The sequence below is a fragment of the Chryseobacterium sp. AC417 genome (assembly GCF_979258215.1).
Genome location: NZ_OZ409845.1, coordinates 2650383 through 2708053, shown reverse-complemented (window position 1 = coordinate 2708053; position 57671 = coordinate 2650383). Strand labels below are relative to the sequence as shown.

The window sequence follows — 57671 nt, the reverse complement described above, 5'->3', positions numbered from 1 at the left end:
GCATTGGGGAGTAGATCAGTTCGGAATTGTTTTCATGACGTTAGGAATTGCTTCCATCATCATGCCTGCAATTACAGGGATCATTGCTGACCGATGGATGAATGCAGAAAAACTATACGGAATTTTACATTTAGGATATGCTATTTCCTTGGTGTGTTTACCTCTGGTAGATAATCCCACCACCTTTTTTTGGGTGATGCTGGTTGCAATGCTATTTTATATGCCTACCATTTCGCTATCCAACTCTATTGCGTATTATGTTTTGAAAAATAATAATTTCGATGTGGTAAAAGTTTTCCCACCCATAAGAGTTTGGGGAACTTTAGGCTTCATTGCTGCTATGTGGATTACAAATTTGACAGACAATAAAGCATCCGCAAACCAATTTTATATTGCAGCAGCTTTTGCGGTAGTTCTTGCCATTTATTCTTTCACATTACCTGCCTGTAAACCTCAGAGTCTTATTCCTAAAGATGCACCTCTTTCTGAAAAATTAGGATTGAATGCTTTCAAACTTTTTGGTAATTATAAATTGGCTTTATTCTTTGTATTTTCTATGTTTTTGGGTGCTGCATTACAGTTAACCAATATGTATGGAGATGTTTTCTTATCAGATTTTGGTAAAAATCCGGCGTATGCAGATAGCTTTGTTGTGAAAAGATCTACGCTCATCATGTCGATCTCCCAGTTTTCTGAGACTGCATTTATTCTGGCTATTCCGTTTTTCCTAAAAAAATTCGGTATTAAAAAAGTAATGTTGATTTCTATGTTTGCATGGGTTTTACGTTTTGCATTCTTTGCTTATGGTGATCCTTATGGATTTGGATTAGGTTTGATTATTCTTTCGTGCATTGTTTACGGAATGGCATTCGATTTTTTCAATGTTTCAGGTTCACTTTTTGTAGAGACTACTACAGATTATAAGATTCGTTCTTCTGCACAGGGTCTGTTTATGATGATGACCAATGGTTTTGGTGCTATTGTAGGCAGTTTCGGAAGTGGCTGGATTATTTCAAAATTTTTCACTTTAGAAAACGGTGATAAAATGTGGCAGGAAATATGGTTGCTTTTCGCCGTTTATGCATTAATCATTACCATTTTATTTGCAATTTTCTTCAAACATAAGCATGATCCAAATGAAATAGCTACCGTTAATCATTAATTTTATTTGTATTTTTAAACATATTAATCATTGCACTTTTAACCAAGGTGCAATTTTTTTTATTTTTAAGGCAACCATTTTACACATTTGCCGTCTTATATATAGAAACTGATACATGAAGAATTTAGAAGAGAATTTTAAACTTGCCAAAAAACAGGATCGGAGAGCGCAGAAAGCTCTTTACGAGTTGTTTTCAGCTAAAATGCTTTCGGTTGCAAATTCTTATACAAATAACATTCATGATGCAGAAGATATTCTGTTAAATGCTTTTCTGAAGTGTTTTAATAAAATAGGGGATTGTAAAGAATGGAAAAGTTTCCCGTTTTGGCTGAGAAAAATTGTTGTTAATGACTCAATAACCTTCGTCAGGAAAAATAAAAATATCTTGTATTCGGATATTGAAATTGCAGATGACTTTCCGGATGATGAAAGTGATGAGGGCATATCTGAAATCAATATTGAAGAGATATTTTCGAATATGCCTACAGGTTACAAACTGATTTTCAATCTCTACGTATTCGAAGAAAAAAAGCATCAGGAAATTGCTGAAATGATGAATATTTCAGAAGGTACCAGCAAAAGTCAGCTAAGTAAAGCCAAAAAGTGGATTGCCGATTATTTAAAAACCAAAGAAAATGGAAAAAAACATACAGAAACAATTAAAATCTGATTACGAAGACCTCGAAATAAAGCCTTCTGCAGATCTTTGGTCTAGAATTGAAGTAGAACTTGATGGGAAAGTAATTGCTGCTCAGAAAACCACTTTTCAGTGGTGGAAATATGCAGCTGTGGTGATTCTTTTAATTTCTTTCGGTGCTGTTTTTTACTTTGATAACGATGCTGATGATAAAAAAGAATTAACGAAATCTGTTATTAAAGATAAAGCTGAAAAATTGAATAGTATCAATGGAGAATCTATTCCTATAGCTGAAAATTTAGTAAAAGCAGAAACTCACAATGTTGATTCTAGTGTAAATTCAATAAACAAAGAAGAAAATTTAAAGCAAACAATTTCAGCAAACTCACAAAATATTTCTGAACCTATTTTTGTTGAGGAAAAATTGAAAGAAAATGAAAATATTCAAATTTCAATTGCTCAAGAAATCGATAATTCTTTAAATCAAAAACCAACGATTGCCGAACATAAAAAAGTGAATTATACCAATGCAGAACAACTGTTGCTGGGAAGAGAATTAGATAAAACCAGAGAAGAAAATCTAAATGAACAAAGGAAATTTGGTGTATTAGATATTAGAAAAATTAAGGGTCCACATTCATTTAAAATTCTGGGATTTACTGTTTATTCAGATTCTCTTCAAACTAGATAAACTTAAAATTTTAGCAGATAAAAAAACTGTTCTGGAAAACGAACAGAACTCTTGTATTGTTTAAAAATCACATATTAAAAACAAAATAATAAACAACTAGGTATGAAAACAAAATTCATCTCACTTGTCACCGTCCTGCTTTTCTCTTTTGGATTTGCTCAGGAAAACCCATCTATGGATTCTCAAATGAAAATCTATTCAGAAAAGATAGACAGTATCATTACGTCTGAGAAATCTAAAATGAATAGCGAGCTTAATGATCTCGATGAAAGTTTTAAAAACAAAAAAATATCTTCTGAAGAGAAACAAAAACAAAAGGCAGACATCGCTTTGAAATATGAAGGAATAATCAATGACAAGGTTGATAATCAGAAATCTGATCTTGAAAATGCAACTAAAGAAATTGTGAAAAATTCTGTTCTGGGAAAAGCTAATAATGCGATTGGATTTGCACAAAATAACTCCCTATTTAGCTTGAAAGATCCTAAACGGACTAAAAAAGAGCTTTTAAAAACTTCTGATATGAATATTGCGTTGGGTTATATAGATCTCACAAAATCAGCAGCATCATTTGCATTAGGAAGTAAATCTTCTCAGATGAAATTTGGTAAATCAGTTTCGGGCGTAATAGAGTTCAGATTCGCAAGACAATTAGGAGCATTAACTTCCCCAGTGTTTTATCGTTTTGGTTTCGGGTACAGAGGTGATACATTTGTTCCAAAAAATTCTCAAATAGCTGATTTTAATAACAATGAAATTTTTTTAACAGACTTCACCAAAGGTAATTTAAAGAAATCTCGTTTTACCAATCACTATATAATTGCACCGTTGGATTTTGTATTTGTATTAAATCCTAAATACATAGTTGAAAACGGTGAGAAAATGTTAGATAATACCAAAGGAAACTTGAGGGTGACAGCTGGTATATACGGAGGTGTACGTGTTTTAACCCAAAATCAGATTATTTATAAAAATGCTGATGACCACAGAACGGTTGACCGTGAAAATATACCTGGTATGGTTAATAATTTTTTATTTGGAGGAAAAATATCTGTAGGATTTGGTGCGCTTAATGTTTTTGTAAAAAAAGACTTTACTCCGTTTTTTGGTGATGATGTCAAAATAAATAACAAATATGGTTTTCAGATTGGTTTAGAATTACTTTACCTAAATTTCTAATTATACATCTAAATTTTATTTTTATTAATAATTTATTAAATTTTCATTAAATATTTTATTAATCTTAAATACTAATAATCAAATATTTGATTTTAAAACACACTTTTTATAAGTGTGTTTTTTTTCGTACTTTGGCTACAGAAGAATGATATAAAAAAATGAAAAATATACAGTTAATTGGATTGATTTTAGTAGTGGTCGGAAGTTTTCTGCCACTCGTTCACGTTCCGATTATTGGAAACTGGAATTATTGGAAAGTTGATCATTATCTGGCGATTGCCTGTTGGGTTTTCTCTGCCATTGCATTGTTTGGAATTCTTAACAGCCATCCAAAAATAGTTAAGGTTTTTAGTATTTTATTGATCCTACTATTTCTTTTTACTATTTTCGCTACAAAATATCAGGCATTTAGCTACTTCAGTTTTCTCCCTTTTAAATCTTGGACAGAGACTTTAGCATCTACTGTCACCTTACAATGGGGCTGGATTGTCGAGTTTTTGGGAGCCGTCATTTTATTATTTGCAGCTAAGAAAAAAGTATGAAAGCATCCTGTATGGTTCTAATGATATTGCTTTTTTTTACATCTAAAATAAAAGCTCAGGAACATTTCCTCTTGCCGGATAATCCCACAAAATGTCATTTGATGAAAGAGGGAAAATTTGTAAGGGAGGGTTATTCAGCCAAAAAATGGAATTGGGTCATCAAAAAGGATACACAGCGAGAGTATACCAATAACGGTAAAGATTACATCAAATATAAAATTGAATACCGTGATGACTGTACCTATACAATGACAGTAACCGGGAAGTCTGATCTTAAAAATCCTGTCAGAATAGGTGATGTGATTACCAATAAAATTATAGAAACAGATCATCAGTTTATTAAAATTTCATCTCAATATTATAATAAAACAGATGAATTTGTCCTTGAAAAAATAGAATAAAATAAAATTAAAATTTATATAATGAAAGAAGTATTCATTGTTTCCGCAGTAAGAACTCCTATGGGAAGTTTTATGGGAAGCTTATCAACAGTTCCGGCTACAAAATTGGGAGCAACAGCAGTAAAAGGCGCATTAGATAAAATTAATCTTGACCCGAAAAACGTTCAGGAAATCTACATGGGGAATGTTTTACAGGCAGGTGAAGGTCAGGCTCCGGCTCGTCAGGTTGCTTTGGGTGCAGGACTTTCAAACGAAACTCCATCTACAACGATCAATAAAGTTTGTGCTTCAGGGATGAAGGCTGTAACGATGGCTGCACAGGCGATCAAAGCTGGTGATGCAGATGTTATTATTGCAGGTGGTATGGAGAATATGTCTATGGTGCCTCATTATTACAATGCAAGAAATGCAACCAAATTAGGAGACATAAAAATGCAGGACGGTATGGTTTTAGACGGTCTTACAGATGTTTACAACAAAGTTCATATGGGTGTTTGTGCAGAGAAATGTGCTACAGATTACAGTTTTACAAGAGAAGACCAGGACAATTTTGCCATAGAATCTTATAAAAGATCAGCAAAAGCTTGGAGCGAAGGAAAATTTGCTGACGAAATTGTTCCTGTTTCAATTCCGCAAAGAAAAGGAGATCCTGTAATTTTTGCTGAAGATGAAGAATACAAAGCGGTTAATTTTGACAGACTTCCAACTCTTCCTACTGTTTTCAAAAAAGAAGAAGGTACAGTTACGGCAGCGAATGCATCTACTTTAAATGACGGTGCTTCTGCTTTAATTCTTGTTTCGAAAGAGAAAATGGAAGAATTAGGATTAAAGCCATTAGCGAAAATAATTTCTTATGCCGATGCTGCTCATGAGCCTGAAAATTTTACAACAGCACCTTCAAAAGCTTTACCTATTGCTCTGAAAAAAGCTGGTTTAGAAATTTCAAATATTGATTTTTTTGAATTTAATGAAGCATTTTCTGTAGTTGGTTTGGCAAACAATAAAATCTTAGGATTAGATGCTGCTAAAGTAAACGTAAATGGTGGCGCAGTAGCTTTAGGACATCCACTTGGGAGCTCAGGTTCTAGAATCATCGTTACTTTGATCAATGTTTTAAAACAAAATAACGGAAAATACGGTGCTGCAGCAATATGTAACGGTGGCGGAGGAGCTTCTGCTATAGTTATTGAAAATATGTAATGATGTTTTTATGAAAGCTAAATATGCCATTTTTGTATTTTTAACAGGCTTTTTAATCAATTTATTTGGTGCCTGGCTAAAAATTACCCATATTTCGTTAGAACGTTTCAATGGAAATATATGTTTAACGATCGGGTCTGTGATTCAAAGTTTAGGCATATTGCTAATTATTTTTAAAGTTCTTACCTATTCCAAAGTCAAAGACTTTTTAAATAAATAAAAACATTACCATAAATTAATATTTAAAACCATTAAGAATTATTCTTTTTTTAAGCATAATCTTAATGGTTTTTCTATTTTTGTGCAATTAAACCCGAAACATGGAACTTAAAACTCAAAACATAAAAAACAATCCGAAGATTATGAAAGCCTGGGCAGTGTATGACTGGGCCAATTCTGTGTACTCTTTGGTGATAACATCTACCATATTTCCAATTTATTACTCCATTCTTACAACGGCGTACGAAAAAAAGGAATATGTAGCAGAAACAAAAACGTGGATCGATGTTCCGGTAAGACACATGATAACGATTTTCGGGAAAGAATATCAGCCGGATGCAGTGTATGGATATTCATTGACGATATCTTTCTTTATCGTAGTTTTATTGTCTCCGTTCTTATCGTCATTAGCAGATACGATTGGTAATAAAAAATCATTTTTACAGTTTTTCTGTTATTTGGGAGCTACATCTTGTATGGGATTGGCGATGTTCACAGGAATGCATAATGTCTTTCTTGGACTTCTTTTCAGTATCACAGCAAGTGTAGGATTCTGGGGAAGTCTGGTATTCTGATAACTCATTTTTGCCGGATATTGCGTCACGGGATAAACAGGATGCTCTTTCTGCAAAAGGCTATGTTTATGGGTATATAGGTTCTGTAGTCTTAGTGATTTTATGCCTGGTATTAATTAAAGTTTTTGCGAAAGATGATGCACAACAGCTATTGTTTACAAGAATCAGTTTCTTATTAACGGCAGCCTGGTGGTTTGGCTTTTCTCAGTATACTTTCAAACATTTACCTCAATTTGGAGATGTTAAAGAGAAATTACCTAAAGATCTTGTTTTATTAAACTATAAGAATATCTTCAAAAAACATGAAGAGCAGGGTGGCTTCTTTGAAGTATTTAAAGATAACATCAGTTTTTATAAAGACATTGCCAAAGAAAGTTTTTATGAACTTTTCAAAGCCGGAAACTTATTGTTTAAGGATAGAAATTTAAAATTTTTCCTGTCGAGTTTCTTTTTCTACAGCGTCGGGATGCAGACGATTTTCTTGATGGCAACATTATTTGGTAAAAGTGAAATAAATCTGGCTCAGGATAAATTAATCGGAACTCTTCTAATTATTCAGATTGAAGCGATTATCGGAGCGGTCATTTTCTCAAGATTATCCAGAAAAATAGGGAATAGAAACGTTATTTCAATTGCCATCGTTTTATGGATTGTAGCTTGTTTGTGGGCATTTTTCTTGAATAAAGAAAACCCAACGGTAGAATATCAGTTCTACGGTGTTGCTGCAGTGGTAGGCTTGGTAATGGGAGGTCTTCAGGCGATGTCGAGATCCACCTATTCAAAACTTTTGCCGGAAAATTCTATGGAAAATACTACATTCTTCAGCTTTTATGATGTTTTGGAGAAAATAGCGATTATTATAGGAACATTTATTTTTGCAACTTTAATCGAACATTTTAATAATATGCGTATTGCAGCTTTGTCTATGACATTATTTTTTGCTACAGGGTTGATATTAATCCGTTTTTTAAAGTCAAAATAAAATATTAGGTAGAATAAATGAAATGTTATTTTATAATGTATTAGCATAAATGTTTTTATAAAAATTGCCACTCAAATTAAATCTGAGTGGCAATTTTTATTCATCTGGGATTTCTTTTCCTATTCTTTTATAAACTTAAAACTGTATTTTTTATTATCAGGAAGGGTAGTATTTACTATATATACTCCTTTTTGTAAGTATGAAACATTGATTTCTTTAACTTTATTATTAGTACCTTCAATATATCGGCCTTCAGCATTAAAAATCGTATAGCCTTTTATTTCTTTAGACAAAAAAAGTTTATTTTTTGCGGGGTTAGGATAGTAAGAAAAATTATTTGATTGATCTTGAGTATTCTGAACTCCCAAAACAGGAGCTGTTTTGTAAGCAGCTACTATGCACCCGGTTCTCATAAGAGCATGTCTGGAATCAGATGGATCTACAGAACCTATAGACACTCCCATAGCATCACCATTATGAGATTGATCCGGATTAGACCATCTGTTAAGACGAGTGCAGGTAATTCCTACTGACGAACATTCATTTCCATATGACATTATATCTCTCCATCTTTTATTTGCAGGGCTTGCAGCACCAAGTTGTATAGCTACTTTATTGACATAACCGTGATAATGTTCACATGCACGCGTATGGTCAGGTCTGTCTAAATACACATACCAATCATGTCTTAAGCCCATATTATGTCCTATTTCATGAGATAATGAGTAACTTCCAACTACATAATCATAATTGATTGCTGAATAAGCGTTATTTGAACTAAAATTAGTGGGATTTGTACTTATATCTCCTGTTCCAGATCCGTAATTACAAAATATAGACACCAAATCTGCACCGTATTGATTTCTGAGAGTATTTACAGAAGCACTTAAAGTTCCATACTTTATCTCATCTTTATCATCACTCAAATCAGTGAGATCATTATGATTAATTGCCTGAGCATGAACCAGATTATACTGAAGATTATTTATACCCGAATCTACCAAAGATTGATTAAGCAACACAACCTGATTAGCTGTAGCAGCTATTGCGGCAGGTGCTCCTCCATTTATATTGGCTATGGTCTGATTAGAAAATAAAACCATAATATCAATTACTGAATTGGCGCATGGAGATGATGTGCAAATATTTGGATGCACCAGTAGATTTTTATTCAGGTTATTATCTTTTAGCTCCTTAAGATGGGTTTCATCTGCTTTACAAGCTTCATCTTTAAAATAGCTAGCATTAATTTTTGATACTGAAAAAATATCGTCAGCTGTTTTTACAATATGAAATTTTTCTCCTGTACCAAGAATAATGGAGCCATCAATCCAGCCTTTATAATCAGTAAAAACTACGATTCCCTCTTTATCTCCTTCAATAGTATACTTGTAAGTAGTAGTACCTAACCCTAGTTTTGGATTAGAACCATATTTGATATTAATTGACTGTCCGTCAAACAAAGAAATTTGAAGATCTTTATCAAGTGCGAATGGGGTTTGTCTGCAATACTTTAATTTGCTGAACATTCCGTGATTAACGTGCTTCAGTTTTTTACTGCGGTCTAATTTATCTTCTTTTATTTCTTGATCAAAAATAAAGGTTTGAGCCATTAAAGTTGAATTAATAAAGAAAAAAGCTAATAAACATAATAAATTTTTAATTCTCATCATAATTGTGTTTAAATTTATACAAAGCTAATAAAATAATAATAATCTAAAAAGGCTTGGCTTTATAGAATAATTATTTGAACTTCAATATGGTTTGAGCTATATGGTAGAATTAATTTTCTGTTAAAATAAGTTGTAATTGCGGCGTAGATTTTGCTTTTAGTTAGCAGAATATATTAACTTTGCAAAAAAGATTTATTACACAATGACAAACCCTCTATTTTACGCAAAAATCCTTCTCTTCGGAGAATATGGAATAATAGAAGATTCTCAGGGTTTAACACTCCCTTACAGCTTTTATAAAGGGACTTTAAAATTCTCATCTTTAGATTCAGAATTCGAAAAAAAGTCTAATGGTCATATGATCAAATATTCTGAATATTTACAAAATTTAGAACTTCCCGAAGGTTTTGATTTAAATGTTGCTGAATTTCAAAAAGAAATTTCAAAAGGTCTGTTCTTCGACAGTAACATTCCTCAGGGTTACGGTATAGGTAGTTCAGGAGCTTTGGTAGCTGCAATTTTTGAAAGATATTCAATCACAAAATATATTCCCGAATCTGTTTCTAAAGATCAATTGAAAAATCTTAAAAAGGTTTTCGGTTTAATGGAAAGTTATTTTCATGGAAAAAGTTCAGGTATTGACCCTCTGATCTGCTATATGAATCTGCCTATTCTTATCGAAAATAAGGAAAACGTAGATAAAGTTTCGATCCCAAAAAGTGAAGCAGGAAAAGGGGCGATTTTCTTAATTGATTCCGGAAGTATAGGCGAAACCGGACCGATGGTTCAGATTTTCTTCGAAAAAATGAAAACAGAAGGTTTCCGTAAAACTTTGAAAGAAGAATTTATTCGTTACAACAATGCCTGCATAGATTCTTTCCTGAAAAAAGATATGAATCCGTTCTTTAGAAATCTTAAAAAACTGTCTCACTGGGCATATGAACATTTCCGTCCGATGATTCCTGAAAGTATTTTTAATGTGTGGAAAAAAGGACTCGATTCTAATGCATATTATCTCAAACTTTGCGGAAGCGGAGGTGGCGGTTATATTTTAGGTTTTACCAAAGATTACGAAAAAGCTGAAAAAATGTTGGAAGGTTTCCAAAAAGAAGTGATCTACAGATTTTAAAATCACCGGAAATGAATTGTGAAAAAGAAACTTTCCAGGAAGAGAATTTTGTTTCCAAATCTCTGTTTTACAGGCTTTCACAATTTGTCGGTTTTCTTTTAGGAGCAAGATTTTTTGTGGCTCTTTTGCTCACTTTTGCATTATATGTTTCTACATTTTTCTTATTTAATCAGGAAGAATCTTTTAGCAACTTTGTCTTTGATTTTAAAGTTCATGGGATTATTTTTTGTACCGTTCTCTCCATACTTTCCGGGGAATAATCAATCAATTCTACGATTTCGAAAAAGATTATATTGTAAAGCCTTTCAGAATGCGAATTCAAAGGTTTATCAAGCAAAAATATTTTTTGTATGCGTATCTGGCTTTAAGCATTATTTCTTTAGGTGTTGCTAGTTTCATTTCATACAGAGTTCTTATTTTTTTCATTATTTATCAGTTTTTTATGTGGTTTTATAGTCACAAACTGAGTAGAATTCTAATCTTAAATAACCTTACATTCGTCAGTCTTACATTATATCCTTTCTTCGGAATGATGGTTTATTACGAGACTTTTTCGAAAAAGGTCTTGCTGATGGCAATCTTTTTATTTCTGATTCTTTTATGTATTGATATAGTAAAAGATACTTTAACAAAAAGTGTTGACAAAACTTTTGGTTACATTACAATTCCCAATTACTTTCAGAGTAAAATGACTAAAACAATTATCGTTTCTTTATTGATAATTACAATTATTGTTTCGATGAAGCTCATTGCAAAAACCGGAATTTCAGGATTTATGGCATATTATTTTGCTTCTGGATTATTTGTGTTGATTCTATGTATTTATTTACTCTTAAATTCTTCGAAAAAGTCTAAGTTTTTCACGCTCAATATTTTACGTTTTTGGGTTTTTGTAGGTATTATTTCTATGTTGCTGAACGGAATCGAGGGTAAATTGTAGAAATATATTTTAATAACATTCAGGTTATTCTTACATTTGCCAAAATTAAATCTACAAATAAGAATGTCCATTTTTAACGATACTAAAGTCGCATTTGCCGACAAAACAGATGCTCAATTGAGAAAAGCATATTGGATGTTTAAGATGATCGAGCAGCCTGCCTTGACCAATATCGGAACTTCTGTTCTTAATTTCACAGTTCACAATAACTTTCCTTTCGTCAACGGAATTGTAAAAAATACATTATTTGAGCAATTCGTAGGTGGTGAAACGCGTGAAGAAAGCATGAAAGCAGTGAAACAGCTTTTCAAAAGAGGTGTCGGAAGTATTTTTGATTATTCGATTGAAGGCAAAGAAGATGAGGAAACTTTCGATGCAGTTTGTCAGGAAATCAAAGATATTATTAAATTTTCAGTAGGAAATCCGGCAATTCCTTTTATTGTTTTTAAGCCTACTGCTTTCGGAAGAATTGATTTGTATGAAGCTGTCGGAAACAATGCAGAACTAACCTCAAGCCAGAAAGAAGAATGGGCGAGAGTGGTAAAAAGATTTGATGAAGTTTGTAAGCTATGTCATGAGCATGATAAAAAAGTAATGATTGATGCAGAAGAATCTTGGATGCAGAAAGCTGCAGATCAGCTTTGCGAAGAGATGATGGAAAAGTACAATCAGGAAAAACCAATTGTCTGGAACACCATTCAAATGTACAGAACTCACCGGTTGGAGTATATGGAAGCGAATCTTCAGCGGGCAATAGAAAAGAACTATTTCATAGGGTACAAAATTGTTCGTGGTGCCTATATGGAGAAAGAAAGAGCGAGAGCAGCTGAAAAAGGATATCCAGATCCAATTCAGCCTAATAAAGAATCTTCAGACAAGAATTATAACGCAGGAATTGATTTTGTGATGAACCATTTGGATAAAGTTTCAGCGTTTTTCGGAACGCATAATGAAGTATCATCTGAACTGGTTATGGATAAAATGAAAGCTAAAAATCTTGAAAATGGTCATCCTAATATCTATTTCGGTCAACTTTATGGCATGAGTGATAACATTAGTTTTTATCTTTCTGATAAAGGGTATAATGTTGCGAAATACCTTCCTTACGGACCTGTAAAAGACGTTGTACCGTATCTTACGAGAAGAGCAAGAGAAAATACTTCTGTTGCCGGACAAACCGGAAGAGAACTAGGGTTAATCAAAAAAGAATTAGAAAGAAGAAAGAAGTAGTTTATATTAAAAAAAATAAGAGAAACTCCATCATTGATGGAGTTTTTTCTTTTTTAGGATTATTTATAAAAGTAATTGAAATTGTATTTATTATTGATTTATATGATAATACTGTAAAATTATTTGTATTTTGTTAGTAATGTGTTATAATTTTTATAAATTCGTTGTGAACTTAAAATTTATAAAATGAGAAAAAATCTACAAATTGCTATTTTTTTATTAGCAAATCTGGTATTTGCACAAACCTATAACAATGGAGGTTTAAGCACCGGAGCAACGTCAAACAGCGGAACTGCAGCACCTGCAGGTTATACTTGGTCTGAAGCTCAGAATAATACAGGAAACACTACGGAATCGAATACAAGTGCAGGATTTTCGGGAAGTTATGTTTCAGCAACAAATAACTTTTTTTTAGCTGATGATTTTGTTGTTCCGCCTGGTGCAAATGCTTGGCAAATTTCAACAATCGATTTTTTTGCTTATCAGACAGGCTACACAGGTGCCACAAGTCCATTCAATACAGTGAGAGTTAATATCTTCAGTTCAGACCCGTCCGTTGCAGGAGCTGTAAGTGTTTTTGGAGATGATACAACCAACAGATTTTCTTCTAGTGTAGATTCTAATATGTACAGAATATTTAACAGTTTAGTTCCTACTACAGTATCGCCACCGGGTACAACAAGGAAGATATGGAAAGTTACTGCAAACGTTCCAAAAACCCTTACACCAGGTACTTATTGGGTGAAGTTTCAATTGCAAAATGCAACTTCTACTGCCAACTTTTTACCATCGGTTACCATCCCGGGAAGCAGAGGTCTTGCCTCATTTAATGCAAAACAGTTTAACGCTGTAGTTCCGACATCCTGGGTATCTGTTATTGACGACGGTAATCCGATTACTGCACCAGATGTTCCGGTAGATATGCCTTTTATAATAACCTATACATCTGTTTTAGGTACAGATGAAGTGATACAATATGATAACAGAATTCAGGTGTACCCAAACCCTGTCCAAGAATCATTTAAAATAAGCAATCCTGAAAAAATTAAAATTACAAGTATTGAAATTATGGATACTTCGGGAAAATTGGTAAAAATCTTAAAAGCTTCGGAGGAATATAATATTTCTGATCTCCCGAAAGGAAATTACTTTTTAAAAATTATCAGCAATAAATCTACGAAGATTACAAAGCTGCTTAAAAAGTAAGTCGTTTAAAATAAAATTTGAAATCTGATTATTGAATATAATCAGATTTTTTATGGCTCAAAACTTTCGAATTTTCCATTATCATAAAACAAAACAATACGTTTTATCTTATTATTTTGATTTTGAATGACTTCGTCAATGATTTTCTCATTCAACTTTTCTAATGGCTGAGAATCGGATATTTTTTCTGATGCTTTACTTTCATGTGAAATAACAGATTCTCGCCCAGAGAGAATTTCTTCTGTTACCTTTTCTTCGCTTCCAAAATCATTATCATCATTCATCATCGTGAATAGATCGGGAAGTGAAGTAGGTTTAGCTTTTTGTTCAGAATCTTCATTTTCAGAATTAATTTCTGTTTCAGGCAATTCAGATTTCAGCATTTCTCCATCGCCATTCACCAGCCAATCCCACAGAATCTCAGGAAACCTTGATTTTATTTTAATGATAAATTCTAAAGAAGGTTTGTTTCTTCCGGAAGTGATATGCGAAATGGAAGATCGTTGCACATCTATTTCATCTGCAAACTCTGAGGAACTTAGTTTAGAATATTCTATAACCTTTGAAATTCTTTCATTTAAACTCATAAAAATAAGCTTTTAAACCAATTACAAATGTAAATATAAAATTTACAATTGCAAAATACAAAAGTAAACTATTTGCAATTAAATTATATACAAAAGTAAATTAATGTATGCCACTATATTTCAGTTATTTATAAAAATGTGATGAATTTATTTCCTATAAATCATTAATATGAATTTATACATTATAATAGGTAATGAGTTAAAGTATAACTATAGATAAGATCTTTAACAAAATTTTTCTTCATAATATTCATTGAATTAACATTGATATTTGTTAGATCACTTTGTTAAAAATATTTTTCTGGATAATTAACCCTGTAGAGTGGGAGAGATGTTATATGGCTGATTATATGAAGAATTAGAAACTATTTTTATCGTTCATAGTATTCAACAGACATTAATAACGTTAAGTTTCAGCAGAATTTTGGTTTCTTACGGGTATTATATTTAATATTTTAAAAATCATTTAGACTCATTAACCAAACCTTTTTTAGCGATATATATTTAAGAATCTAAAATAATTTTAGACCGTTTACATTTGTATATTGTATTAAATTACCCACATAATCCACATTTTATATGTTTAGCAAAATAACAATCAAATGGGTAAAAAAGTAGTTTTATAGACTTAAAGCATATATTATTTAATCATTTAAATAAACTTCATAAATTATTGAATTTTAAATACTTAAATATCATAAATTAAATTATTAGCAATCCACATTTTAACTAACAGACTTTTTGTCAATTTACATCGTTTAATGAAATTACAAATGTTAATTTTTATTTACTCCTAAAAAATTCTTATTTTTGACTCATGTAAATTTCTTTTCAATGAATTTTGAACATTTGTATATCCAAAATCCCGATTTCCAAAATCGTTATATTTCTCCTGAAAAATTATTTTATTACCTACAGACCAATCTCAGCGATTATATTCAGGAGATAGGACGATCCTATTTAGACAAGCCTATTTACAAATTGAATGTAGGAACTGGGAAGATTAAAGTTTTAGCCTGGTCACAGATGCACGGTAATGAATCGAATGCAACTCATGCGATGCTGGATCTTTTGGTGACTTTAGATAAGCATCCAGAATTAAAGAATGATCTTCTAAGCTTAATCAATTTAGATTTCATTTTTATGTTAAATCCAGATGGCTCAGAAAAATGGACAAGATTGACTGCTGCAGATATTGATTTAAATAGAGATTTTCATAATGAAGCGAGTAAAGAAATCAAATACCTAAAGCAATTGGTTTCTGCAAAAAACTATGATTATGCGCTGAACCTTCATGAGCAACGTACCATTTTTACAACAGACGGAACGCATCCTGCCACACTTTCCTTTTTGGCTCCTTCTGAAAACGAAGAAAGAACGATTACGGAGAACAGAAAAAAATGTATGGCGGTAATTGCTCAGATATATAAAAATTTAAAAGAATTAATCCCTGATCAGATTGGTAGATATTCTGATGAATTTTATCCTACTTCAACCGGCGATAATTTCATCAAAGCAGGAATGCCGACTATTTTATTTGAAGGTGGTCATTTTATTGGTGATTACACAAGAAAGGAAACGAGAAAATATTATACAATTGCTCTGTATTACGCCTTGAAGGCAATCAGTGAATTAAAATCTGACAGTACAGGCTGGGAAAAATATCTGGAAATCCCGGAAAATCAGGAAACACATTACGATATTGTGTACAGAAATGTAAAGTTAAATACCGATCATGAATGTATTCTCGATATTGCCGTTCAGTACAGAGAAATTTTAGAAGAAGGAAATGATGAAATCTCATTTATTCCTTTTGTAGTAGAAGCGGGAGATATTAAGAAAAGAAAAGGTTGGCTGGAAATTGACTGTGAGGGTAAAAAATTTGTGAGCGAAACAAAATATCCTAAATTGGATGCAGAAGTCAATTTTAAAATAGAAGAATAAAAAAAGCGGAACAATTGGTTCCGCTTTTCTTTTAAATTTTATCCAGTATTAGTTAACTACTTTAATTCCGTTCGCTACAAATCTGATTTCTTCTTTTGGCTTTGTGATAGCATCAATCTCAGACTGTGGTTTTTTAGCATCTTCAGCATAATGCTTTTGCTCATCAACAGAGGTAACCTTCTTTTCGGCACTTCCTTCCAAAACCACGTTTTTACCTTCTAAAGCTGTTGGTACAAAAAATCCGTAGTCTTTCATTTTTACGAAAAACTGAGTATCATCTTCAGTCTGAATCGTTAACCAGCAACCTTTCTTGTCACAAACGTCAACTACTTTACCTTTAATCGCAACGTTCTCAACTTTTTTGCTGTCTTTATTTAGTTTTTTAGACAATTTATCTACGCTTATTGCTTTAGATTCTTTTGTAGAAACTACTGAGCCGTAAGTATCACCCACGATTGCATTACCTGCCGGTGGACCAGATTTTTTCTGCTCCTGTGCAAATGTTAATGATGAAACAGTTACAGCGACTAAAAATAGGATGGATTTAAATTTCATTCTTTAATATTTTTCCAAAAGTAATAATAAAATTTGAATTGATAATGAATATTGGCTTGATAAAAAACACTTCATTTCAAATTTCAAAACAAATATGAAAAACAATTGCATAATTATCTATATTTGAAGGGAATATTTGGATATGCAAAAAAAACTAAAACTTTGGGACGCAACAATGCTCGTGATGGGCTCAATGATCGGAAGCGGGATTTTTATCGTAAGTGCCGACATGATGCGAAATCTCGGTTCAGGATACTGGATGATTGTAGTCTGGATTATCACCGGAATCATGACCGTAGCTGCAGCAATCAGCTATGGCGAACTCTCTGCACTGTTTCCTAAAGCGGGCGGACAATACACGTATCTCACAGAAATTTTCGGTAAAAAAATGGGCTTCCTTTACGGTTGGGGATTATTTACTGTAATTCAAACCGGAACGATTGCTGCTGTTGCGATGGCGTTCGGGAAATTTACAGCATATCTCGTTCCGTCGCTCAATGATGCTGCACCAATTTTTCAGAGTGGAGAATTTCAAATCACCTGGATTCAAATTTTAGCGATAGCCATTATTTTACTGCTCACCTACATCAATACACGAGGTGTTGAAAGCGGAAAATTGCTTCAAAATGTATTTACAGGTTCAAAAATATTAGCGTTATTAGGTTTAATTGCGGCAGGCTTTATTTTCGTAGATTTTTCACATTTAGCAGAAAACTTCAGCCTCGGAACTGATGCTTTTAATAATATAGATAAAGATGCAAAAGGTAATTTCCTGAAAACTGGTTGGGAATCGATCGACGGAATGACTTTGATGGGCGGAATCGCTGCTGCAATGGTAGGTTCTGTATTCAGTTCTGTTGCCTGGGAAAGTGTGACATTCGTTTCCGGAGAAATAGAAAATCCGAAGAAAAATGTGGTTAAAGCTATGATCTTGGGAACTTCTGCGGTAATGCTTTTATACATTGCTGTAAATTATGTTTATTTAAATGCCATCGACAGAGATTCCATCGCATTTGCAGCCAATGACAGAGTGGCGGTTTCGGCATCGCAAAACATTTTCGGAAGCGCAGGTACGGTAATCATTGCCATCCTTGTAATGGTTTCTACTTTTGGATGCAATAACGGATTGATTTTAGCGGGTTCACGGGTTTTCCAGACCATGGCAAAAGACGGTTTGTTTTTCAAATCTGCGATCAAGAATAACAAAAATGATGTTCCTTCAAATGCACTCTGGATGCAGGGAATCTGGGCTTCCGTTTTATGTCTGAGCGGACAGTACGGAAATCTTTTAGATATGATTTCATTCGTTATCGTTCTATTTTACATGATTACCGTTTTCGGAGTTATTTATTTAAGAATCAAACAGCCTCATCTCGAAAGACCTTACAAAACCTGGCTTTATCCGGTTACTCCAATCATTTATCTGCTGATAGGAACTATTTTTTGTGTTCTTCTTTTAATTTATAAACAACAATACACTTGGCCGGGATTTTTAATTGTTTTATTAGGACTTCCTGTTTATTATATGATTAACCGGAATAAGAGAACAGACCTATAAGTTTTTAGAAGCTTAATCCCGCTTTCACTACTCGCTTTTTCAGATTTTGTGCGGCGGCAAAGCCGCCACACAAAATCTGAAAAGAGCTCAAACACGCCGTTCAATCGGGGCTAGAAATTCGGTATAAATCAAAATATAGTCATTGCGAGGAGCGAAGCGACGAAGTAATCTTTACATCAAGTAAAAAAGCATTGTAAATAGAACATCATTTTTTCAACTAACCATCTTAAGAATTAAAAACTTTGTGCTCATTTATAAGTGGAACGCCTTTGTATATCTTAAAGACATTTAGTAGTCAAAAAATCTTTGTGAACTTTGCGGCTAAATTAATTTTACCCATTAAGACAGACAATCAATTAAAGTTTCAACAGATTATCATAAATTATTTCCTAAAAATGATTAATTTGGTATTTCATTTTAAATAATGACACCAAAAAAACTAAATAGAGATTAAAATCTATGGATACACCAAATTACAGAATGCCTTTTGTGCCATCTACACTGATGTCTGAAGGAGCAAGCATAGACACCTGCGATATGGGTGAAAGTATTGCCCACAACATCATGTTGCTTATCACAACAAAAAAAGGCGAAAACAGATATGACGAAAATTACGGAAACGATGTTTGGAATCTGGAATTTGATAACGGAGTTACTTCAGCCGTATGGGAAAATGTTTTTGTTAAAAGTCTTAAGAGGCAGATTCTGGATTTTGAGCCCAGAATTGTTCAGCCGCAGGTCGATGCTCATGTCGAAGTAGTAGAGCATAGCTACGACACTAAAGAACACACGGAAATTAAGAAAAAAGTAAGAATAGCCATCAATGCAAAAATGGAGGCTACAGGAGAGCGTTTCAGCTTTTCAACCGAACTTTTTCTTAGCCCGATGTCAATTGATTAATCACCTTCCTTATCACAAAAAATGAATTTAGACCAGAATATATATTCCAAAGAATCTGTAAAAGCAAGAATGCTGCAAAATGCAACCAAAATTTGGGGTCTGAAAAGTCCGCAGTCACTGGATCCTTTTGTTAAACTCTTAATTGATGCTTTCAGTACCGAAGTTTTTAAAGCTAATAATGAAATTCAGACCGTCAATGCGAGAATTTTAGAAAAACTGGCAAAGCTTTTAACACCATCTATTTATACACATCCGATTCCTGCACATGCAATTGCTTTCATTTCTCCTTTTGAATCTTCGGAGGTTTTAATGGAACACAGCGAGTTTTTCTTTAAAAAACAGATGAATTCAACGGTGAAGACTGAATCAGACAAACAACTGAATATTCCTTTTACTCCGGTCGGAAGCATAAGAACCAACAAAGCACAAACTGCCATCATGTTCGTGGGAAATACCTGCTACAGCATTGATGATCGTTTAAATAAAATTCCGATTTCAAGATTCCAGGGAAGACCGTCCGATTACAGAAAAGTAACCATAGGAATTGATGTCTCAAAATATACGCATGAAAAATTCCCAAGATCTCTTGGAATATTTTGTTCTAATCCGGCCTTTGAGCATTTAGATTTTGTCTACAAACTACTTCCTTACATTTCGGTTTCAAGTAACGGAAATCCTCTTTTTGTGAAAGAAGGTTTAACGTATCTAAAAAAAGAGCAGGCGGAAGGATATGAGCAGTTATTTCATGAACAGTCCATTCAGACGAAAATTATTGAAGATATCAAAAGTATTTATCATCATAAATTTATTGAGGTAACCGGACTTTCCAGAGATTTGTTTTCAGAATACGGAAAACTTCCGCAGGATTTGGATTTTCTAAACGGAAAAGAAGAAATTGAAAAATACATCGACGGAAAATCTTTTCTTTGGTTAACTTTTGAGTTTCCGCCACAGTTCTCTGCTGAAATTTTAGATAATTTCACTTTTGTTCTCAATGCTTTCCCTATTTATAATCGTGGCTGGAAAAAAACGGAATACAGTTTAGACATCATGGGAAACAATATTCCGCTGATTACCGAAGAAGGCGAACATTTTCTTTACGTAGATGAAGTTCAGGACGGAGACGGCAGAAAATATACAGAAATTCCTTTTACACCTTCAGATGATTTAAAAAAAGGACTCTATACCGTAAGAAAAGGTGGAATGGAACGCTTTAACAACAGAAATGCTGTTGATATGATTTCAAATGTGCTTGAACTGACCAGAGATGAGATTGCAGCTTTCTCACTGCTAAACCGTGATAATGTAAAAGGAATGCTGAGCGAAATGTCTGACAAGATGAAATCGATGGTGCAGAAAGTTAATAATGCTAAAAGGAATATTAAGCAGGAACTGAATTACGTCATCATGGAACCTGTGGAAAAAACCGATCATACTTATGCTTCTTTCTGGATCACACACTGTACATTTGCCAATCATATGCGTCCAGGAACTGAACTTTTAAATCAACTAAAGTCTCAGTCTTTGGTACTTTTAACGGAAACCATCGGTGGAGCTGAAGAACAGAAAGGTTCAGATAGCATTCAGGCATACAAATATGCGCTGACGACCAGAGATAAAATAATTTCTTTGGAAGACGTAAAAAATTACTGCCGAATGGTACTGAAAGACGAGCTGAAAGATGTCCGTGTAAAAAGAGGAACCATGATCAGCAACAAACCGAAAGAAGGTTTCGTGCGCACTGTTGAAGTAGAAATTATTCCCCAAAATTATTCTTTCTACGGAAGAGTTTATTGGGAAAACATGGCAAACATTCTTCGTAACCAAATTATTTCTAAAGCAATTGACGGAATTGAATATTTGGTCATAATAAATAATGAAGACGTAGATTTTTTTGAAAATTGATTTAAATTAATCTCAAGAAAAAATTCCGAAGAACTTTATATAGAACTAAAGCTTTTCGGAATTTTTAAATTAAATAATCTGATCCATTAAAATCACTTCTCTGCTTTCCAGTAAAGGAACAATCTGCTCTACAACCAAACTCTGGTAATGTTCTGAGTTTTTATGAAATTCTATCGCCGATTCGTTTTCATAACCTTCAAATAGAATCAACGTATTCTGATCGGTCTTGCTCTGATGAATTTTATAAAATAAATTTCCTTTTTCTTCAGAACTTTTTTGGGCGGCTTCTTTCAAAATTCCCAATACCGAATCTAGTTTTCCTTCTTTTACCTGCCATTTTGCATATACGTACACTGCTTGTTTACTCATTTTTTAATTTTAAAGTTAAATTATGAATTTTTAGATTCTAAAACAGAAACTATTTTTTCACCAACACCTTTTGCAGAAGCAGGATTTTGTCCGGTTACAAGATTTCCGTCGGCAATACTGTTTGCAGACCAGGCTTCAGCAGCATGAAAAATTGCACCTTGATCGGTCAATGCAGTCTGCAAGTCAAACGGTACATCAAGTTTTGCATAGTTATCTTCTTCTTCTGTGGTGAAGGAAGTAATGTTTTTACCATTTACCAGATAAGTTCCGTCACTTAATTGTACATTTAAAAGGGAAACCGGACCGTGACAAACAGCTCCTACTACACCATTTCTTTCATACACTTCAGCGATTACTTTTTTTAATTCTGCATTTTCAGGCATATCAACCATTGGAGCCAAACCTCCGGGAATAAATACTGCATCATAATTGCTAATATCAATTTCTGAAAGTTGAGTCGCTTTGTGCATATCTTCCCAACCTTTACCGGTTAAGAATTTTAAATTTTCAGGATCATCGGCTAAATTTAATGCATCTAAAAACGGTGATTCACCTGTCAAACTTGCAAAGTCGATTTGATAACCTGCTTTTTCGAATTCTGCGTAAGGATGTGCGACTTCTGGCAAGAAAGTTCCGGTTCTTTTGTTATTGGGTCCGATTGCGTTTGCGTTCGATACGATGATTAATACTTTTGCTTTCATATTTAAAATTTTAATTGATTTTATTTTGTTTAAATTTCTATAGCAAATGTATGGCGGTTGCAATGCGGAAGAGAAGGAGGGAAGTCACAAAAAAAGTGTGACTGAAATCACACTAATCTTTAAATCTTTAAATCATTTACGATTGTCTTTATCATAATTGAAAACACTTTGTATTTCTTTATTAAGTTAACGCCTTTGTATAACTTAAAAACGGTCAAAATCTCTAATTCTTTGTTTGACTTTGCGTTAAATAAAGAATTATGAAAAATTATAGATATATAATAATTTAAATAAACTATTTGGTATTCGAATAAAGTCTGCTCAATGTTTCTCTGCTCACGCCAAGATATTCCGCAACATATTTTTTAGGAATCTGAAGGATGAAATCAGGATACTGTTTTGAAAATTCTTCGTATCGCTGTTGTGGTGTACTTGATAACAAAATTCTTATTCTTTCCTGTAGAGCGACATATCCGTTGGTGAGTTTTACTCTGAAAAAATGTTCCATTTTGTGAAATTCTGAGGACAATTTTTCTCTGCCTACCAAAGTGAGACAAAGAACTTCTCCATCTGTAAGGCATTCTACAAACATTGTTGAATTCTTTTCTTTAAAAAAGCCTGGGTAGTCGCTCATCCACCAATTTTTTTTTGCAAACTGTACAATATGTTCTTTTCCGTTTTCATCAAGATAAAATACTTTATAAATTCCTTCCAAAACCAAAAACTCAAATTCTACTTTGTCGCCTTCATGAAGCAGAAATTGGTTTTTACGGACGTTTTTCAATGTGAAAAATGTTTTTATATAATCAAATTCCTCATCACTGACGGGAGTTATTTCTTCGATATGCTGTCGTAATCTGTTCATGAATATGAATTAATGCACTGTAAATTTAAATAAATTTGATGAAGATAAAATGAGATGACATAATTGGATTTCTATTTAAAATTTTTAAGAAAGTTATGTCATTATGATAGAAATCAAGACTATTTTTAACTAAAGAAATTCCATAAAATTCCGTAATTTTGCAAATCGTGATTTTCATGTAAGATCACCCCAAATTATGAGCGAACCCAAAGAATATATAGAAGTTTACGGAGCCAGAGAACACAATCTTAAAAACATTGATGTCAAAATTCCGCGTAACGAACTGGTCGTAATTACCGGGCTTTCCGGAAGCGGAAAATCTTCATTGGCTTTCGATACGATTTTCGCCGAAGGTCAGCGCCGCTACATCGAAACATTTTCAGCATACGCACGTCAGTTTTTAGGAGGTCTGGAACGTCCGGATGTGGATAAAATTGAAGGACTGTCTCCCGTAATTGCAATCGAACAGAAAACCACCAACAAAAATCCACGTTCTACGGTTGGAACCGTAACCGAGCTTTATGATTATCTGCGACTATTGTTTGCAAGAGTTTCTGATGCGTATTCATTGTCATCAGGAAAGAAATTGGTGAGCTATACGGAAGATCAGATTCTTGATACCATCAAAGAAAATTACAAAGGCGAAAAGCTGATGTTAATGGCACCGGTTGTCCGTTCAAGAAAAGGTCATTATCACGAATTATTCGTACAGATGGCTAAAAAAGGATACGGACAGGCAAGAATTGATGGCGAATTGCAGGATATTGAATATGATTTAAAACTCGATCGTTACAAAACCCACGATATCGACATCGTGATAGACCGTTGGATCATTGGTGAATCTGCCTCTGAAACTAGAATGGAAAAATCACTGAGAACCTCAATGGAAATGGGTGAAGGTGTAATCGGAATTCAAAAGCTGGGAAGTACAGAAATCGAATATTTCTCAAAAAATTTAATGGATGCTGAAACAGGACATTCATTAGCTTTACCGGAACCGAATACATTTTCTTTCAACTCTCCGAAAGGGAGCTGCCCAAACTGTAAAGGACTAGGAACAATCAAGAAAATCAACACTGATTATTTTGTTGAAAATCCTAAATTGTCGATCAACCAGGGAGGTTTACTGCCTTTAGAAGATATTAAATCCAACAAATGGATCTTAGCACAGATCAAAAGTATTCTTGAAATTTTCGGTTTAGGCATGACGACTCCGTTTAAAGATATTCCGGCAGAAGCGTTGGATTATATGTACAACGGTTGTCATAAAGAATTTAATAAAGACCTGAAATATGCAGGAATTACCAAGAAAATAAAGATCAGTTTTGATGGTTTGATTCCTTTCATGGAAGAAATCATTGATGAGAAAGAATCTTATGAAGGCGTTTTACTGGAAAGACATTTCACGACCGAAGAAACCTGTCCGGATTGTAAAGGAACACGTCTTCAGCCGGGAAGTTTAAGTTTTAAAATCGACGGAAAAAATATTGCTGAAATCAATGGTCTGAGTTTATCAGATTTAAAAGATTGGCTGAGAGATGTAAAAGATAAATTTTCGCCGAAAAATGCTATTATTGCGCATGAAATTTTAAAGGAAATAGAAACCAGACTTCAGTTTTTATTGGATGTCGGTTTAGAATATTTAAGTCTGAGCAGAAGTTCGAAAACCCTTTCCGGAGGAGAATCTCAGAGAATTCGTCTGGCAACGCAGATTGGTTCTCAATTGGTCAATGTTCTCTATATTTTGGATGAACCAAGTATCGGTTTGCATCAGAGAGATAACGAAAGACTGATCAAATCATTAAAAAATCTTCGAGATATCGGAAACTCTGTTTTGGTTGTAGAACACGACAAAGATATGATCATGGAAGCTGATGAGGTTCTGGATATTGGTCCGAGAGCCGGAAAATTCGGTGGAGAAATTCTTTGGCAGGGAAAACCTGCAGATTTACTGAAAGCAGATACTATTACTGCTGATTATATCAACGGAAAAAGAAAAATTGCCATTCCTGAAGTACGAAGAGAGGGAAATGGTAAAAGTATCGTACTAAAAGGTGCTACAGGAAACAATCTTAAAAATGTAACCCTTGATATTCCGTTAGGAAAACTGGTAGTTGTCACAGGAATTTCTGGAAGCGGAAAATCTTCTTTAATCAATGGAACTTTGTATCCAATCCTGAACAAACATTTTTACAGAGCCGTTCAGGAACCTTTACCTTATAAAAAAGTTGAAGGTCTTGACAATATTGATAAAATTGTAGATGTTGACCAGACTCCGATTGGAAGAACGCCACGTTCGAATCCTGCAACCTACACCGGAATGTTTACCGATATCAGGAATTTATTTTCAGAACTGCCGGAATCTAAAATCCGTGGCTACAAACCGGGAAGATTTTCTTTCAACGTAAAAGGTGGAAGATGTGAAACTTGCCAAGGAGGTGGTTTAAAGGTTATCGAAATGAACTTTTTACCCGATGTTTACGTGCATTGTGAAACCTGCAACGGAAAACGTTTCAACAGAGAAACTTTAGAAGTTCGTTACAAGGGAAAATCAATTTCCGATGTATTGGAAATGACGATTGATGAAGCGGTAGATTTCTTCCAGCCAATTCCGAAGATTTTTGCAAGAGTGAAAACTTTACAGGATGTTGGTTTAGGATATATCACCATGGGACAACAGTCGACTACGCTTTCCGGAGGTGAAGCTCAGCGTATCAAACTGGCAACAGAACTGGCAAAAAGACAAACCGGAAATACTTTATATATTCTTGACGAACCGACTACCGGGCTTCATTTTGAAGACGTAAAAATTCTGATGGATGCCATTAATAAATTGGTGGAATTAGGAAACTCATTCATCATCATCGAACACAATATGGATGTCATTAAACTGGCAGATCACATCATTGACGTTGGTCCTGAAGGTGGAAAATACGGTGGTGAAATTATTGCCAAAGGAACTCCGGAAGAGATTATTAAATCGAAGAAGAGTTTGACAGGGAAGTATTTGAAGAAGGAGATGTAATTAATAATCTAAATTTAAAAACATATTTGTCATTCCGTAGGAATCTAACAATATAAAAAGGCTAGACTGATAAAGTTTAGCCTTTTTTATACACAAATAATAGGTTCCAATGTTAATAATTCAATTATTTTAAAATTTAATTGTTTGAATAACAATACTTTATATTTCAATGTTAACCCAATGTTAACTCAATGTGAAGTTTATATGAATATTTTGCATATCTTTGATATAGAAATTATAACAAGTTTAATATCTAATTTAAAATCAAAGACATATGAAAAATAAAATCCAAATATTTGTTGCTTCACTATTTGCATTAGGATTAACAGCAATCATGGGAAATGTAAAAGCCCAGACAACTTCAAACAATACGATTGAGGAAGTTCAGATCAATAAAAATGATGCATTCAATGAGATCAGAAGCTTGTTGATGGATCAGTTTGATTTTACAAATTCAGACTACAAAGAAGGAATTGTAAATTCAGAGGTGAAATTTGATGTTTCCGAAAACGGAAAAATCGTGAATGTACGTTCAAAAGGTGATTGTAAAAATGTGAGTAAAGAAATTGAAAATGTTTTAAGTCATCTTCAGTATAAAATAGATACAGGAAGACTAAATGAAAATATGATTGCCTCTTCTTACGTAATGCCGGTAACCGTTGATATTACACACAGATAATGAGCAATAATTGATAAAACAAAAGATATCCAATTTCCTTAAACTGCTTGAAAAAGCAGTTTTTTTATTTCCGATTATTGTATACATTTGATTTTAAATTTTACAGATCGTGAATCCTATTCTTGATGTGGTCATCCGTTCCCTCTGCGTTTATCTTTTTATGGTAGCTGCAATCCGTTTATTTGGGAAAAACCAACTCTCACAACTGAACGCCGGAGATGTTGTTTTATTACTTTTAATTTCCAATGCAGTACAAAATGCAATGGTGGGTGAGAATACTTCACTTGAGGGCGGATTGATTGCGGCTTTGGTACTTTTTACAGCCAATTTCACAATGAAAAGATTCATGTTTTCCAACAAATCTTTTGCAAGTTTTATGGAAGCTGATCCTGTAATTTTGGTTAAAGACGGTGTTGCAGATCATACGGCTTTGAGAAAAGTGAAGATTAGTTTTGATGAACTCAATGAAGCCATCAGAGAACATGGCGTTGAAAATATTAAAAATGTAAAACTTTCAATTTTGGAAGTCGACGGAAATATCAGTGTTATATCTGAAGATGAAAAAGATAAACAAACACATTATTCCAGAATTAAAAGAAAAAATAAAAGAAAATATCATTAAAAATGAATTACGAAATAAGAGAAATGCTGCCTGAAGATGAAACTCGGGTGATGGAAATTTTTCAGCAGGGCATAGAAAGCGGAATTGCAACTTTCGATACCCAACTTCCCAATGTTGAGGTTTGGAATACAAGCTTCATCAACGATTGCCGATGGGTGTTGGAAAACGAAAGCAGCGAATTAATAGGGTGGTGTGCTTTAAAGCCTGTAAGCAAAAGAGAATGTTTCAAAGGGGTTGCTGAGGTAAGCATTTATTTTGATCAAAATTATGTTGGCAGAGGTTTAGGGACACTTTTGTTGAAAAAGCTGATTTCTGACAGTGAAAACCATGGATTTTGGACTCTCCAATCAAATATTTTTCCTGAAAATGAAGCTTCAATAAAATTTCATTTAAAAAATGGTTTCCGAACCGTAGGAGTTAGAGAAAAAGTGGGTAAACTTCATGGTGAATGGAAGGATCTCGTAATGCTTGAAAGAAGAAGTGAAGTGGTAGTTTGATGAATATTGGTCGTCTATTAAGTTGTTCGCTTTATTTTTTATACTAAAACTCTTTTATCTTTCAATTCAAACTTGGCATTATCATTGCCTGTCTCTGAATGTAAATCTAAAAAAAGGAATATGAAAATTTTAATGAAAGGTTTAGGAATATTTTTAATAATAGCAATGTTAGCATCTTGCATAGCACCGCCTCATCCCAGAAGCAGACCAATGCCGCCGGGACACGCTAAAAAGATTTATGGCGGGAGTGCCAAACACTATGCTCCCGGACAGGTTAAAAAGAGAGGACATCATCACGGAAGACATTAAAAAAATAAAAAAATCCCCAATTATTCTGGGGATTTTTTTATTTAAATTTTAAAACCTTGTCTTTTTCGGGTTAAGAAAAGTATTGAAAATCATTACTTCCTGCCCGAACTTTTTTTCTATAATTTCAGTGATGTTTTTCAGCTCACTTTCCATAAATTCTTCACGTTTTTCTTCGCTGTCAAAAATTAAAAGAAGATTATAGTTTTTGCCGTCTTCAATATACTCGCTGTGCACTTCAGACAAGATATATTTTTCTACATCCATGAGATTTTCGGTCATCAGAATCAGAGTATCATCCACGTAATTCTCCCATTCTCCGATATTGTCTTTGGTACAATGGAAGGTAATGCTCAATACGCTCATATTTTTAGATTTTTTAAGATTATTTGGATAAATAGTTCGACAAAAATCGGTAAAAATTTCGTAAATTAGCCCGTTATTAAATATTCAAAATAAATAGTTTTCGGGTCGTTTTTTAAACATCTGATTATCATTACAATAAAAGTTATATATGCAAAGAGAAGGAGAAAGATTGATTCCTATCAACATTGTTGATGAAATGAAGTCCTCTTATATTGATTATTCAATGTCCGTTATTGTTTCAAGAGCTTTACCGGATGTAAGAGATGGCTTGAAACCTGTTCATAGAAGAGTACTTTACGGGATGTATGGTCTGAACGTTTTTTCAAATAGAAAACACTTAAAATCTGCAAGAATCGTAGGAGACGTTTTAGGTAAATATCACCCACACGGAGATTCTTCTGTGTACGATGCTATGGTAAGAATGGCTCAAACATGGAGTTTGCGCTATCCACAGGTTGACGGACAGGGTAACTTTGGCTCAATGGATGGAGATCCGCCTGCAGCGATGCGTTATACCGAGGCAAGATTAAAGAAAATTTCAGACGAAATATTATCAGATCTTGACAAGGAAACAGTAGACTTTCAAAATAACTTTGATGACAGCTTAACGGAACCTACCGTAATGCCTACAAAAATCCCAAATCTTTTGGTTAATGGTACTTCTGGTATCGCAGTAGGTATGGCGACCAATATGGCACCCCATAATTTAACTGAAGCTGTAGATGCAATTACTGCATATATTGACAACAGAGAAATTACAATTGATGAATTGATGCAGCACATCATCGCTCCCGATTTTCCTACAGGTGGAATTATCTACGGTTACGATGGGGTAAGAGATGCTTTCCACACAGGAAGAGGAAGAGTTGTTCTAAGAGCAAAAGTGAGCTTTGAGGAAGTGCATAACCGTAATGCAATCATTGTAACTGAGATTCCTTATCAGGTAAACAAAGCGGAAATGATTGCCAGAACTGCTGAATTGGTGAAGGATGAAAAAATCCCAGGAATATATGAGATAAGAGATGAATCTGACAGAAACGGGATGCGTATTGTTTATGAATTGAAAAATGATGCAATTCCTAATGTAGTCTTAAACTTACTATACAAATACACCTCGCTACAAACTTCTTTCAGTGTCAACAATATTGCACTGGTACACGGAAGACCCGAACAGCTGAATTTAAAAGATATTATTCACCATTTTGTTGAGCACAGACACGTGGTGATTGTAAGAAGAACAGAGTACGAGCTTAAAAAAGCGAAAGAAAGAGCGCACATTCTTGAAGGTTTCATGAAGGTGATCGGAACTCAGGATTCTTTAGATAAAGCAATTGCAATTATTCGTCACAGTGCCAATCCACAGGCTGCGAAAGAAGGGATTATTCAGGAATTTGATCTGTCTGAAATTCAGGCACAGGCAATTTTGGATCTTCGTTTGGCTCGTTTGACAGGAATGGAGCTTGACAAAATCCGTGATGAATATGAAGCAATTATGAAAGAAATTAATAATTTGGAAGATATTCTGGCAAACGAACCAAGAAGATTCCAGATTATCAAAGATGAATTAATTGAAATTAAAGAAAAATACGGCGACGAAAGAAGAACAGAAATCGATTATTCAGGAGGTGAAATGTCTATCGAAGATATTATTCCGAATGAAGCGGTAGTTCTTACGATTTCTCATGCAGGATATGTAAAGAGAACGTTGCTATCAGAATACAAAATTCAAAGCAGAGGTGGTGTAGGAAATAAAGCTGCTACGACGAGAGATTCAGATTTCTTAGAGTATATTGTTTCTGCGACCAATCACCAATATATGTTGTTTTTTACCGAAAAAGGTAAATGTTATTGGTTAAGAGTATTTGAAATTCCTGAAGGCTCTAAAACTGCAAAAGGAAGAGCGGTACAAAACTTAATCAACATCGAGCCTGATGATAAGATTAAAGCATATATCAGAACCAATAATTTAAAAGATACTGAGTATGTAAACCAAATGAGCGTTGTAATGGTAACCAAAAATGGTACGATTAAGAAAACGTCTCTGGAAGCTTATTCACGTCCTAGAGTAAATGGTGTTAATGCAATTGAGATCAGAGACAACGACATGTTGTTGGGTGCATATTTAACCAATGGGACTTCTGAAATCATGATTGCTACAAAAAACGGTAAATGTATCCGTTTCCCTGAAGCAAAAGTAAGAGAAGTCGGCAGAGGTTCTATCGGAGTTCGCGGAATCAGCATGGAAGATAATGATGAGGCAATTGGTATGATTGTTGTGAACGATTTGGAAAATGATACAGTTCTTGTGGTATCTGAGAAAGGATATGGTAAAAGAACTGCGGTAGAAGATTACCGAATTACCAACAGAGGCGGAAAAGGAGTTATCACTTTAAATATCACCGAGAAAACAGGTAATCTTATTGCTATTCAGAATGTTACGGACGATGATGGTTTGATGATTATCAATAAATCTGGTGTCGCTATCAGAATGAATATGAATGAGATGCGTGTGATGGGTAGAAATACTCAGGGTGTAAAAATGATCAATCTGAAAAAGAATGACGAAATTGCAGCCATTGCAAAGGTAGAAATGGATAAAGATGTAGTGGAAGAAGACGAGCTTTTAGAAGGTACAGAAACTGCAATCATTTCTGAAGATGAAGATGCTTTGGAAATAGAAAATAATTCAGAAAAACCAGATTCAGAAGAATCTAATGAAAGTTCTGAAACTGAAGAGTAAATAAAACAATTAAAATTCTTATTATGAAAAAGCTAATTTTAAGTATAGCAATCATTTCTTCAGCATTTGTTTTTGGACAAAAACAGGATGCTAAAGATGTAAATGCGCAACTACAGGCTTCTAATAAAGCAGCTATGGATGCTTACCAGTCTAAGAACTATGCTGTAGCAGCGCCAAAATTTGTGGAAGTTTATGATTTAATGAAGAGTAGCGGTCAAGATGATAAAGTTTATATGTACTACGCAGGACTAAGCTATGCTTTGGCCAATAATGTTGATGAGGCAATCAAAATTTATACAGATTTGATTAATTCAGGATATACAGGAGTGCAGACCAATTATACAGCAAAAGCGGTAAAAACAGGTGAAGTTACGACACTTGATAAAAATACTTGGGATTTGCTGAAAAAATCTTCTTCTAAAGATTACACCGATTTCAAAACTGAACAGACTAAAAGTGTTGAACCAGATTTATACGAAACTTTGTCTACCTTACTTCTTAATGCAAAAAAGAATGACGAAGCTTTAGCATTAATTGAAAAAGGTTTAGCAAAATATCCTAATAATGCAAAACTAAAGGAATATCAGGGTTCAGCTTTATATGCAACAGGAAACACTGATAAATTTTTAACAAACTTAAAGGAACAATTGGCCAAAAATCCAAATGACGCTACAAATTGGTATAATTTAGGAGTTTTACAGTCAAAAAATCCTGCAACTGAAGCTGATGCAATTGCTTCTTTTCAAAAAGCAATAAGTCTCGCAACAAATAATCCTTCATTAACCAATAATGCTAATCAAAATTTAGTGTATACTTTAATAGGTGATGATGCGAAAGCAGTTGAGCTTATTAATGCATCAAGAAAGTCTAACCCTGATGAAGCTACAAGATTAATAGAAGCGCGAAAAGAAAGATTTAACAAAGCATTGCCTTATGCAGAAAAATGGTATCAGTTAAATCCTGAAAACATAGATTCTGTTACCACTTTGAGAGAAATCTATGTAATTACAAAAAATCAGGCAAAAGCTGCTGAAATGAAAGCAAAACAAATTGAACTTGAAGCTAAGCAGCCAAAACAATAATCAAATTTTTAATAAATATTAAACCGAAGCAATTTTTGTTTCGGTTTTTTTATTGGATATCATTCAGACTTAGTAATGATTAATATTAATTTTGAAAACCATAAAATTCTATTAGTTTTGATAAATAATTTATACAATAATGTAAAGCGTATTTTCAGAATTATCCTAACAAATCAATGTTAAATTTCTCTGTAATTCCGTATATTTGAGAAAAATTTTTACAGAATGATCGAGTGGAAAACCGTCAAAGAATACGAAGATATTACCTATAAAAAATGTAATGGTGTAGCAAGAATCGCCTTCAACAGACCTGAAGTTCGCAATGCTTTCAGGCCAAAAACAACCTCAGAATTATACGATGCTTTTTATGATGCTTACGAAGACTCTTCGATAGGTGTCGTTTTGCTTTCCGGAGAAGGGCCAAGTTCTAAAGATGGAGGTTGGGCTTTTTGCAGTGGTGGTGACCAGAACGCAAGAGGTCAGCAAGGTTACGTAGGTGAAGATGGTAGACATCGTTTAAATATACTGGAAGTTCAGCGTTTGATTCGTTTTATGCCAAAGGCCGTGATAGCAGTTGTTCCGGGTTGGGCAGTTGGTGGCGGTCATTCACTTCATGTGGTGTGTGATTTAACTTTAGCGAGTAAAGAACACGCTATTTTCAAGCAAACTGATGCTGATGTGACGAGTTTTGACGGTGGTTACGGTTCTGCATATTTGGCGAAAATGGTCGGACAGAAAAAAGCCCGTGAAATTTTCTTTTTAGGAAGGAATTATTCTGCGCAGGAAGCTCTGGAAATGGGAATGGTCAATGCTGTAATTCCTCACGAAGAGCTAGAAGATACCGCTTACGAATGGGCTCAGGAAATTTTAGCTAAATCTCCGACTTCGATCAGAATGCTGAAATTTGCCATGAATCTTACAGATGACGGAATGGTTGGGCAACAGATTTTTGCCGGTGAAGCTACACGTTTGGCTTACATGACCGAAGAAGCAAAAGAAGGCAGAAACGCATTTTTAGAAAAAAGAAAACCTGATTTCGGAAAAGATCAGTGGATTTCGTGATCATTCAGTCCTCAAAATTTTCTTTAAATATCATCTCGCAGATCATAGAAGATAAAAATATTAATATTTCTAATATCTGCGAGATATTTACAAAATATGGAACAAAACTTTCAGAATCCTCAGATTTTTGATCTGGAAATTCCTGATTTCAGCGATTTGAAATTAATGGCTGTTTCACCAAAATATCTAAAGATTGTTTTATTGAATCTTGGTTTATTCTCGATTTTTATCATCGGAGCAATTTCGGTGGCTTTTTATTTCCTTTATTCTAGTTTTAATTTAATTCAGATTTGGGCATTCGTTGCAGTTGTTTTTATTCTTATCAGCTTTCTTTTTCTGAATGCGATCATTGGTTTTAAATTTAGAAAATATGCCCTCCGTGAAAAAGATTTGGTGTATCAGCACGGATGGTTGAAGCGAACTTTGATGATCATTCCTTTCAATAGAATTCAGCACATCAAAGTGGAGCAAGGGTGGTTTTCCAAAATATTGAAATTAAAATCTGTGACGGTATATACAGCCGGAGTTAATGGTGGAGATATTTCTATCAGTGGTTTACCGGAAGACATTGCAGAAGGAATCAACAATTTGATTCGTCGAAGTATTTCGCAGGAAAAAACAGAAGATGGAAGAGAATCTTAATTCTTTTTTTCAGCCCCAAAGACAATCCAAAACAGGGATCGTTTTGCTTTTTCTTTACAATGTGGGAATGGTGATCAAAAACTTATGGGTTTTTGTTATCCTTTTTTTTGTAAGAAAAGATAAGATGGAATCTTGGATTATTCTGTCTACAATAGGTTTGGCACTTTTAATTTTAATCGTTTCTGCAGTATTACAGTATTATCATTTTAAATATTATATTGACGAACAAAATGATGAATTTGTTATTCATGAAGGAATCATCAATACTTCTGTTACTAAGATAAAAAAAGAAAATATTCAGGAAGTAAATATTTCGCAACCTTTCATCCATCGCTTTTTCAATATTTATAAATTGGAAATTGATACACCGGGAAGTTCTGATAAAGAAGTGAAGATTTCTGCTTTAACGAAAGAAAATGCTGGAGATCTGAAGAAATATCTTTTGTCGGAAAAACAATTTGAGAAGAAAAGGGAAGAATTTGGTGAAACTTCTGTAAATGAAGAAGTGAAGGATATTCGTTCTTTAAAAATTTCAACATTAAGTATCTTAAAATACGGAATTACAGCTAATTATATTCAAAGTTTTTTTGCTTTAATAAGTTTGATTATTTATGGTTTTTCAGAGCTTACTAATTTTCTCAGAAAGGCAGAATTTGAGACACAGCTAGATTATGATACGGTAGAATCTCAGTTTTTGGCATTTTCTGTTCCTGTCATTTTAGGAATTATTTTAGTTGTCATTATTTTGGGAATTCTTATTAATGCCATCCGTACGATCATCAAATTTTTCAATTTTAAAATTACCGAAAACGATAAAAGTTTTTCTTTCGAATACGGTTTTTTCAATACCAGAAATTCAATTGTAAGCAAGTCTAAAGTTCAGGTGATTACCGAGACTCAAAATTGGATTCAGAAAAAAATGAATGTTTCTTTTGTGAAATTTTTGCAGATAGGAAAAAACGAAGAAGAAAAAAATGTATCTGCAGTTCCGGGAATCAATAAAAATGAAAAAACAAAACTTATTTCAGCAATATACCATGAAGTTCCAAATTTCACAGAGGGTTTAAAGCCAAATTTCAGATTGATCATTGTAAATACTTTTGTATGGATTGCTTTGCCTTTTATTCTTGTATTCATCATTAATAAAGATTTATTGCTAAACTATTGGTTTTTAGTACTAATATATGTAGTCCTGGTAGAATTGATGATTTTGATTTCATTCAGAAATTTAAGATTGTTTTACAATAAAAGATTTATCAGACTTAAATCAGGAATTTGGGACATTGATAACCGAACTTTTGAGATAGAAAAGCTTCAGACTGTGAAAATTTCTCAGTATTTTTGGCAAAAGAAAACAAACTTGGGAAGTATCACTTTTTATACGTCTGCAGGAAATTTTAAAATTGTCGCATTAGATTTTTTTAAACTCAAAAAACTGTTGAATTACTGTGTGTATAAAATTGAAAATTCTAAGAATAATTAAACAAAAAATTTAATGTCAGACTGGATAAAAGCTGCAAGGCTTAGAACGTTACCGCTTTCTCTGAGCGGAATAATCATGGGATCATTCATCGCAAAATGGAGACTTTGGGGAGAAGGTGGAACCTGGGACTGGAAAATTTTTGCTTTGGCATTATTGGTCACTTTACTCTATCAGGTCTTGTCAAATTACGCCAATGATTACGGTGATGGTGTGAAAGGAACAGATGCAAAAAGAATGAATGAAGCAGAATCCAGAAGCTGTAGCATCAGGAAAAATAACAGCAAAGCAGATGAAAAATGCAGTCATTCTTTTTTCAATTTTATCTTTTGTGGCAACCGTTGCACTTTTATATTTGGCTTTCATTCCGGATCATATGAATGAATTTTATATTTTTATTGGTTTGGGTGTTGCGAGTATTTTGGCAGCAATTGGTTATACCGTAGGAAAAAAACCTTATGGTTACATGGGATTAGGAGATATTTTTGTATTTATTTTCTTTGGATTAGTCTCTGTATGCGGAAGTTATTTTCTTTTCACCAAAACGTTTAGTTGGGACATACTTTTACCCGGAGCAGCTGTTGGAATGTTGAGTGTGGCAGTTTTGAACCTCAATAATATGCGCGATATCGAAAGCGACAGGTTATCAGGTAAAAAAAGTTTGGCGCTTAGAATGGGCTTTAAAAATGCAATGATTTACGAAATGATTTTGTTGCAGTTTCCGTTGATCTTAATTCTTATCTTTTTGGGAATAAATGGTTTTATCCAATCACAGAAATATTATGTTTTTATCGTCATGATTCTCATTATTCCTATGGCAAAACTGAGAAGAAAAATAATGGAAGTAAAAGAACCGAGAGAGCTTGATCCTTTTTTAAAACAAGTCGGAATTATCACCTTTATGATGGCTGTTTTTACCGCTATTGGACTCAATTTTTTTAGTTAATATACTCTTGGATCAATACAACAATACAGATTTTTTAAATAAACTCTAAACAAATATAAAATGAAAATACAATACTTAGGACAAAACTGTTTCCTGTTCACATACAAAGACAAAACAATACTTTGTGATCCTTTTTACAATTACAAAAAGGCAGAATCAGGATTTGATATTTCTGCTCAAAAAATTGATTATATTCTTATAACTCATGCTCATGGCGATCATATTGCTGATGTAGAAGAGGTTTTGCAACATTATCCTGAAGCTACAGTGATCGGCCAGCCAGAAATCTGTGCTTACTATAAAAATGCAAAAAATAAGGATGATGTAAACTTAGGAGGATCTGCAAAAATTGATGATCTTAAAATCTCAATGGTTCCTGCTCATCACACAAGCTCATTCCCGGACGGAAGTTATGGTGGAGTTCCTGTAGGATATATTTTCAGACTTCCGGAAGGTAAAAACGTGTATTTGGCAGGGGATACCGGAGTTATGGCAGATATGCAGTTGTTTCCACAGTTATACGGAAATTTAGACTTATCAATTCTTCCGATTGGCGGTCATTATACGATGTACTCCAGAAAAGCAGCTTTTGCAGCTTCGGAATTATTAAAAACTCCAAAAGTTATCGGATGTCATTTTGATACTTTCCCTGCAATTGAGATTGATCATGAGAATGCTTTGAATCAATTTAAAGAGAAAAATGTGGAATTGATACTTCCAAAACTGGGCGAAAGTTTCGATATATAACAAAAAAAAATTAAGAGATTAAGTAATTTAAATCAAATCATCCTAATCTCTTAATTTATAAAAATAAAAAATGGCAAGCTACCTAAATCACACCGCTACGACCAATTACCTTTGCTGCGTTCCCACCCTGGAGGGTTCTCAGGAGCTGGTTGTTTAGGACTTGCCGTTGCAAATATAGGAATTAATTATAAACTTAAAAATATTATTAAAGAAAAAATCTTAGAAAATCTCTTTATTAAAGCTAAATCGCTGAAATTTAGAGTCATATTTTTTAAGAATTTTTCTAAAAATTTGAATTATGACGAAAAGTCCAGTAACCTTAGGAATTTTATTGTATGCAGCTACAATGTTGATCTTTTTTGTAGTTTATTTTCTCTTTTCCGGTGTTGAATATTTTGACACTTCATTGAAAGTCAATGCTTTCGTTCTACCAATTTTTTATGCCTTAGCCGCTTTTTGGTCAGTAAAATCCCGTTGGAACAAATACAGAATGGGTTTTAAAGAAGCATTCAAAAGAGCTTTTGTTCCGATGTTTGTAGGAGGAATTTTATCAATTGTAAGCATTTTTTCTTTCCTAAATTTCATTGATACTGATGCAAAAGATCTTTTGAATTATCAATATGTTCAGAGACAGAAATCAGAATTGGATAAAGAATATCTTTCAGCAAAAAAAATTCTGAAACATCAAAAAGACATCGATGAACTCGAGAAAAAATATCAGGAAGGTCTTCAGAGATTTGATCCTAAAAGAATTAAGGGAAAAGATATGTTAACAGCAAGTCATTTTTCAGGATATTTTGCGGCAATTCTTATATTTTACGTAGTTTTGTCAGTATTTTTCGGGGCATTTTTCAGAAAGAAAACAATGCCTGAAGAAATCATCGAAGAATAATTTTTATTAAAATTAAATGAATTTATCTATAGTTATTCCGTTGCTAAACGAAGAAGAATCTCTCGAAGAGCTTTTTACAAGAATTGATAATGTATGTAAAACCAGTAATTTATCTTACGAAGTTTGGTTTATCGACGACGGGAGTACAGATTTATCGTGGAGCATTATTGAGAATTTAAAAGTTCAGCATCCGCAGATCCACGGAATTAAATTTTCCAAAAATTATGGAAAATCTCAGGCCTTGCATGCGGCTTTTGAAAGAACAAACGGTGATGTCATTATCACAATGGATGCCGACTTACAGGATTTTCCGGAAGAAATTCCTGAACTGTACAGAATGGTGGTTGATGATAATTATGACATCGTTTCCGGCTGGAAGAAGAAACGTTTTGATAATGTAATGACCAAAAATGTTCCTTCAAAACTATTCAATGCAGCGGCAAGAAAAGTTTCAGGAGTGTATTTGCATGACTTCAATTGTGGTTTGAAAGCCTATAAAAAACAGGTCGTAAAATCGATCGATGTATATGGAGATATGCACCGCTATATTCCTGTTTTGGCTGCCAATGCGGGTTTCAGAAGAATTACAGAAAAAGAAGTTCCGCATCAGGCAAGACCTTACGGTACTTCAAAATTCGGAACCGAAAGATTTGTTCGTGGGTTTTTAGATTTGGTAACCCTTTGGTTTGTAAGTCGTTTCGGCGGCAGACCGATGCATTTCTTTGGCGCTGTAGGAACTTTAATGTTTATTGTAGGTTTTCTCTCGGCATTTTGGTTGGGCATTTCCAAATTAATTGACGTGGCAAGAGGAATTTACGGACATCTGATTACCAATAATCCGTGGTTTTTTATTGCATTGACGATGATGCTGATGGGAACTTTACTGTTCATTGCAGGATTTTTGGGTGAAATGATTATCCGAACCAACAGAGAGCATAAGAATTATAATATTGATGAAGTGATATAAAATGAAAAAAGTTATTTTTCTATTAGCATTTTTCGCATTAGTTTCGTGCGGAAAAATTTCTCCGAAAGGCAATTTAGAAAAAAAGGAAATTGATGTCGAAGAATTTGTTAATTTAGATTTAGACGGAAAATTCCGTGTCTTTTATGCGCGCGGACCGAAGAATTTTGTTGAGATTGAAACCTATCCCAATATCGCTGATAATCTGGATGTTGACGTAGATGACAAAACACTTTCTATCAAAGAAGGCAGAGGAACAAAAGGTGTAGATTTCTATAATGTGACTATTTATTCTAAGTATAATCTTGAAAAAGTTTCTCTTTCAGATTCTGTTGAAATGAATATTTCGAGCGAAATTAAAACCGATAATTTTAGACTCAATTTAAAAAATAATGCTACTTTTATGGGTTCAGTGAACACAAGAAGAGCAGAAGTTGAAATGCTGAACAGAAGCCGTGCTAATTTTTTGGGTGAAGCCAAAGATGCCGTTATAAAAATCTCAGATACAGCTAGTTTGATTGCTCCATATTGGAAAATCGAGAATCTAAACATTGATTCTAAAAACGGAAATTATGCAGAAGTTAACGTGAAAGATTCATTGAAAGGAAACATTCAGAATACAGCTAAATTTTTGTATTACAACGATCCAATCAGAGCTTTTAAGGTGGAGAAAACAACTAAGGTTCAGAATAAGAAATTAGATTAGGCTGGAAGTTTGAGGCTGGATGATGGAAGTTAAGTAGGTTTGAAAATTCAAAATAAGTAATCAATACAAATGAAATGAGTTTTAAATTTGAAAAGTTAATTATTTGGCAGAAATCTATGGATTTTGGAGAAAGTATTTATAAAATTACTTTTAAATTTCCTAAAGATGAAGTATATAATTTGACTTCTCAAATTAGAAGAGCCTCTGATTCTATTGCACTTAATATTTCTGAAGGGAGTATATTACAATCTAAATTAGAGTTTAGAAAATTTTTAGGGTATTCAATAAGATCATTAGCCGAAGTAGTTACTTGTCTTTACAAAGCAAAAAACAGAAAATATATTTCGGAAGAAGAATTTAATAAATTATATAATGAAAGCTACAGCTTAATGAATCAAATCATAGCTTTTAGAAATCAAATCAAACAATAATAAACAATAAATAAACGTGAAATTAGAAGTTCGAAGCTGAAAAACTCCCAGCCTCCATCTTCCAACTTCCAGCCAAGAATTTACAAAAATATGACAACATTAGAAAAAGCACAACTTTGGTTGAGTGATACCTTCGATAAAGAAACGAGAGACGCTCTTCAACTATTAATCGAGAGCAATTCTCCAGACTTAGAAGATTCTTTTTACAGAGAATTAGAATTTGGTACAGGAGGAATGCGTGGGATTATGGGTGTTGGAACTAATCGTTTAAATAAGTACACGTTAGGTCAAGCTACACAGGGACTTGCGAATTATATGTTACAGCAATTTCCGGGTGAAAGCATCAGTGTTGCGATTGCTTATGATGTAAGAAATAATTCAAAAGAATTTGGAAAACTAGTTGCGGATGTTTTAACTGCAAACGGAATCAAAGTTCTTTTGTTTAAAAACCACAGACCGACTCCGGAATTATCTTTTACAGTTCGTGACAAGAAATGCAACGGAGGAATTGTTTTGACGGCTTCTCACAATCCGCCAGAATATAACGGTTATAAAGTATATTGGAATGACGGTGCGCAAATCGTTCCGCCACATGATGAAGCGATTATTAATGAAGTATATTCTGTAAAGTTTGAAGAAATCAAATTTGATGGAAATGATGATTTGATCGAATGGATCGGAGAGGAGCAGGATGAAGTTTATATTGATGCTTGTATCGAAAATTCATCGTATCAGAATGTTGAAAAAGGAAATTTGAATATCGTTTTCACTTCAATTCACGGAACAACTTACACAACAGTTCCTCAGGCTTTAGAAAAAGCGGGTTTCAAGAAAATCGATTTGGTGAAGGAACAAATGATTCCAAGTGGAAATTTCCCAACGGTAGATTCTCCCAATCCGGAAGAACCTGCAGCATTGGAAATGGCAATGGACTTAGCTAAAATCACCAACGCAGACATCGTCATCGGAACAGATCCGGATGGTGACCGATTGGGTATTGCAGTTAGAAACCTGGAGGGAGAAATTCAGTTGTTGAATGGAAACCAATGTAATACGATTTTAACATACTATATTTTAGACCAATGGAAAAAGCAGGGTAGAATTACCGGAAAAGAATTTATCGGTTCTACCATTGTAACTTCTGATATCTTCTTTGATATTGCTGAAAAATTCGGTGTCGATTGTAAAGTGGGTTTAACAGGCTTTAAATGGATCGGGAAAATGATTCGTGATTTTGAAGGTCAGGAAAAGTTTGTTTGCGGTGGTGAAGAAAGTTTCGGGTTTATGACAGGAGATTTCGTTCGGGATAAGGATTCTTGCGGAAGTATTGTTTTGGCCTGCGAAATTGCAGCGTGGTGCAAAGCCAACGGAAAAACCATGTACGAATACCTGATTGAGATTTATCAGGAAACCGGAATGTACTATGAAGGATTAATCAATGTGACGAAAAAAGGCAGAGACGGTGCAGAGGAAATTCAGAATATGATGAAAAATTTCCGTGAAAATCCGCCAAAATCATTGTCAGGTTCGCCAGTTGAAGAAGTAAAAGACTTTAAAGAGCAAACGAATTATGTAGTTTCTGAAAATAAAAAACATGTGATGGACGATATTCCAAAATCTAATGTTTTGATTTATTATACACAAGACGGAACAAAAGTTTGCGTAAGACCTTCAGGAACAGAGCCCAAAATTAAGTTCTATGTTTCTGTAAAACAAAATTTAAACTCAAAAGAAGATTTTGAATCAACCCTAAAATCTTTGAAAGAAAAAATAGAAGAAGTAAGAAAAGATCTTCAGTTAAATTAATAAGATTTTAGAAGTTAGGTTTTCTGACATTTTACTGGCATTAAATCTAAATTCTAACCTCTAAATTCTAATTTCTAATAATAAATAAAGTGAAAGTTTCAAAATTAGCGGCGAACCTGATCGGTTCTGAAATTGTAAAAATTGGTAATGAAGTTAATGATTTAAAGGCAAAAGGAGCAGAAATAGCCAACCTTACCATTGGCGACCTGAATTCTAATCTGTATCCGATTCCGGCACAGTTGAAGGAAGAAATTCAGAAAGCATATCAAAATAATTTAACCAATTATCCGCCGGCAAACGGACTTTTATCTTTAAGAAAAGAGGTTTCTAAAGACTTGAAAAGGAGATGGAATCTTGATTATGATGCGAATGATATTTTGATTACAGCAGGTTCCAGACCATTGATTTATGCTGTTTATAAAGTAATCGTTGACGAAGGTGATAAAGTAATTTATCCGACACCATCTTGGAATAACAATCATTATGCGTACTTAACTTCTGCTGATGCTGTTGAAGTAAAAACCACACCTGAAAATAATTTCCTTCCAACTGCAGACGAGCTTAGACCTCACCTGAATGGTGCTGTTTTATTAACACTTTGTTCACCTCTAAACCCGACCGGAACGATGTTTACAGAAGCTCAACTAAGAGAAATCTGTGAAATGGTATTGGAAGAAAACAAAAATAGAGGTGCAGACAAGAAGCCATTGTACCTGATGTACGATCAGATATACTCTAATCTGACTTTCGGTGCAAAACATGTTGATCCTGTATCACTTTTCCCTGAAATGAAAGAATATACCATTTACATTGATGGAATTTCTAAATGTCTGGCTGCAACCGGAGTTCGTGTTGGTTGGGGATTTGGTCCGATGCATATCATCGACAAAATGAAAGCGCTTCTTACCCATGTTGGAGCTTGGGCACCAAAACCTGAGCAGGAAGCAACTGCGAAATTTTATGAAAATGCAGAAAACGTTGATGCTTTTGTAGAAGAATTTAAAGGTAAACTTGAAGCGAGTTTAAAAGTCCTTCACAACGGAATTCAGAATTTGAAAGGCAAAGGCTTGGCGGTAGAAAGTATCGAGCCAATGGGAGCACTTTATCTGACCATCAAATTAAATTACATCGGAAAAACAAAACCCGACGGTTCTGTTATTGAAAATTCATCTGATTTAGTATTTTATTTAATCAATGACGCAGGAGTTGCTTTAGTTCCTTTTTCCGCATTTGGGGAGGATAAAACCGAACCTTGGTTCAGAGCTTCAGTAGGAGGTTTAGATATCAGCGAAATTGAACTGATGATGCCGAAATTGGAGAATGCTTTAAATAATTTGCAATAATCTAAAATAAAAATGCTTCAGCTTTTTTCAGCTAAACGATTTTCTTAAAGTGATTTGGAATTGTTGAGCAGAACTAATCTGAAGCATTTTTTAAGAATAAAAACTTATGAAAATCATCGCTGTCATCCCTGCACGCTACGAAGCCAGCCGTTTTCCCGGAAAGCTGATGCAGATTTTAGGAGAAAAAACAGTTATTGCAACGACATATCAAAATGTTATAGAAACAGGTTTGTTTGATGAAGTTTTTGTAGCAACAGATTCTGAAATTATTTTCAGTGAAATTCAAAATCACGGCGGAAAAGCTGTCATGACAGGGCAACACGAAACGGGAAGTGACCGTATTGCAGAAGCTGTTCAGAATATTGATTGTGATATCGTCATCAATGTTCAGGGAGACGAACCATTTTTAAAATTAGAACCTTTAAAACAGTTAATCGAAGTTTTTAAAGAAGATGAGAATCAGGAAATTTCTTTAGCTTCATTAAAAATACAATTGACTGAAAAGGAAGAGATTGAAAACCCGAATAATGTAAAAGTAATTACTGATAATAACGGTTTTGCATTGTATTTCAGTCGCTCCGTTATTCCTTTTCATCGTGAAATCTCTTATGATGTGAATTATTTTAAGCATATTGGAGTTTACGCTTTCAGAAAACATGCTTTGCTACAGTTTTCAAAATTAGAAATGAAGCCTTTAGAAATTTCAGAAAAAATAGAATGCATCCGTTATTTGGAATATGGCATGAAAATCAAGCTGCTAGAAACCAATTTCATAGGAGTTGGAATCGACACGCCTGAAGATCTTGATAAAGCCAGAAAATTACTATCTAATTAAATTGGTAAACTGCTCAACTGATGCATTGGTAAATAAAAGCTTATATTTGAATTTATAAATTGATTGAATGAAGAAATTACTTTTGGTTTTCGTCCTTATATTTTCGCAATGGTCTTTCGCTCAGACGGCTAAAGAAATTATTGATAAAAACATCGAATTGTCCGGAGGATTAACGAGTTGGAAGCTTTTAAATTCAGTATTACTTCAAGGAAAAGTAATTTTAGGTATAAAAGATGAATATCCTATAAAAATTTATCAGCAACGCCCAAATTTGACCAAAACTGTTCTTACAATTAACGGAAAAGATACTGCAATTGAAGGCTATGACGGCAATAGAGGTTATGCAATGAATTATGCAACCAATAAACTTCAGGTATATTCTGAATATGTTTCAGAAAGTTTTGATAACGATTTTATCGATTGGGAAAATAAAGGTTTTGAAGCAAAATATTTAGGAAAAGAAAAAGTGGGAGACATCTATTGTCACAAAGTTGAACTGACAAAAAATGTGAATAAAAATTTGTATTACTTTGATACCAAATCTTTTATGCTTTTAAAAGAAACCAAAAAAGATGAAACTCTGAATTATTCAGATTATAAAAAAGTAGGTAATCTGATCATGCCTTTCAGAATAGAATCTTCAAGTTCAAAAAAAGATGGTGATTACGTTATTCTTTTAAATAAAGTTGAGATTAATAAAGTATTCCCTGCCAATATTTTTAAGTTTTAGATTTTAACAAATTATAGATATTTATATTATGAAAAAGATTTTTTTAATAATGCTTTCTTTTGTTGCTTTTATCAACAGCTGTGCGCAGAAGAAAACAGAGGTTTCAAAAGCTAAAAGTAAAGAACTCATGGGAAAAACAATTTATGATTACAAAGTTGCAGCCCTAGAAGAAGGTAAAGAAATTAATTTTGGCGATTTTAAAGGAAAGAAAATTCTGATCGTCAACACGGCATCAGAATGTGGTTTTACACCACAATATGCTGATCTTGAGCAGTTATCAAACGAATATAAAGATAAACTTGTTGTTATAGGATTTCCTGCAAACAATTTTGGCGGACAAGAACCTGGATCAGATGTTGAAATCGGAGCTTTTTGTCAGAAGAATTTCGGAGTAACTTTTCCGTTAGCTTCAAAAGTTTCCGTGAAGGGTGATGATACCGCTCCAATCTTTAAGTATCTGACTGAAAAAGAATTAAACGGAGTAAAAGATACCAATATTAAATGGAATTTCACAAAGTTTCTGGTGGATGAAAACGGTAAGTTGGTTGATTCTTTTGTGAGTACAACGAAACCTACTGATGAGGCAATTACAAAATATTTGAAGTAGAAAATATTTCTAATAATAAACAAAAACTCCGCTTAGAAAATGTTCTAAGCGGAGTTTTTGTTTTGAATTCATAATAACTGAAAATCATTCATTGTTTTTTTCAGCAAATGCAAAAATATTCCCAAGTTTTACACTAGAATATCCATTGCTTTTAATCTTTGATGAATTGATCATTGCTTTTGCCAAAATCTCTGTGGGTAAAGGTTTCTGACGTTCAAAAAGTCCGATTTTATTCGCAAATTTGATGATTCTGCTTCCTAAAACTTCACTTGATCTTTCAGAATTTTTTCTTTCAAGCATTCCCGGTTTAAAAATGGTGATTTTATTGAAATGCAAATTTTTGACAGCCACTTCCAATTCTCCTTTCATTTTAGAATAGAAAATTTTAGAATTTGGATTGGCTCCATAAGCAGAAACTAAAATATAATCTTCTACATTATTTTCTTTTGCGGCTTTGGCAAACTGATATTGATAATCGTAATCGACTTTTCTTTGGGCTTCTTTACTTCCGGCATCTTTTAGTGTCGTTCCTAAACATGAAAATGCGACATCACCTTTCACGTCATTTTTCCATTCTTCAGGTTTTTCAAAATTCACAACATGAATTTTTAGTTTTTCGTTCTGAATATTTAAAGGCTTTCTTACAAAAACATCTACTTGCTCAAAATCATTATCATTCAGTAATTGTTTTACCAAATCTTTTCCTGTAGCGCCCGACGCACCAATGACCAAAGCTTTCATAATAATCTTGATTTATGGTTGTTAAAAAATCATGAGATTTCTTTCTTAAATTTACTAAATTTAGACCAAAGTTTAAAATTAATTATTTTACTACAATAAATATTACTCATAAAATGGATGCGAACGAGATTTTAGATTACTGTTTGTCCAAAAAAGGCGTAACGGAAACTTTTCCTTTTGATAATGAAACGCTTGTGATGAAAGTTGGAACAAAAATGTTTTTGTTAATGTCATTAGAAAAACAGCCTTTAACAATCGCAGTAAAAACAGATCCGGAATGGAGCGCAGAACTTCGTGAGCAATATCCGCAGATTACAGGGGCATTTCATATGAATAAAACCCACTGGAATTCTGTTTCTTTAGATGGTCTGAAAAAAGAATTAGTTCTAAAAATGATTGACCATTCTTATGATTTGGTATTTAAATCATTAACAAAAAAAGCTAAAGAGGAAGTTGAGAATTCTTAAAACTGAAATTCTTCGGTCAGCCTTTTATCCTCATCCAGTCTTTCAATTAGTTTTTCAAGACCTTCAAATTTAATTTCCTCATGCAGGAAATTTCTGAATTTTACCGTGATATTTTCATCATAAATATCTCCTTCAAAATCAAGAATATACACTTCAACGGTTAATTTTTCACCATTAACAGTTGGGTTGGTTCCGATGCTCAACATCCCTTTGTATTGTTTTTCGTTCACAAAAACTTCAACAATGTAAGCACCTTTTTTAGGTAAAAGTTTAATAGTATCGGTTTCAATATTGGCAGTAGGATAACCGATTGTTCGGCCTAATTTTTTCCCATGCACAACCGTTCCCGAAATGGAGTAAGTGTAACCCAACATTTCGTTAGCTTCAGTAATTTTTCCTGCTAAAAGAGCATTTCGAACTTTTGTAGAACTGATATTATTCTCGTGAATATTGATGGCTTCCATTTGCTCAACCTCAAAATCTAATTCTTTAGATAATTTTTGAAGCAACTCAAAATTTCCGCTTTTATTTTTTCCGAAAGAATGGTCGTAGCCAATGATTAAATATTTTACATTTAATTGACCAATCAAGATCTGACGTACAAATTCTTCTCCGGTAAGATTTCTGAATTCGTCATCAAATTCTTTTACAAATAAATTATTGATGCCGTATTTTTCCATTAAAACTTTCTTTTCCTCGATGGTATTAAGAAGTTTTAAATCTTCATTGGGATTAAAAACAAATCTCGGATGCGGCCAAAAAGTAAGTATTGCTGTTTCTAAATCATTCTCAGAACCCACTTTTTTTAACTCGCTGATGATGTATTTGTGACCAAGATGTACACCGTCAAACATACCCAAAGACAATGCTAAAGGCTTTGTGGAGTAGTAATCTTTAAAATTCTTGAAGATATTCAAAACGGAAAAATTTTGACAGCAAATATAAGTATAATGTAACAATGTATCGATATAACAATCTACCAATCTTTTTAGCCGCAAAATGATTGGTAGATTGGTAAACTGTTACATTGGTAAATTATTGAAAAAGCATGATAAAAATCTTTTTTTTAGGAATTGCAGGTTTGTTAAGATTCATTATATTTGCACCAAGAAAAAATTTAGCAATGGCAAACCAAATTAAAGGAAAAATTTCTCAAATTATTGGTCCTGTAATCGACGTAGTTTTTAATAATGTGGAAGCAATTCCCAGTATTTATGATGCGTTAGAGATTATCAAAGGGAACGGTGAAAAAGTAGTCTTAGAGGTAGAACAACATATTGGTGAAGATACTGTAAGATGTATCGCAATGGATGCTACAGACGGTCTTCAAAGAGGGCAGGAAGTAATCGGATACGGAAATCCTATCATGATGCCAATTGGTGAAGCTGTAAACGGAAGACTATTCAACGTTGTTGGGGATGCTATCGACGGGCTTCAAAATATTTCTAAAGAAGGTGGTCTTCCAATTCACAGACCAGCTCCAAAATTTGATCAACTTTCAACTTCTGCAGAAGTTTTATTTACAGGTATTAAAGTAATCGACTTAGTTGAGCCTTACGCAAAAGGAGGTAAAATTGGTTTGTTCGGTGGTGCAGGTGTTGGTAAAACGGTACTGATTCAGGAGTTGATTAACAATATTGCAAAAGGACACGGTGGTCTTTCTGTTTTTGCCGGAGTAGGTGAAAGAACGAGAGAAGGAAATGACCTTTTGAGAGAAATGCTAGAATCAGGTATTATTAAATATGGTGATGATTTCATGCACTCTATGGAAAACGGTGGTTGGGATCTTTCAAAAGTTGACCTTGAGGTAATGAAAGAATCTAAAGCTGCTTTCGTTTTCGGACAAATGAATGAGCCGCCAGGAGCAAGAGCTAGAGTAGCACTATCTGGTCTTACATTGGCTGAGTACTACAGAGACGGTGGAGAAAGCGGACAAGGTAGAGACGTGTTGTTCTTCGTAGATAACATCTTCCGTTTTACACAAGCTGGTTCTGAGGTATCTGCACTTCTTGGTCGTATGCCATCTGCGGTAGGTTACCAACCAACATTGGCATCAGAAATGGGTGCGATGCAGGAAAGAATTACTTCAACTAAAAATGGTTCAATTACTTCAGTACAGGCGGTTTACGTACCTGCGGATGATTTAACTGACCCGGCTCCTGCTACAACGTTTGCTCACTTAGATGCAACAACTGTACTGGATAGAAAAATTGCTTCATTAGGTATTTATCCTGCTGTAGATCCATTGGCTTCAACGTCAAGAATCTTGGCTCCGGAAATTATCGGTGAAGAGCATTATAACTGTGCTCAGAGAGTAAAAGAAATTCTTCAGAGATACAAAGCTCTTCAGGATATTATTGCAATTCTTGGTATGGAAGAACTTTCTGAAGAAGATAAATCTGTAGTGTACCGTGCTAGAAAAGTTCAGAGATTCTTGTCTCAGCCTTTTCACGTTGCAGAACAGTTTACAGGTCTTAAAGGATCGTTGGTAGATATCAAAGATACCATCAAAGGATTCAATATGATTATGGATGGAGAATTGGATCACTTACCGGAAGCTGCTTTCAACCTGAAAGGAACTATCGAAGAAGCGATCGAAGCCGGACAAAAAATGTTAGCTGATAACGCTTAATTAGAAATATAGAGAAAAGAAAAAAGAGAAAAGAAAATTCTTACTCTTTTTTCTTTTCTCTTTACTCTTTAATCTGAGAAAAATGAATATAAAAATTTTAACACCAGAATATGTAGTTTTTGAAGGAGAGGTAAACTCTGTATTGTTGCCTGGTAAAAATGGTGAATTCCACATCATGAAAAATCACGCAGGAATTGTTTCTTCATTGGTTGGAGGTAAAGTAAAATTGTATGCGAATTCTATTAATGAATCGTACGCAAAAAACTTTACTAAAGAAAATGAAAAAGACTCTGTTTTTTCTTATGCTATCAAAAGTGGTGTGATAGAATTTAATCACGATAAAGGAATTATCCTTTGCGAATAATTAAATGAGAAGCTAAATATATTTTCAGGAAAGTGTAACTTTGTTACACTTTTTTTATGCCTTGGAAAATCTGATTTATGCAAAAAAGTTTAATCATATTCTTTGTAGTTATGAGCTGTATATTCAATGCTCAGATTATCAAAACAAAAAGAGGAATTGTAACTCTAGACGGAACTCACGTAGCAAAAATTTCTAATAAATCTAATGAATACACTTTTATGGATTTAAAGGAAACACCCATCTTCACTGTTGAATTTGTTGATAAAAGCGTTGTAGATTCTGTACGTGACAGTTACGTGAAAATCAATAGGATATACAATCGGGAGAAGACATTAGATGCAGATTACATATCACCATCTGCATTTTCGGGAGATGAAAAATCTGCAGTGTACACTTGTATAAAAAGTTTGAAAATTATTGATGAAAGAGGAATCAATATCAAAAATTTAGATGAGCTTTTCAAAAATATGCCTAAACGGAAACTTGATAATAAAACTAAAGAAGCTTATACTACCCGCACAAAAATTGATAAATTAAATATAGAAGTCAATAGCGTTGGAGAAATTTTGAGTAATGGTGTTCCGGTAGGGTATTTTACCAATTTGCCTGTAAGCTTTGGCTCAGATGATCGAATAACAGATAAAACTTTTATTGACATTGAGATTTATGATGCTAAAAGTAAGTATATCGGAAAATATATCACTACAAGAAAACAGATAAAAACTGCTGGTGGAAAATCTTTTACATTATACAGAGAAATGTCCGGCAGAGCTTCCATTCTGAAATTTCCAACCTACAAAGCCATTGCAGAAAGATTGGCAATATTAGATCCTAATTTTATTAAAAAATAAACTTCAAATCATCTAATTCTGACTTTTTTTTGCAATATTCATTTAATTTTATTTCTTCAAATACTAATTATTATTCTTGGAAATTTAGCTTTTGGTTAAATTATTAAAGAGTATTCGCCTATAGTATGACTATATTCAAATCAAAAAATTTAATATTATCTTAAAGTATTAATTAAAATAATGTAAATTAATTGAAGAAATTTTTACATAATTGATTTATTAATAAAAAAAAGTTTTATATTTAATTATGTATTCATATGTAAATTAGCTATTTTATTAATAATTATTCATAGTATTTGGCATATATTTTATATATTTGGTGATAATTAGTTGTTTTTTTAATAAATATCACCTTCTTAATTATATAATATTTGATGTTTTCGGTATCATTTTACAAAATAAAAAAAGTTTGAGAATATAATATTTCATATTCATTATTCAGATCAGCTACTAATATTTTTTTTATTCTTGATAATTATGATATTCATTTTTTATTATTAGTTTTTATGGTGATTTTATAATTAAATATAAGCATAAATAAAAATATAAATAATGAAAAAAGCATTTTACATTTTAACTACATTTTTTACAATTAATACAATATTTGCACAAATAGGAATCAATACTGTAACTCCGGACAACTCCTCTGTATTGGATGTAGTTTCATCTACAAAAGGCTTTTTAGCACCAAGAACTAATCTTACATCATCAACAATGGATCTGGATGGTGCTGTAGGACAGGCTGCAGGTTTATTGATTTACAATAGTGGAACGACTCTTCCTCAAGGATATTATTTTTGGAATGGATCGGAATGGAGAAATATAGATAATTCTACTTCTGTAGCTCCCGCTGTTTCCAGTATAGATTGTACGACAGCAATATTAAGTCCATCTGTGTATACCACTGGAGTGCCTTTTAATGGTATTCTGAAGATTTCATATGCTGGAGGAAATGAAGGAAACTATCCCGCAGGTAGTTCAGTTACAGTGAATGGATTAAGTTTTCAATTACAAGCAGGGAAATTATCTGCCGGAACTGGAGAACTCATATTTAATGTATCAGGAACACCTACCGTTACTTCTCCTACAACTACTACAGTACCTATCAATAGTACCACAGTACCATTTTATACGGGAAGCTGCAGTGCTGCAGTTGGAGGAGAGGATATTGCAGAAATTAAAGTTGCAGCAACTATAGGCCCATTAAGATTAACAAGCGATCCTTCGGTTGGCTATGATAGAACTCTGACTTCACCTGATGGGAAGTTTTCAGTGAGAGTAGTGATTGGCTCAGGAAGTGGCTATGATTTATCAGATTTACAGATAAGAAGTAATTCGGGTACACCAACTATTATGTGGAATGGTGCATCTGAATATGTAACGAACGGTCAAATTGTATATGGTAATAACGGAATGACGTTTCCGGCACAGGGAGTTTGGTATGGAAACAGCGGGGGAAATGGTACAGCTATGACCGGAGGTATTACTAATGCATGGGGAGATCCTGATGTTTATTTTAATTCTCCTGAATTCAGAAGATATACTTGGACCAATACTGACCCAACAGATAAAACAATGTATTCGTTAACATTTATGATGGGAGCTTCAAATTTTGGACCTGCAAATGCAACGAATTGTCCGGGAGGCAGTTGTACTAACACAAAGGCTTTTCTGAAGATTGAGCAGATACGTGCTGCCAACTAAGTTTACAAAAAATTCACATATAACATATAACGAGTGCACCAATCTAATCCTGAAATTGGAAGTATAAGTTAGTTTGTTAAATAATAAAAATATCCCGAAATCAATTTTTTCGGGATTTTTTTATTTTACGCTCATTTTATTATTTCTAAGATAAATTTTTATATCTGAAGGATTCTTAAAGGTGAGTTTGTAAATTTTTCATCAACTGATTTCAATTAATAGACCATATGCTAATTTTTTATCAATACAAATCATAAGCTATAATTTAGTTAAGATATTAAATAAGTAATTTAAATATATTAATTTTTGCCTTTACCAAATTTTTAAGTCTAAAACTATAATCGAGTTCAGGTTACATACTTAAAATAACCCCATTATCTTTCAACTGTTGCATCGGTTTCGAAAACCAGAACAATTCAAAATCTTCAAAGCTATTTTCAAAATCTGTTTTCAATTGCTGCAATGTAATGCGTTTAGAATTTTCTAAAGTGTTTTCCTGTAAAACTTTAATCAACCATTCTGCTTTATCCTGTTCAAAATCTACTTTGATAATATTGGTTTTTAAATGGAATGTCATTCTTGTGTACGCCCAAGAGTTTTGTTTTTTTGTTTTTATGTAATTCTCAGCGATTACGTTTTTCTCCAGAAAAATAATTTTAGAATTAGATTTAAATATGAAATTTTCTTCTTCCAGAAGCGAATCATGAATATAATCTGGATGAATTGTAGTTTTAGGAATTTTAAAATCAAACCAATCCTGTAACGGCAATTCAAAATTAATTCCGTGCATATAGTTGAATAAAGATTTTTTTAAACCAAAACTAAATTTGTTATGATCAATTCCGGTTTTGTCTGTAAAATCAATATCATTGTTGGCGAATAAAATTTCCTGTTTGATAGGAGTAACTCCAAATTCTTCAGGATTCAATCCCACCGGTGAATGAGCGGTCATTGCAAACTGATGCCAAAATGCACTTTGCAAAATTCCCATTTCAAAAAGCTGACGAACCATTTCTAAAGAATCTACCGTTTCCTGAATCGTCTGAGTAGGATAACCATACATCAGATACGCATGAATCATTACTCCGGCTTCTGTGAAATTTCTTGTCACCTGTGCAACCTGTTCTACAGAAATTCCTTTATCAATTAATTTTAATAATCGGTCACTCGCTACTTCAAGTCCGCCCGAAACAGCAATACAACCTGAAAGTTTTAAGAGAAAGCATAAATCTTTGGTGAAACTTTTTTCAAATCTGATATTTGTCCACCAGGTTACCACAAGATTTCTTCGCAAAATTTCCAATGCAACTTCACGCATCAAAGCAGGAGGTGCAGCTTCATCCACAAAGTGAAATCCTGTTTCTCCGGTTGTCTTGATGAGTTCTTCCATTCGGTCAACCAATATTTTGGCTGAAATAGGTTCATAAATTTTAATATAATCTAAAGAAATATCACAGAACGTACATTTCCCCCAATAGCAACCGTGTGCCATCGTCAGTTTGTTCCATCTTCCGTCGCTCCACAAGCTGTGCATCGGGTTGGCAATTTCAATTACAGAAATGTATTGATCTAGTTGTAAGTCAGAATAATCAGGAGTTCCGACTTGTGCCTGCTTATAATCGTGTTTAATGGAATTGTTTTTATAGGTAACTTCTCCATTTTCAATTAAAAAAGTACGTTTGAATTGAGATTCTTCGCTTGATTGAGAACGACAGACATTTTCGTAAACCAATTCAAGCGGAACTTCTCCGTCATCTAAAGTAATAAAATCAAAAAACTCAAAAACTCTTTTGTCTTTTACTTCACGAAGTTCTGTATTTGGAAAACCGCCACCCATGGCTATTTTAATGTTCGGGTAATTTTCTTTGATAAATTTACCTGACCGAAAAGCAGAATATAAATTTCCCGGAAATGGGACAGAAAAACAAACCAGTTTCGGTTGAACAAATTCGAGTTTTTCGTGCAGAATTTTTAAAGTAATATGATCTATGTAAGTTGGCTGATCATTGAGTTTAGCATATAATTCATCAAAAGAATTGGCACTTTTTCCTAATCTTTCTGCATATCTACTGAAACCAAAATCAGAATCAGTTTGTTCAACCATATAATCAGATAAATCTTCTAAATATAATGTAGCCAAGTGTTTAGCTTTGTCCTGTAAACCCATGTTTCCGAATGCAAATTCCATATCATCAAGTTGATTGAAACGGGAAGCTTCAGGAAGAAAATTCATCGAACAAATCTGTCTTGCTAAAGTTGGATTTTTATTTTGTAAAAAAAGAATAACCTGATCGACGGTTTTAATATATTCATCTCGTAAAGCGAAAATTCTTTGAGAGTTTTCAGACGTGCTTTTTAAATCTATATTTTTAGCAAAAATACTTTGGATTCCTTCTTTTGAAAATAACTGCAATATCACTTCAATCCCCAAATCGATTTGATAGCTTGATATGTTTTTGGTATTTAAAAAACCTTTAATATAAGCTGTTGCAGGATATGGCGTATTGAGTTGCGTAAAAGGCGGAGTGATAAGAAGAAGATCTTTCAAAAGATATTTTTTGCAAATTTAAGAGTTTAAGCCCAAAAGCAAGAAAAGTTTTTATATGATTTAATAAAATATATTTTTTTGAATAATAATATTCTAAACTAGTTTGTCATTCCGCAGGAATCTCAACAAAGAAAATTAAAACTTAGATTCCTACGGAATGACAAATATATCGTTGAGAAGATTGTGCAAATAGAAAATAAGTTTCTACTCTTATTCTTCTGATAAAAAACTAAAAAAACCGCTAGATAATTCTAACGGTTCTAATTATATTTAAATGAAAATCAAAATTACATTTGTTTGTACTCGATATTCATTTGTTTTTCCATTTCTGTATAAGCTCCAGATTTTAATTTTTCTTTGATGCCATCAAAAGCAGCTAAAGTTTCATTAATTTCTGAATCTGTATGCGAAGCAGTAGGAATTAATCTCAGCAAAATCATTCCTTTTGGAATTACAGGATATACTACCACTGATGTAAATACACCGTAATTTTCTCTTAAATCCTTCGCTAAAAGTGTTGCTTCAATTGTTGTTCCCTGGATGAAAACCGGTGTCACACAAGTATTCGTGTTACCAAGATTAAAACCTCTTTCTTTCAATCCGTTTTGAAGTTTGTACACATTTTCCCATAATTTATCTTTAATTTCGGGACGTGTTCTTAGCAATTCCAATCTTTTCAGACCTCCGATTACCATTGGCATCGTTAGAGATTTAGCGAAAATCTGAGAACGAAGATTGTATTTTAAAAATCTGATGATCGTTGCATCTCCCGAAAGAAAAGCTCCGAAACCAGCCATTGATTTAGCAAAAGTTGAGAAATAAACATCAATCTGATCCTGACATCCTTGTTCTTCTCCAGCTCCAGCTCCGGTTTTACCCAAAGTTCCGAAACCATGTGCATCATCAACTAAAAGTCTGAAATTGAATTTAGATTTTAAATCACAAATTTCTTTTAGTTTACCCTGCATTCCTCTCATTCCGAAAACACCTTCGGTAATCACTAAGATTCCGCCGCCGTTTTCTTCAGCAACTTTAGTTGCTCTGGCCAGGTTTTTTTCTAAACTCTCAATATCATTATGTTTGAAGGTAAAACTTTTTCCCATGTGAAGACGAACACCATCTACGATACAAGCGTGAGAATCTGCATCATAAACGATAACATCATGTCTTGTAACCAACGCATCGATACAAGAAACCATTCCCTGATAACCGAAATTGAGAAGATAAGCAGCATCTTTTTGTGTAAATTCTGCCAATTCTTTTTCCAATTGCTGGTGTTGCTGAGTTTCTCCGGACATTGCTCTTGCACCCATCGGATAGAACATTCCGAATTCGGCAGCAGCTTTTGCATCAGCTTCCAAAACTTCAGGATGATTACACAATCCCAAATAGTCGTTTGCGCTCCAGAAAATGACATCTTTACCTTGAAATTTCATTCTAGGACCGATTGGACCTTCCAATTTTGGAAATACAAAATATCCCTCTGCATAATCAGCAAACTGACCTAATGGTCCGGGGTTTTGTTTTATTCTTTCAAAAATATCTACCATTGTATTGAGTAAGTTTTATGTAAAAAAGCCTTTTGTAATGTACAAAAAGGCTTGATCTGTTTGATATATTTTTTTTATTTGATGTATTCCGTTTTGAATACTTCATCATAGTTGTGTACACAATTGTTGATGAAACCTTGCTCAGCCATCCACTGGTCACTGTAAACCTTAGTGATATAACGTGATCCGTGATCCGGATAAATCATCACAACGAAATCATTTTCTGTTAAGTCATGAGATTGTGCATATTGAATTAATCCCTGAGTAACAGCTCCGGTTGTATACCCACCCATGATGGCTTCTTTTAAAGCAATCTCACGGGTTCTGTATGCAGACATTTCGTCGTTTACTCTCACAAATTCATCCACTTTATCAAAAAGAAGGGCAGAAGGAATTAAATTTTTTCCCATTCCTTCAATTTGGTAAGGATGTACATCTTCTTTATGAATTTCTCCGGTTTCGTGGTAACTTTTCAAAATAGATCCGTCAGCATCTACACCAATGATTTTAATATTTGGATTTTTCTCTTTTAGAAATTTTGCAGAACCGGATAATGTTCCGCCAGTTCCTGTACATGCAAAAAGATGAGTAATTTTACCTTCTGTCTGTTCCCATATTTCAGGACCAGTTGTCTGGTAATGAGCATCAATATTCAATTCGTTAAAATATTGATTGATATATACAGAATTGGGGGTTTCGGCAGCAACTCTTTTTGCTACTTCATAATATGATCTAGGGTCATTCGCAGGTACATTCGCAGGACATATATATACTGTTGCACCAAGAGCTTTCAGATAAGCAATTTTTTCAGCTTTTGTTTTGTCACTTACCGCAAGAATACATTTGTATCCTTTAATGATGCAAACCATGGCAAGTGAAAAACCTGTATTTCCGGAAGTAGTTTCTACTATTACAGAATCTTCCTTTAATAAACCTTTTTTCTCAGCGCTTTCAATAATATGAAGTGCGATTCTATCTTTTGTGGAATGTCCAGGATTATATGATTCTAACTTGGCATAAACTTTTGCAGGAATTTCTTTAGTTACTGTATTTAGTTTTACTAAAGGGGTGTTCCCAATCAAGCCAAGAATATTATCGTAAACATTACTCATTATTTGTTATTTTTCAAATAAAAATCTGACCGCAAAAATACAAA

At 33.6% G+C, this 57671-nt stretch carries 51 protein-coding genes, 1 other RNA gene and 3 pseudogenes (1 of these 55 only partly in view); 42 read left to right on the top strand and 13 right to left on the bottom strand.

Annotated features, from left to right (window positions below; translation table 11 throughout):
- From ACZZ9T_RS12910 to ACZZ9T_RS12875, 8 genes and pseudogenes are all read left to right on the top strand, one after another.
- Window positions 1-1162 carry the 3' portion of a nucleoside permease gene (locus ACZZ9T_RS12910; RefSeq protein ID WP_463432764.1) on the top strand. 98 nt of this gene lie to the left of the window's left edge, so only the last 1162 of its 1260 coding nucleotides appear in the window; its start codon lies off the left edge, out of view; it ends in the stop codon at window positions 1160-1162.
- A gap of 115 nt (window positions 1163-1277) precedes the next feature.
- A complete protein-coding gene (locus ACZZ9T_RS12905) occupies window positions 1278-1832 on the top strand; it encodes an RNA polymerase sigma factor (protein ID WP_463432762.1) in 555 nt (184 codons plus the stop codon).
- On the top strand, window positions 1798-2490 hold the full coding sequence (locus tag ACZZ9T_RS12900; RefSeq protein WP_463432760.1) for a hypothetical protein: 693 nt from the start codon (window positions 1798-1800) through the stop codon (window positions 2488-2490). Before ACZZ9T_RS12905 ends, ACZZ9T_RS12900 begins: the two co-directional genes overlap by 35 nt.
- Before the next feature lie 102 nt (window positions 2491-2592).
- Entirely contained in the window at window positions 2593-3669 is a 1077-nt protein-coding gene (locus tag ACZZ9T_RS12895) for a hypothetical protein (RefSeq protein ID WP_463432758.1), read from the top strand.
- Window positions 3670-3827: 158 nt separating this feature from the next.
- Window positions 3828-4211 carry a hypothetical protein gene (locus tag ACZZ9T_RS12890; RefSeq protein WP_463432756.1) on the top strand — a complete coding sequence of 128 codons (384 nt, stop codon included), beginning with the start codon at window positions 3828-3830 and terminating at the stop codon, window positions 4209-4211.
- A gap of 101 nt (window positions 4212-4312) precedes the next feature.
- Window positions 4313-4612 (top strand): hypothetical protein, encoded by a 300-nt coding sequence (locus tag ACZZ9T_RS12885; protein WP_463432754.1) that lies wholly within the window; start codon window positions 4313-4315, stop codon window positions 4610-4612.
- A gap of 21 nt (window positions 4613-4633) precedes the next feature.
- A complete protein-coding gene (locus ACZZ9T_RS12880) occupies window positions 4634-5812 on the top strand; it encodes an acetyl-CoA C-acyltransferase (protein WP_463442421.1) in 1179 nt (392 codons plus the stop codon).
- Window positions 5813-6132: 320 nt separating this feature from the next.
- Window positions 6133-7588, top strand: a pseudogene (locus tag ACZZ9T_RS12875) (MFS transporter).
- Between the two features lie 119 nt (window positions 7589-7707).
- Here ACZZ9T_RS12875 and ACZZ9T_RS12870 read toward each other — a convergent pair.
- Window positions 7708-9261 carry a T9SS type A sorting domain-containing protein gene (locus ACZZ9T_RS12870; protein ID WP_463442420.1) on the bottom strand — a complete coding sequence of 518 codons (1554 nt, stop codon included), beginning with the start codon at window positions 9259-9261 and terminating at the stop codon, window positions 7708-7710.
- A 202-nt stretch (window positions 9262-9463) separates the two neighbouring features.
- Between ACZZ9T_RS12870 and ACZZ9T_RS12865 the strand changes: the two genes are divergently transcribed.
- The 4 genes and pseudogenes from ACZZ9T_RS12865 to ACZZ9T_RS12850 all read left to right on the top strand — a co-directional run bounded on the left by ACZZ9T_RS12865 (window position 9464) and on the right by ACZZ9T_RS12850 (window position 13766).
- Window positions 9464-10390 (top strand): mevalonate kinase family protein, encoded by a 927-nt coding sequence (locus ACZZ9T_RS12865; RefSeq protein WP_463442419.1) that lies wholly within the window; start codon window positions 9464-9466, stop codon window positions 10388-10390.
- 11 nt (window positions 10391-10401) lie between these two features.
- A pseudogene (locus tag ACZZ9T_RS12860) lies at window positions 10402-11330 on the top strand (UbiA family prenyltransferase).
- A 63-nt stretch (window positions 11331-11393) separates the two neighbouring features.
- Window positions 11394-12560 (top strand): proline dehydrogenase family protein, encoded by a 1167-nt coding sequence (locus tag ACZZ9T_RS12855; protein WP_463442418.1) that lies wholly within the window; start codon window positions 11394-11396, stop codon window positions 12558-12560.
- A 186-nt stretch (window positions 12561-12746) separates the two neighbouring features.
- Entirely contained in the window at window positions 12747-13766 is a 1020-nt protein-coding gene (locus ACZZ9T_RS12850; RefSeq protein WP_463442417.1) for a T9SS type A sorting domain-containing protein, read from the top strand.
- A gap of 50 nt (window positions 13767-13816) precedes the next feature.
- On the opposite strand, the gene ACZZ9T_RS12845 is transcribed toward ACZZ9T_RS12850, so the two are convergent.
- The gene (locus ACZZ9T_RS12845) at window positions 13817-14353 is read right to left on the bottom strand and encodes a helix-turn-helix domain-containing protein (RefSeq protein WP_463442416.1); all 537 of its coding nucleotides are present in this window, start codon (window positions 14351-14353) and stop codon (window positions 13817-13819) included.
- Window positions 14354-15187: 834 nt separating this feature from the next.
- Between ACZZ9T_RS12845 and ACZZ9T_RS12840 the strand changes: the two genes are divergently transcribed.
- A complete protein-coding gene (locus ACZZ9T_RS12840) occupies window positions 15188-16297 on the top strand; it encodes a M14 family zinc carboxypeptidase (protein ID WP_463442415.1) in 1110 nt (369 codons plus the stop codon).
- 48 nt (window positions 16298-16345) lie between these two features.
- Here ACZZ9T_RS12840 and ACZZ9T_RS12835 read toward each other — a convergent pair whose 3' ends face one another.
- On the bottom strand, window positions 16346-16852 hold the full coding sequence (locus tag ACZZ9T_RS12835; RefSeq protein WP_463432734.1) for a DUF4920 domain-containing protein: 507 nt from the start codon (window positions 16850-16852) through the stop codon (window positions 16346-16348).
- Window positions 16853-16994: 142 nt separating this feature from the next.
- Here ACZZ9T_RS12835 and ACZZ9T_RS12830 point away from each other — a divergent pair, with 142 nt between their 5' ends.
- From ACZZ9T_RS12830 to ACZZ9T_RS12820, 3 genes are all read left to right on the top strand, one after another.
- The gene (locus ACZZ9T_RS12830) at window positions 16995-18410 is read left to right on the top strand and encodes an APC family permease (protein WP_463442414.1); all 1416 of its coding nucleotides are present in this window, start codon (window positions 16995-16997) and stop codon (window positions 18408-18410) included.
- A 459-nt stretch (window positions 18411-18869) separates the two neighbouring features.
- Window positions 18870-19310: a GPW/gp25 family protein gene (locus ACZZ9T_RS12825; RefSeq protein ID WP_463442413.1), complete on the top strand. Its 441-nt coding sequence runs from the start codon at window positions 18870-18872 to the stop codon at window positions 19308-19310.
- Window positions 19311-19331: 21 nt separating this feature from the next.
- Window positions 19332-21215 carry a type VI secretion system baseplate subunit TssF gene (locus ACZZ9T_RS12820; RefSeq protein WP_463442412.1) on the top strand — a complete coding sequence of 628 codons (1884 nt, stop codon included), beginning with the start codon at window positions 19332-19334 and terminating at the stop codon, window positions 21213-21215.
- A gap of 69 nt (window positions 21216-21284) precedes the next feature.
- Here ACZZ9T_RS12820 and ACZZ9T_RS12815 read toward each other — a convergent pair whose 3' ends face one another.
- From ACZZ9T_RS12815 to ACZZ9T_RS12805, 3 genes are all read right to left on the bottom strand, one after another.
- The gene (locus ACZZ9T_RS12815; protein ID WP_463442411.1) at window positions 21285-21584 is read right to left on the bottom strand and encodes a putative quinol monooxygenase; all 300 of its coding nucleotides are present in this window, start codon (window positions 21582-21584) and stop codon (window positions 21285-21287) included.
- Window positions 21585-21604: 20 nt separating this feature from the next.
- Window positions 21605-22285 carry a type 1 glutamine amidotransferase domain-containing protein gene (locus ACZZ9T_RS12810; RefSeq protein WP_463442410.1) on the bottom strand — a complete coding sequence of 227 codons (681 nt, stop codon included), beginning with the start codon at window positions 22283-22285 and terminating at the stop codon, window positions 21605-21607.
- 295 nt (window positions 22286-22580) lie between these two features.
- On the bottom strand, window positions 22581-23150 hold the full coding sequence (locus ACZZ9T_RS12805; protein ID WP_463442409.1) for a Crp/Fnr family transcriptional regulator: 570 nt from the start codon (window positions 23148-23150) through the stop codon (window positions 22581-22583).
- A gap of 196 nt (window positions 23151-23346) precedes the next feature.
- Here ACZZ9T_RS12805 and uvrA point away from each other — a divergent pair, with 196 nt between their 5' ends.
- From uvrA to ACZZ9T_RS12780, 5 genes are all read left to right on the top strand, one after another.
- Entirely contained in the window at window positions 23347-26175 is a 2829-nt protein-coding gene (gene uvrA, locus ACZZ9T_RS12800; protein WP_463442408.1) for an excinuclease ABC subunit UvrA, read from the top strand.
- Between the two features lie 274 nt (window positions 26176-26449).
- Window positions 26450-26854: a hypothetical protein gene (locus ACZZ9T_RS12795; protein ID WP_463442407.1), complete on the top strand. Its 405-nt coding sequence runs from the start codon at window positions 26450-26452 to the stop codon at window positions 26852-26854.
- Window positions 26855-26963: 109 nt separating this feature from the next.
- Window positions 26964-27476 carry a DUF421 domain-containing protein gene (locus tag ACZZ9T_RS12790; protein WP_463442406.1) on the top strand — a complete coding sequence of 171 codons (513 nt, stop codon included), beginning with the start codon at window positions 26964-26966 and terminating at the stop codon, window positions 27474-27476.
- 2 nt (window positions 27477-27478) lie between these two features.
- Window positions 27479-27973, top strand: a complete 495-nt coding sequence (locus tag ACZZ9T_RS12785; RefSeq protein WP_463442405.1) for a GNAT family N-acetyltransferase — start codon at window positions 27479-27481, stop codon at window positions 27971-27973.
- A 120-nt stretch (window positions 27974-28093) separates the two neighbouring features.
- Window positions 28094-28282: a quinol oxidase subunit 4 gene (locus ACZZ9T_RS12780; RefSeq protein WP_463442404.1), complete on the top strand. Its 189-nt coding sequence runs from the start codon at window positions 28094-28096 to the stop codon at window positions 28280-28282.
- A 48-nt stretch (window positions 28283-28330) separates the two neighbouring features.
- Here the strand turns inward: ACZZ9T_RS12780 and ACZZ9T_RS12775 are convergent, their stop codons facing one another.
- Window positions 28331-28645 (bottom strand): DUF4286 family protein, encoded by a 315-nt coding sequence (locus tag ACZZ9T_RS12775; protein ID WP_463432711.1) that lies wholly within the window; start codon window positions 28643-28645, stop codon window positions 28331-28333.
- Between the two features lie 148 nt (window positions 28646-28793).
- On the opposite strand from ACZZ9T_RS12775, the gene gyrA reads away from it, so the two are divergent.
- The 7 genes and pseudogenes from gyrA (at window position 28794) to ACZZ9T_RS12740 (ending at window position 37344) form a co-directional block, all read left to right on the top strand.
- Window positions 28794-31385, top strand: coding sequence for a DNA gyrase subunit A (gene gyrA, locus ACZZ9T_RS12770; RefSeq protein WP_463442403.1), 2592 nt, complete (start codon window positions 28794-28796; stop codon window positions 31383-31385).
- A 23-nt stretch (window positions 31386-31408) separates the two neighbouring features.
- On the top strand, window positions 31409-32467 hold the full coding sequence (locus ACZZ9T_RS12765) for a tetratricopeptide repeat protein (protein ID WP_463442402.1): 1059 nt from the start codon (window positions 31409-31411) through the stop codon (window positions 32465-32467).
- A 225-nt stretch (window positions 32468-32692) separates the two neighbouring features.
- On the top strand, window positions 32693-33529 hold the full coding sequence (locus tag ACZZ9T_RS12760) for a 1,4-dihydroxy-2-naphthoyl-CoA synthase (RefSeq protein ID WP_219969150.1): 837 nt from the start codon (window positions 32693-32695) through the stop codon (window positions 33527-33529).
- Window positions 33530-33625: 96 nt separating this feature from the next.
- Window positions 33626-34171 (top strand): PH domain-containing protein, encoded by a 546-nt coding sequence (locus ACZZ9T_RS12755; protein ID WP_463442401.1) that lies wholly within the window; start codon window positions 33626-33628, stop codon window positions 34169-34171.
- The gene (locus ACZZ9T_RS12750; RefSeq protein ID WP_463442400.1) at window positions 34155-35654 is read left to right on the top strand and encodes a PH domain-containing protein; all 1500 of its coding nucleotides are present in this window, start codon (window positions 34155-34157) and stop codon (window positions 35652-35654) included. The genes ACZZ9T_RS12755 and ACZZ9T_RS12750 overlap by 17 nt, the downstream gene beginning before the upstream one ends.
- 12 nt (window positions 35655-35666) lie before the next feature.
- Window positions 35667-36597: pseudogene (gene menA, locus ACZZ9T_RS12745) on the top strand (1,4-dihydroxy-2-naphthoate octaprenyltransferase).
- 60 nt (window positions 36598-36657) lie between these two features.
- Complete coding sequence (locus ACZZ9T_RS12740) at window positions 36658-37344, top strand: metal-dependent hydrolase (protein WP_463442399.1); 687 nt, start codon at window positions 36658-36660, stop codon at window positions 37342-37344.
- A gap of 68 nt (window positions 37345-37412) precedes the next feature.
- Here the strand turns inward: ACZZ9T_RS12740 and ffs are convergent.
- Window positions 37413-37510: signal recognition particle sRNA small type (gene ffs, locus ACZZ9T_RS12735), an RNA gene on the bottom strand.
- A 132-nt stretch (window positions 37511-37642) separates the two neighbouring features.
- Here ffs and ACZZ9T_RS12730 point away from each other — a divergent pair.
- The 9 genes from ACZZ9T_RS12730 (at window position 37643) to ACZZ9T_RS12690 (ending at window position 45658) form a co-directional block, all read left to right on the top strand.
- Entirely contained in the window at window positions 37643-38236 is a 594-nt protein-coding gene (locus tag ACZZ9T_RS12730; RefSeq protein ID WP_463432697.1) for a DUF4199 domain-containing protein, read from the top strand.
- 16 nt (window positions 38237-38252) lie between these two features.
- Window positions 38253-39203 carry a glycosyltransferase family 2 protein gene (locus tag ACZZ9T_RS12725; RefSeq protein ID WP_463432695.1) on the top strand — a complete coding sequence of 317 codons (951 nt, stop codon included), beginning with the start codon at window positions 38253-38255 and terminating at the stop codon, window positions 39201-39203.
- Between the two features lies 1 nt (window position 39204).
- The gene (locus ACZZ9T_RS12720) at window positions 39205-39906 is read left to right on the top strand and encodes a GIN domain-containing protein (RefSeq protein ID WP_463442398.1); all 702 of its coding nucleotides are present in this window, start codon (window positions 39205-39207) and stop codon (window positions 39904-39906) included.
- Between the two features lie 74 nt (window positions 39907-39980).
- Complete coding sequence (locus ACZZ9T_RS12715; RefSeq protein WP_463442397.1) at window positions 39981-40337, top strand: four helix bundle protein; 357 nt, start codon at window positions 39981-39983, stop codon at window positions 40335-40337.
- Between the two features lie 90 nt (window positions 40338-40427).
- Complete coding sequence (locus ACZZ9T_RS12710) at window positions 40428-42143, top strand: phospho-sugar mutase (RefSeq protein ID WP_463442396.1); 1716 nt, start codon at window positions 40428-40430, stop codon at window positions 42141-42143.
- A gap of 89 nt (window positions 42144-42232) precedes the next feature.
- Complete coding sequence (locus ACZZ9T_RS12705; protein ID WP_463442395.1) at window positions 42233-43486, top strand: pyridoxal phosphate-dependent aminotransferase; 1254 nt, start codon at window positions 42233-42235, stop codon at window positions 43484-43486.
- Between the two features lie 106 nt (window positions 43487-43592).
- On the top strand, window positions 43593-44321 hold the full coding sequence (gene kdsB, locus ACZZ9T_RS12700) for a 3-deoxy-manno-octulosonate cytidylyltransferase (protein WP_463442394.1): 729 nt from the start codon (window positions 43593-43595) through the stop codon (window positions 44319-44321).
- 67 nt (window positions 44322-44388) lie between these two features.
- Window positions 44389-45051, top strand: a complete 663-nt coding sequence (locus tag ACZZ9T_RS12695) for a histidine kinase (RefSeq protein ID WP_463442393.1) — start codon at window positions 44389-44391, stop codon at window positions 45049-45051.
- Window positions 45052-45079: 28 nt separating this feature from the next.
- Window positions 45080-45658: a glutathione peroxidase gene (locus ACZZ9T_RS12690; RefSeq protein ID WP_463442392.1), complete on the top strand. Its 579-nt coding sequence runs from the start codon at window positions 45080-45082 to the stop codon at window positions 45656-45658.
- 84 nt (window positions 45659-45742) lie between these two features.
- On the opposite strand, the gene ACZZ9T_RS12685 is transcribed toward ACZZ9T_RS12690, so the two are convergent.
- Window positions 45743-46399, bottom strand: a complete 657-nt coding sequence (locus ACZZ9T_RS12685; protein ID WP_463442391.1) for an NAD(P)H-binding protein — start codon at window positions 46397-46399, stop codon at window positions 45743-45745.
- A 113-nt stretch (window positions 46400-46512) separates the two neighbouring features.
- Here ACZZ9T_RS12685 and ACZZ9T_RS12680 point away from each other — a divergent pair, with 113 nt between their 5' ends.
- On the top strand, window positions 46513-46866 hold the full coding sequence (locus tag ACZZ9T_RS12680; RefSeq protein WP_463442390.1) for an MmcQ/YjbR family DNA-binding protein: 354 nt from the start codon (window positions 46513-46515) through the stop codon (window positions 46864-46866).
- On the opposite strand, the gene ACZZ9T_RS12675 is transcribed toward ACZZ9T_RS12680, so the two are convergent.
- Entirely contained in the window at window positions 46863-47783 is a 921-nt protein-coding gene (locus ACZZ9T_RS12675) for a bifunctional riboflavin kinase/FAD synthetase (RefSeq protein ID WP_463442389.1), read from the bottom strand. The two genes, ACZZ9T_RS12680 and ACZZ9T_RS12675, sit on opposite strands and share 4 nt — an antisense overlap.
- Window positions 47784-47989: 206 nt before the next feature.
- Between ACZZ9T_RS12675 and atpD the strand changes: the two genes are divergently transcribed.
- From atpD to ACZZ9T_RS12655, 4 genes are all read left to right on the top strand, one after another.
- Window positions 47990-49498 carry a F0F1 ATP synthase subunit beta gene (atpD, locus tag ACZZ9T_RS12670; protein ID WP_242802110.1) on the top strand — a complete coding sequence of 503 codons (1509 nt, stop codon included), beginning with the start codon at window positions 47990-47992 and terminating at the stop codon, window positions 49496-49498.
- 82 nt (window positions 49499-49580) lie between these two features.
- A complete protein-coding gene (locus tag ACZZ9T_RS12665) occupies window positions 49581-49862 on the top strand; it encodes a FoF1 ATP synthase subunit delta/epsilon (protein WP_463432671.1) in 282 nt (93 codons plus the stop codon).
- A gap of 77 nt (window positions 49863-49939) precedes the next feature.
- Entirely contained in the window at window positions 49940-50713 is a 774-nt protein-coding gene (locus tag ACZZ9T_RS12660; RefSeq protein ID WP_463442388.1) for a hypothetical protein, read from the top strand.
- Between the two features lie 552 nt (window positions 50714-51265).
- Complete coding sequence (locus tag ACZZ9T_RS12655; RefSeq protein ID WP_463442387.1) at window positions 51266-52417, top strand: hypothetical protein; 1152 nt, start codon at window positions 51266-51268, stop codon at window positions 52415-52417.
- A 352-nt stretch (window positions 52418-52769) separates the two neighbouring features.
- Here the strand turns inward: ACZZ9T_RS12655 and ACZZ9T_RS12650 are convergent, their stop codons facing one another.
- From ACZZ9T_RS12650 to ACZZ9T_RS12640, 3 genes are all read right to left on the bottom strand, one after another.
- Window positions 52770-54965 (bottom strand): B12-binding domain-containing radical SAM protein, encoded by a 2196-nt coding sequence (locus ACZZ9T_RS12650; RefSeq protein WP_463442386.1) that lies wholly within the window; start codon window positions 54963-54965, stop codon window positions 52770-52772.
- 287 nt (window positions 54966-55252) lie between these two features.
- Complete coding sequence (locus ACZZ9T_RS12645; RefSeq protein ID WP_463442385.1) at window positions 55253-56515, bottom strand: aminotransferase class I/II-fold pyridoxal phosphate-dependent enzyme; 1263 nt, start codon at window positions 56513-56515, stop codon at window positions 55253-55255.
- 74 nt (window positions 56516-56589) lie between these two features.
- Window positions 56590-57627: a PLP-dependent cysteine synthase family protein gene (locus ACZZ9T_RS12640; RefSeq protein WP_463432664.1), complete on the bottom strand. Its 1038-nt coding sequence runs from the start codon at window positions 57625-57627 to the stop codon at window positions 56590-56592.
- Between the last annotated feature and the right edge of the window lie 44 nt (window positions 57628-57671).

Bases quoted from the DNA above. Each gene is read 5' to 3' on its own strand.
- ACZZ9T_RS12805 (WP_463442409.1), bottom strand. From the start codon at position 23,150: ATGAACAGATTACGACAGCATATCGAAGAAATAACTCCCGTCAGTGAT.
- ACZZ9T_RS12835 (WP_463432734.1), bottom strand. From the start codon at position 16,852: ATGAAATTTAAATCCATCCTATTTTTAGTCGCTGTAACTGTTTCATCA.
- uvrA (WP_463442408.1), top strand. From the start codon at position 23,347: ATGAGCGAACCCAAAGAATATATAGAAGTTTACGGAGCCAGAGAACAC.
- ACZZ9T_RS12845 (WP_463442416.1), bottom strand. From the start codon at position 14,353: ATGAGTTTAAATGAAAGAATTTCAAAGGTTATAGAATATTCTAAACTA.
- ACZZ9T_RS12785 (WP_463442405.1), top strand. From the start codon at position 27,479: ATGAATTACGAAATAAGAGAAATGCTGCCTGAAGATGAAACTCGGGTG.
- ACZZ9T_RS12720 (WP_463442398.1), top strand. From the start codon at position 39,205: ATGAAAAAAGTTATTTTTCTATTAGCATTTTTCGCATTAGTTTCGTGC.
- ACZZ9T_RS12710 (WP_463442396.1), top strand. From the start codon at position 40,428: ATGACAACATTAGAAAAAGCACAACTTTGGTTGAGTGATACCTTCGAT.
- ACZZ9T_RS12725 (WP_463432695.1), top strand. From the start codon at position 38,253: ATGAATTTATCTATAGTTATTCCGTTGCTAAACGAAGAAGAATCTCTC.
- ACZZ9T_RS12880 (WP_463442421.1), top strand. From the start codon at position 4,634: ATGAAAGAAGTATTCATTGTTTCCGCAGTAAGAACTCCTATGGGAAGT.
- ACZZ9T_RS12755 (WP_463442401.1), top strand. From the start codon at position 33,626: ATGGAACAAAACTTTCAGAATCCTCAGATTTTTGATCTGGAAATTCCT.
- ACZZ9T_RS12750 (WP_463442400.1), top strand. From the start codon at position 34,155: ATGGAAGAGAATCTTAATTCTTTTTTTCAGCCCCAAAGACAATCCAAA.
- atpD (WP_242802110.1), top strand. From the start codon at position 47,990: ATGGCAAACCAAATTAAAGGAAAAATTTCTCAAATTATTGGTCCTGTA.
- ACZZ9T_RS12740 (WP_463442399.1), top strand. From the start codon at position 36,658: ATGAAAATACAATACTTAGGACAAAACTGTTTCCTGTTCACATACAAA.
- ACZZ9T_RS12890 (WP_463432756.1), top strand. From the start codon at position 3,828: ATGAAAAATATACAGTTAATTGGATTGATTTTAGTAGTGGTCGGAAGT.
- ACZZ9T_RS12855 (WP_463442418.1), top strand. From the start codon at position 11,394: ATGTCCATTTTTAACGATACTAAAGTCGCATTTGCCGACAAAACAGAT.
- ACZZ9T_RS12840 (WP_463442415.1), top strand. From the start codon at position 15,188: ATGAATTTTGAACATTTGTATATCCAAAATCCCGATTTCCAAAATCGT.
- ACZZ9T_RS12830 (WP_463442414.1), top strand. From the start codon at position 16,995: ATGCAAAAAAAACTAAAACTTTGGGACGCAACAATGCTCGTGATGGGC.
- gyrA (WP_463442403.1), top strand. From the start codon at position 28,794: ATGCAAAGAGAAGGAGAAAGATTGATTCCTATCAACATTGTTGATGAA.
- ACZZ9T_RS12685 (WP_463442391.1), bottom strand. From the start codon at position 46,399: ATGAAAGCTTTGGTCATTGGTGCGTCGGGCGCTACAGGAAAAGATTTG.
- ACZZ9T_RS12715 (WP_463442397.1), top strand. From the start codon at position 39,981: ATGAGTTTTAAATTTGAAAAGTTAATTATTTGGCAGAAATCTATGGAT.
- ACZZ9T_RS12815 (WP_463442411.1), bottom strand. From the start codon at position 21,584: ATGAGTAAACAAGCAGTGTACGTATATGCAAAATGGCAGGTAAAAGAA.
- ACZZ9T_RS12780 (WP_463442404.1), top strand. From the start codon at position 28,094: ATGAAAATTTTAATGAAAGGTTTAGGAATATTTTTAATAATAGCAATG.
- ACZZ9T_RS12810 (WP_463442410.1), bottom strand. From the start codon at position 22,285: ATGAAAGCAAAAGTATTAATCATCGTATCGAACGCAAACGCAATCGGA.
- ACZZ9T_RS12865 (WP_463442419.1), top strand. From the start codon at position 9,464: ATGACAAACCCTCTATTTTACGCAAAAATCCTTCTCTTCGGAGAATAT.
- kdsB (WP_463442394.1), top strand. From the start codon at position 43,593: ATGAAAATCATCGCTGTCATCCCTGCACGCTACGAAGCCAGCCGTTTT.
- ACZZ9T_RS12660 (WP_463442388.1), top strand. From the start codon at position 49,940: ATGCAAAAAAGTTTAATCATATTCTTTGTAGTTATGAGCTGTATATTC.
- ACZZ9T_RS12680 (WP_463442390.1), top strand. From the start codon at position 46,513: ATGGATGCGAACGAGATTTTAGATTACTGTTTGTCCAAAAAAGGCGTA.
- ACZZ9T_RS12850 (WP_463442417.1), top strand. From the start codon at position 12,747: ATGAGAAAAAATCTACAAATTGCTATTTTTTTATTAGCAAATCTGGTA.
- ACZZ9T_RS12665 (WP_463432671.1), top strand. From the start codon at position 49,581: ATGAATATAAAAATTTTAACACCAGAATATGTAGTTTTTGAAGGAGAG.
- ACZZ9T_RS12870 (WP_463442420.1), bottom strand. From the start codon at position 9,261: ATGATGAGAATTAAAAATTTATTATGTTTATTAGCTTTTTTCTTTATT.
- ACZZ9T_RS12820 (WP_463442412.1), top strand. From the start codon at position 19,332: ATGAATTTAGACCAGAATATATATTCCAAAGAATCTGTAAAAGCAAGA.
- ACZZ9T_RS12885 (WP_463432754.1), top strand. From the start codon at position 4,313: ATGAAAGAGGGAAAATTTGTAAGGGAGGGTTATTCAGCCAAAAAATGG.
- ACZZ9T_RS12765 (WP_463442402.1), top strand. From the start codon at position 31,409: ATGAAAAAGCTAATTTTAAGTATAGCAATCATTTCTTCAGCATTTGTT.
- ACZZ9T_RS12690 (WP_463442392.1), top strand. From the start codon at position 45,080: ATGAAAAAGATTTTTTTAATAATGCTTTCTTTTGTTGCTTTTATCAAC.
- ACZZ9T_RS12640 (WP_463432664.1), bottom strand. From the start codon at position 57,627: ATGAGTAATGTTTACGATAATATTCTTGGCTTGATTGGGAACACCCCT.
- ACZZ9T_RS12895 (WP_463432758.1), top strand. From the start codon at position 2,593: ATGAAAACAAAATTCATCTCACTTGTCACCGTCCTGCTTTTCTCTTTT.
- ACZZ9T_RS12760 (WP_219969150.1), top strand. From the start codon at position 32,693: ATGATCGAGTGGAAAACCGTCAAAGAATACGAAGATATTACCTATAAA.
- ACZZ9T_RS12775 (WP_463432711.1), bottom strand. From the start codon at position 28,645: ATGAGCGTATTGAGCATTACCTTCCATTGTACCAAAGACAATATCGGA.
- ACZZ9T_RS12795 (WP_463442407.1), top strand. From the start codon at position 26,450: ATGAAAAATAAAATCCAAATATTTGTTGCTTCACTATTTGCATTAGGA.
- ACZZ9T_RS12645 (WP_463442385.1), bottom strand. From the start codon at position 56,515: ATGGTAGATATTTTTGAAAGAATAAAACAAAACCCCGGACCATTAGGT.
- ACZZ9T_RS12825 (WP_463442413.1), top strand. From the start codon at position 18,870: ATGGATACACCAAATTACAGAATGCCTTTTGTGCCATCTACACTGATG.
- ACZZ9T_RS12695 (WP_463442393.1), top strand. From the start codon at position 44,389: ATGAAGAAATTACTTTTGGTTTTCGTCCTTATATTTTCGCAATGGTCT.
- ACZZ9T_RS12655 (WP_463442387.1), top strand. From the start codon at position 51,266: ATGAAAAAAGCATTTTACATTTTAACTACATTTTTTACAATTAATACA.
- ACZZ9T_RS12905 (WP_463432762.1), top strand. From the start codon at position 1,278: ATGAAGAATTTAGAAGAGAATTTTAAACTTGCCAAAAAACAGGATCGG.
- ACZZ9T_RS12900 (WP_463432760.1), top strand. From the start codon at position 1,798: ATGGAAAAAAACATACAGAAACAATTAAAATCTGATTACGAAGACCTC.
- ACZZ9T_RS12730 (WP_463432697.1), top strand. From the start codon at position 37,643: ATGACGAAAAGTCCAGTAACCTTAGGAATTTTATTGTATGCAGCTACA.